General features: G+C 51.5%; 45 protein-coding genes (2 of these 45 cut by a window edge). All 45 read right to left on the bottom strand.

Translation table 11 applies throughout. From position 1 onward, the window contains the following. Positions 1-1,481: the 5' portion of a flagellar hook-associated protein FlgK gene (gene flgK / locus BN3795_RS06050; RefSeq protein WP_068783810.1), read on the bottom strand. Its footprint begins 85 nt before the window's first position; 1,481 of the gene's 1,566 nt are visible here — the first part of the coding sequence; the start codon lies at positions 1,479-1,481; its stop codon lies off the left edge, out of view. 27 nt (positions 1,482-1,508) lie between these two features. Then, positions 1,509-2,009: a flagellar protein FlgN gene (locus BN3795_RS06055; RefSeq protein WP_068783811.1), complete on the bottom strand. Its 501-nt coding sequence runs from the start codon at positions 2,007-2,009 to the stop codon at positions 1,509-1,511. Then, positions 2,006-2,299 carry a flagellar biosynthesis anti-sigma factor FlgM gene (gene flgM / locus BN3795_RS06060; protein ID WP_068783812.1) on the bottom strand — a complete coding sequence of 98 codons (294 nt, stop codon included), beginning with the start codon at positions 2,297-2,299 and terminating at the stop codon, positions 2,006-2,008. Before flgM ends, BN3795_RS06055 begins: the two co-directional genes overlap by 4 nt. A gap of 133 nt (positions 2,300-2,432) precedes the next feature. Continuing rightward, a complete protein-coding gene (locus BN3795_RS06065; RefSeq protein WP_068784053.1) occupies positions 2,433-2,849 on the bottom strand; it encodes a TIGR03826 family flagellar region protein in 417 nt (138 codons plus the stop codon). A gap of 117 nt (positions 2,850-2,966) precedes the next feature. Then, positions 2,967-4,259, bottom strand: a complete 1,293-nt coding sequence (locus BN3795_RS06070; protein ID WP_198524661.1) for a ComF family protein — start codon at positions 4,257-4,259, stop codon at positions 2,967-2,969. 3 nt (positions 4,260-4,262) lie between these two features. After that, positions 4,263-5,966 carry a helicase-related protein gene (locus tag BN3795_RS06075; RefSeq protein WP_456319963.1) on the bottom strand — a complete coding sequence of 568 codons (1,704 nt, stop codon included), beginning with the start codon at positions 5,964-5,966 and terminating at the stop codon, positions 4,263-4,265. Positions 5,967-6,782: 816 nt separating this feature from the next. Next, positions 6,783-7,202 carry a hypothetical protein gene (locus BN3795_RS06080; RefSeq protein WP_068783814.1) on the bottom strand — a complete coding sequence of 140 codons (420 nt, stop codon included), beginning with the start codon at positions 7,200-7,202 and terminating at the stop codon, positions 6,783-6,785. 702 nt (positions 7,203-7,904) lie between these two features. Continuing rightward, entirely contained in the window at positions 7,905-8,633 is a 729-nt protein-coding gene (locus BN3795_RS06085; RefSeq protein ID WP_059041692.1) for a response regulator, read from the bottom strand. Beyond that, the gene (locus tag BN3795_RS06090) at positions 8,626-9,798 is read right to left on the bottom strand and encodes a sensor histidine kinase (RefSeq protein ID WP_068783815.1); all 1,173 of its coding nucleotides are present in this window, start codon (positions 9,796-9,798) and stop codon (positions 8,626-8,628) included. Before BN3795_RS06090 ends, BN3795_RS06085 begins: the two co-directional genes overlap by 8 nt. Before the next feature lie 47 nt (positions 9,799-9,845). Next, positions 9,846-12,632: a stalk domain-containing protein gene (locus BN3795_RS06095; RefSeq protein ID WP_198524662.1), complete on the bottom strand. Its 2,787-nt coding sequence runs from the start codon at positions 12,630-12,632 to the stop codon at positions 9,846-9,848. A 309-nt stretch (positions 12,633-12,941) separates the two neighbouring features. Next, complete coding sequence (locus BN3795_RS06100; RefSeq protein ID WP_110945046.1) at positions 12,942-16,244, bottom strand: SwmB domain-containing protein; 3,303 nt, start codon at positions 16,242-16,244, stop codon at positions 12,942-12,944. Between the two features lie 167 nt (positions 16,245-16,411). Beyond that, positions 16,412-17,614 carry a methionine adenosyltransferase gene (gene metK, locus BN3795_RS06105; protein WP_068783817.1) on the bottom strand — a complete coding sequence of 401 codons (1,203 nt, stop codon included), beginning with the start codon at positions 17,612-17,614 and terminating at the stop codon, positions 16,412-16,414. A 175-nt stretch (positions 17,615-17,789) separates the two neighbouring features. Beyond that, a complete protein-coding gene (locus tag BN3795_RS06110) occupies positions 17,790-18,059 on the bottom strand; it encodes an alpha/beta-type small acid-soluble spore protein (RefSeq protein WP_068783818.1) in 270 nt (89 codons plus the stop codon). 116 nt (positions 18,060-18,175) lie between these two features. Next, positions 18,176-18,694, bottom strand: coding sequence for a hypothetical protein (locus BN3795_RS06115; RefSeq protein ID WP_068783819.1), 519 nt, complete (start codon positions 18,692-18,694; stop codon positions 18,176-18,178). A 107-nt stretch (positions 18,695-18,801) separates the two neighbouring features. Next, complete coding sequence (locus BN3795_RS06120; protein ID WP_068783820.1) at positions 18,802-21,339, bottom strand: hypothetical protein; 2,538 nt, start codon at positions 21,337-21,339, stop codon at positions 18,802-18,804. Between the two features lie 693 nt (positions 21,340-22,032). Beyond that, positions 22,033-25,077, bottom strand: a complete 3,045-nt coding sequence (locus BN3795_RS06125) for an S-layer homology domain-containing protein (RefSeq protein WP_110945047.1) — start codon at positions 25,075-25,077, stop codon at positions 22,033-22,035. Between the two features lie 512 nt (positions 25,078-25,589). Further along, positions 25,590-25,931 carry a hypothetical protein gene (locus tag BN3795_RS06130; protein ID WP_068783822.1) on the bottom strand — a complete coding sequence of 114 codons (342 nt, stop codon included), beginning with the start codon at positions 25,929-25,931 and terminating at the stop codon, positions 25,590-25,592. Between the two features lie 140 nt (positions 25,932-26,071). After that, complete coding sequence (locus BN3795_RS06135) at positions 26,072-30,025, bottom strand: S-layer homology domain-containing protein (RefSeq protein WP_068783823.1); 3,954 nt, start codon at positions 30,023-30,025, stop codon at positions 26,072-26,074. A gap of 574 nt (positions 30,026-30,599) precedes the next feature. Beyond that, a complete protein-coding gene (locus BN3795_RS06140) occupies positions 30,600-31,721 on the bottom strand; it encodes a glycosyltransferase family 4 protein (protein ID WP_068783824.1) in 1,122 nt (373 codons plus the stop codon). Between the two features lie 112 nt (positions 31,722-31,833). After that, positions 31,834-32,595: a WecB/TagA/CpsF family glycosyltransferase gene (locus BN3795_RS06145; protein ID WP_110945048.1), complete on the bottom strand. Its 762-nt coding sequence runs from the start codon at positions 32,593-32,595 to the stop codon at positions 31,834-31,836. 14 nt (positions 32,596-32,609) lie between these two features. After that, a complete protein-coding gene (gene csaB, locus BN3795_RS06150; protein ID WP_068783826.1) occupies positions 32,610-33,758 on the bottom strand; it encodes a polysaccharide pyruvyl transferase CsaB in 1,149 nt (382 codons plus the stop codon). Next, the gene (locus BN3795_RS06155; protein ID WP_068783827.1) at positions 33,731-35,749 is read right to left on the bottom strand and encodes a DUF5693 family protein; all 2,019 of its coding nucleotides are present in this window, start codon (positions 35,747-35,749) and stop codon (positions 33,731-33,733) included. Before BN3795_RS06155 ends, csaB begins: the two co-directional genes overlap by 28 nt. A gap of 71 nt (positions 35,750-35,820) precedes the next feature. Then, positions 35,821-37,539 carry a phospho-sugar mutase gene (locus tag BN3795_RS06160; RefSeq protein ID WP_068783828.1) on the bottom strand — a complete coding sequence of 573 codons (1,719 nt, stop codon included), beginning with the start codon at positions 37,537-37,539 and terminating at the stop codon, positions 35,821-35,823. Between the two features lie 35 nt (positions 37,540-37,574). Then, positions 37,575-37,997, bottom strand: coding sequence for a 3-hydroxyacyl-ACP dehydratase FabZ (fabZ, locus tag BN3795_RS06165; protein ID WP_059041676.1), 423 nt, complete (start codon positions 37,995-37,997; stop codon positions 37,575-37,577). A 356-nt stretch (positions 37,998-38,353) separates the two neighbouring features. Continuing rightward, entirely contained in the window at positions 38,354-38,554 is a 201-nt protein-coding gene (locus BN3795_RS06170) for a DNA-directed RNA polymerase subunit beta (RefSeq protein ID WP_068783829.1), read from the bottom strand. Between the two features lie 12 nt (positions 38,555-38,566). After that, positions 38,567-39,388, bottom strand: a complete 822-nt coding sequence (locus BN3795_RS06175; protein ID WP_068783830.1) for a flagellar hook-basal body protein — start codon at positions 39,386-39,388, stop codon at positions 38,567-38,569. A 31-nt stretch (positions 39,389-39,419) separates the two neighbouring features. After that, positions 39,420-40,331, bottom strand: a complete 912-nt coding sequence (locus tag BN3795_RS06180; protein WP_068783831.1) for a flagellar hook-basal body protein — start codon at positions 40,329-40,331, stop codon at positions 39,420-39,422. A 76-nt stretch (positions 40,332-40,407) separates the two neighbouring features. After that, on the bottom strand, positions 40,408-41,406 hold the full coding sequence (gene mreB / locus BN3795_RS06185) for a rod shape-determining protein (RefSeq protein WP_068783832.1): 999 nt from the start codon (positions 41,404-41,406) through the stop codon (positions 40,408-40,410). Positions 41,407-41,647: 241 nt separating this feature from the next. Then, entirely contained in the window at positions 41,648-41,932 is a 285-nt protein-coding gene (gene spoIIID / locus BN3795_RS06190) for a sporulation transcriptional regulator SpoIIID (protein WP_009223751.1), read from the bottom strand. 347 nt (positions 41,933-42,279) lie between these two features. Beyond that, entirely contained in the window at positions 42,280-43,026 is a 747-nt protein-coding gene (locus tag BN3795_RS06195; protein WP_068783833.1) for a M23 family metallopeptidase, read from the bottom strand. A 100-nt stretch (positions 43,027-43,126) separates the two neighbouring features. After that, positions 43,127-44,053: a stage II sporulation protein D gene (spoIID, locus tag BN3795_RS06200; RefSeq protein WP_068783834.1), complete on the bottom strand. Its 927-nt coding sequence runs from the start codon at positions 44,051-44,053 to the stop codon at positions 43,127-43,129. 1,409 nt (positions 44,054-45,462) lie between these two features. Beyond that, positions 45,463-46,806: a UDP-N-acetylglucosamine 1-carboxyvinyltransferase gene (murA, locus tag BN3795_RS06205; protein WP_198524663.1), complete on the bottom strand. Its 1,344-nt coding sequence runs from the start codon at positions 46,804-46,806 to the stop codon at positions 45,463-45,465. 286 nt (positions 46,807-47,092) lie between these two features. Next, the gene (locus BN3795_RS06210; RefSeq protein ID WP_068783836.1) at positions 47,093-47,344 is read right to left on the bottom strand and encodes a DUF1146 family protein; all 252 of its coding nucleotides are present in this window, start codon (positions 47,342-47,344) and stop codon (positions 47,093-47,095) included. 279 nt (positions 47,345-47,623) lie between these two features. Next, a complete protein-coding gene (locus tag BN3795_RS06215) occupies positions 47,624-48,043 on the bottom strand; it encodes a F0F1 ATP synthase subunit epsilon (protein WP_068783837.1) in 420 nt (139 codons plus the stop codon). Between the two features lie 59 nt (positions 48,044-48,102). Continuing rightward, a complete protein-coding gene (gene atpD / locus BN3795_RS06220) occupies positions 48,103-49,494 on the bottom strand; it encodes a F0F1 ATP synthase subunit beta (protein WP_068783838.1) in 1,392 nt (463 codons plus the stop codon). A gap of 35 nt (positions 49,495-49,529) precedes the next feature. After that, entirely contained in the window at positions 49,530-50,390 is an 861-nt protein-coding gene (gene atpG / locus BN3795_RS06225; RefSeq protein ID WP_068783839.1) for an ATP synthase F1 subunit gamma, read from the bottom strand. A gap of 374 nt (positions 50,391-50,764) precedes the next feature. Beyond that, positions 50,765-52,279, bottom strand: a complete 1,515-nt coding sequence (atpA, locus tag BN3795_RS06230; protein WP_068783840.1) for a F0F1 ATP synthase subunit alpha — start codon at positions 52,277-52,279, stop codon at positions 50,765-50,767. A gap of 15 nt (positions 52,280-52,294) precedes the next feature. Beyond that, the gene (locus BN3795_RS06235) at positions 52,295-52,843 is read right to left on the bottom strand and encodes a F0F1 ATP synthase subunit delta (protein WP_068783841.1); all 549 of its coding nucleotides are present in this window, start codon (positions 52,841-52,843) and stop codon (positions 52,295-52,297) included. Continuing rightward, positions 52,840-53,328 (bottom strand): F0F1 ATP synthase subunit B, encoded by a 489-nt coding sequence (gene atpF, locus BN3795_RS06240; protein WP_068783842.1) that lies wholly within the window; start codon positions 53,326-53,328, stop codon positions 52,840-52,842. Before atpF ends, BN3795_RS06235 begins: the two co-directional genes overlap by 4 nt. A gap of 115 nt (positions 53,329-53,443) precedes the next feature. Then, positions 53,444-53,668, bottom strand: coding sequence for a F0F1 ATP synthase subunit C (gene atpE / locus BN3795_RS06245; protein WP_068783843.1), 225 nt, complete (start codon positions 53,666-53,668; stop codon positions 53,444-53,446). A gap of 123 nt (positions 53,669-53,791) precedes the next feature. Continuing rightward, on the bottom strand, positions 53,792-54,613 hold the full coding sequence (gene atpB, locus BN3795_RS06250) for a F0F1 ATP synthase subunit A (protein WP_068783844.1): 822 nt from the start codon (positions 54,611-54,613) through the stop codon (positions 53,792-53,794). Positions 54,614-54,651: 38 nt separating this feature from the next. After that, positions 54,652-55,029: an ATP synthase subunit I gene (locus BN3795_RS06255; protein ID WP_232729859.1), complete on the bottom strand. Its 378-nt coding sequence runs from the start codon at positions 55,027-55,029 to the stop codon at positions 54,652-54,654. After that, a complete protein-coding gene (locus BN3795_RS06260; RefSeq protein WP_068783846.1) occupies positions 55,019-55,261 on the bottom strand; it encodes an AtpZ/AtpI family protein in 243 nt (80 codons plus the stop codon). Before BN3795_RS06260 ends, BN3795_RS06255 begins: the two co-directional genes overlap by 11 nt. 181 nt (positions 55,262-55,442) lie before the next feature. Beyond that, positions 55,443-56,597 (bottom strand): non-hydrolyzing UDP-N-acetylglucosamine 2-epimerase, encoded by a 1,155-nt coding sequence (gene wecB, locus BN3795_RS06265; RefSeq protein WP_068783847.1) that lies wholly within the window; start codon positions 56,595-56,597, stop codon positions 55,443-55,445. 599 nt (positions 56,598-57,196) lie between these two features. Beyond that, a protein-coding gene (gene upp / locus BN3795_RS06270) for a uracil phosphoribosyltransferase (protein WP_068783848.1) crosses the window boundary here: on the bottom strand, positions 57,197-57,671 show its 3' portion. It continues 155 nt past the right edge of the window; the window shows 475 of its 630 coding nt (coding positions 156-630); its start codon lies off the right edge, out of view — the gene reads right to left on this strand; its stop codon occupies positions 57,197-57,199.

The following is a 57,671-nucleotide window of genomic DNA, read 5'->3' on the forward strand; positions in this document are numbered from 1 at the left end:
GCGTGCTGGAACTTGATCATGTCCGCCATTTCCTCATCAAGAGAGACGCTGCTTACCGCTTGACGCATGCTATCAGCATGGTTCGACAACAACGTCCCGTTCTGAACCATCCGGTAAGCGTCGTCCGAATCCGTACCCAATTGGGCAATGACAGATTGGAGATAACCGCCGAAAGTTCCTTCATTCGTGATCGCACCGTTCTGAGCGCTGAAATCGAACTTTCCTTCTGCCAGCGAAGCGATAAGCAAGGCCATATCCCCGTTCCCTTGAAGCACCTTCTCGGTAACTACGCCGTTCACGGCTACCTGTTCTGTCCGCATCGAGGCCGCGATATTGGCCAAGTTGGCTTCAATCTCCGGATTGACGCGAATACTTGCTGCAGTGATCGCTCCGCCATCACTGGATACAAAGAAATCTTTACCCACGGTTGCCGGCTCCTGTAGGGTGTACCCTAATTTATGCAACCCGTTTAGCCCCTCAACGGTATACTTTGTATCTTGCGCGAGCTTACGCGGATTCGTCGGGTCCATCTGCGCACCGGGAATCGTAACGCCTTGCGGCAGAATTGATCCCGCCGGCAAAGTGACTTCAATTTTGCCTGTAGCCAAGGTATTGGCCATTACATTCATTTGATTGATATAACCTTGAACATAAATATCCCGCGATTGAATATAACCAATAATCTCACCTTTGGTCAGCGCTGCCGCATTGGCAAGAGTGAATTCCATGGGTTCGTCGTTCCCGTTGACCACCAATACATCCCCAAAAACAACTTGGAAATTATCCTCGGTCTCTGTGACCTGGACGTTCCCGAGGCCCGATAACTTGTCGATAAGCAAATCCCGTTGATCTCGCAAGTCGTTTGCATTATCCCCCAGGCCTTCCACGCGATTGATCATAATCGTCAAGTCGGAGATTTGTTGAATGGTATGGTTAGCTTCGTCGATTTTCACATCAATACGCTGTGTCAAGTTGTTGCTAAGCGTATTTAATTGCGATGCGATATGGTTGAACGTTTCGGTCAAAGCGATCGCCTTCTGTTGAACTACGGTCCGCGAGGATAAATCCGAGCTGCTGGGGTTCTTGCTCAGTTGCTGCCAAGCATTCCAGAACTCTGAAATACTTGTTGCAATGCTGTTCTCGGAGGGTTCATTAAAAATCCCCTCGATGTTGGCCAACGCTTCTTGTTTAACGTTCCAGGTGGAAAGGTCCGAGTTTTGGTTGCGATACTCAATATCCAGCAAAAAATCGCGAATTCGCTTTATGCTGGTGACTTCCACACCCATCCCGAGTTGGTTCGGACCCGTGGATTTATTCAACCCCGGAAACTCGATGGGTCTTGCCGCCGTCATATTGGCAACTTGACGAGAATAGCCCGGCGCGTTCGCATTCGTAATATTATGCCCGGTTGTGGCAAGCGCCGTTTGATGTGCAAGTATTCCGCGTTTACCCACTTCCAGTGTATGAAAAGTCGATCTCATAAATTTGCCCTCGCTTCCTTTCGTCCCTTAGGCTCTGGTATCGAAATAACTTCTTTTTTGGGGTGTTGGCTGTTGTTTCGAAGGATCGCTGTACGTCATTTCGTCTTCAGGCAGACTTGTTAATAGATTCAAACTGTAATCAATGAACGTAAGGGACTGCTCGACAAGTTCTTTATTAATAGCATTAAGGCGTTTCAATTCATGCAAGGTAGACGACAATCGGCTCTGCGTTTCCAAGAGCATCTGTTTCTCCTGGGGATCAAATACGAGACGGGTCATTTCTGTGATCGTCAGATTTAACTGCGAACGGATTCCCTTCTCCTTCAAAAACTGAGACACGGCCTCCACACGCCTATCATCCATTTCGGCGGCTTGTTTCAGCACGCGAGTTTCTTTGGTCATGACTTGCGTCAAGCCAGCCACGTCGTTGTCCATCACTGCTTTTTGCTTCTCGAGGCCAAGTTCAATTAAGGTACGGTACAACTCGTCCATACGTTGCAGCACATCGGTTACTTGTTGTACACTCATTCTTTACCCTCGGATTCGACGAAAGACTTGAAGTAAGGGGCTAGCTTCTCCGCAATTTTTCCGGCATCCACATGGTAGGTTCCCGACGACACCGCTTCTTTCAACTCCGCAATCCGTTCACGGTGCTGGGGATCCTGAATTTTCTTATATTCCTCAAGCATACCCTTCGCTTCCAACGAGATGGAAACCTGGTCAACTTGCTTTTTCTTTGGCAAATGGCTATCGCGGTTTTCAATATTCCGTTGATAAGGATTAATCCCGCCAATTCTTCCTGTTTCATTGATTTTCAAGTTTCATTCACCTCGCTTCAAATAGAAAAAGCCGATAATCTTTACTAAGTTTATCGGCGTGGGTTTAGGCTTTTTTAATAGCGAACCCTTGGAGGATTAAGAATATTATGCCAAAGTATCAGGCTTTTAGTCGTTAGGGACTACGAAATCTGTCGATAGCGTTATAAGCGCCATTGCCGCGTTTATCATCAAACTCGTTGTTTCTCTGGGACTCCCCTCTGGCCGCCGCAGCGAGATCACGCGTAAGACGGGTACGGCAGGAATCACACATATTCCCATCCCGAATGAGAACACCGCAGACTTCACAGGGATACATCATATTGGGGTTATTTGCAACGGAGATGCGTCCTTCTTTGATAAATTTGGTGATTTGACGAATCGAAACGCCTGTGGCTTCATGAACTTCCTGAATCGTGGCCATTTTCTCTTCACGCAGATATTTCAGGCATTTTTCGTATTCTTCCTCAATGTCTTTGATGCAAGAAGGACAAATATCTCTGAAATTATTGGCAAACAATCTCCCGCAGCGCGGACAATTCCCTAGATTGATCCCCATATGCTTCTACGTCCTTTCAGAATGGCTTCATTTAATGTTAGATTACCCTATTTATGAAGGGTTCGTCTACAGGTTTGTCAACAGAAATGCAGAATTTTGTAAGAAATTAAGTTAAGATCGGGCCCAGGTCAAGCAGTAAATTTCGGCACGTCGTCCGATTCGGCCGCAGAGCTCGTGCAGGGCTCGGGAGCAAGCCTCCAGCGTACTTCCCGTTGTATATACGTCATCAACCAGCAGCAAACGCACCGGCTCGGGAGAAGGATCAGTCAGGATTCGGGAAAAAGGATCCGGTCCCCCGGCCTGGCCAAGCGGGAACGTTCCCTCCGCCTCGGTCGGGAGCGCGCGGGCCCTGGGGAGAGGGGGACCCCCAACCCATGAAGCTGCTCCAAATCTTGGAGCGAGCCAATTCGAGGATGCGCCTCGACTCCGCTTTACCACGTTTACTGCTGCCGACAGCTTCTCCGCGGCCTGGGCGGTCGGCCGAAAAACATCGTGCAGGTCGTGCATCCGCTCCCAGCGGGTCTTGAAGCTTTGTTTCTCGGTATGCCGGGAGCGCTCCAACAGATTCAGCAAGGGGATACGGCCTGCCGACGCAGCGCCATAGGCCAGCCGGGCAGCTTGATTGAACCCCCGTTCCTGCATGCGGCCGCTGCTGACCGGAACAGCAGTCACCGCGTGGAAACGAAAGGATGTGCCGCTTCCATTGCCGGGAATGCCGGCTTCATCCAGTTCTTGGATCATCCTCCGGTACGCCGCTCCCGTCATGCGGGCCAGAACGGTGCCATACGCTTCATTTCCGCGATATTTGTACTGGGCAAGCCACTCGCGCATCGCCGGGCTGTAAGCAACGGCGCTTCGATTTATCACGAAGCTGCGGGGGGCCTGTCCCGTCCGAGTGCAATCCGGGCAGCCCACCTGGCGACCGCAGATCCGGCAGCGGAGGCTTTGGATCCATGGGATCGAGATATAGCAGGACAAGCAAATTTCCGGGTAACCCCGCACGCGGTCGGAAATCGTTTTGCCGCAGGTTAAGCAAGGAATGGCGGGCGGAGCAAGCAGTTGATGCAACGGGGAAAACAAGCTGGTCCAGGAAAAGGTTCGTCCCTCATGAAACCGGTAGGTGCTTGAGGACAAGAAGTTTGATGAGAAGTCATCCGCAAGAAGGGCGTCAGTTGCCGCATGCCCCCCTTTTTTCGCCGAAATTGGCAGTACCTTTCGAAGGTCCTGCTCGGGAACCGGCCTGACCTTGGCATTCGCATCATCGTCCGCCTGCACCGGGAGGAGCCTGCCTCCACATAACTCACAGGGACTTTGCCGAGGAATCCGGGACGTTGTCGCCCGGTTCCAATCGCGGCTGCGCGCCCGGTACCCGTCATTTGCAACACTCTGGGATGACTTCATCATTTTTTATTGACCCTCCTTCACCTTCAAAAAACCATTTTTATGAGCAGCGGCGTTCATCATCCGGATTTGCCGAATAGCGTTTCGCTGCGATTTGGTCCATACCGGGGCGGCAAAAACGACTTTTCCGTTCGGATCGTCCTGGGAACGCCCGGCTCTCCCGGCCATCTGCACCAGGGAAGCTTCATCGAACAAGTCGCTGTCCGCGTCTACTATGTATACATCGCTTTGGGGCACGGTCACGCCGCGCTCCAGAATCGTTGTCGTCACCAGCATTCGGATGTGCCGTTCCCGGAAAGCCAGCACTTTCTCGGCCCGGGCCGGATCCGCGGAGGACGTCCCCTCAATTCGGATCCCGGGAAAATAAGAGCGCAGGAGCTGGGCGTATGCCGCAATCTGACGGATTCGCGTCACGAAGATAAAGATCTGCGCCCCGCGCCGAACCGAGTGATGAAGAGGGTGCAGCAAAGCGGGCGGCAGGGAATGGCGGCGCAGGCAGAGCTCCACGCTTGCCGTTGTGATCCGTTCCGGAACCGGCAGCGGGCTGCCGTGATACCGCGCCGGAACTTTGGCGTGCGGCAGCCGGCCGGCCCGGATCTCCTTTTGCAGACGGAGGGGTGGCGTCGCGGACAGGAAGATGAACCGGCCTTCCGGCTTGCAGGCCGCCTCCGCCGCATAGCCCAGCATCGGATCGTTGTGGAACGGGAACGCATCCAGCTCGTCAATCACAACCAAATCAAAGGCCTGATGGAATCGCAGCAGTTGATGGGTAGTGGCCAGGATCAACCGGGCCTCCTCCCAGCGCTGCGGGCTCCCGCCGTATAAGACGGCCAGAGGCTCGTTGGGAAAAGCTTTTGCTATCCGCGGCGCCAGCTCCAGCACGACATCGCGTCGCGGCGTGGCAACCAGTACCCGTCCCCCGCGATCCAACGCGTAGCGCAGCAAGGGGAAGATCATCTCGGTTTTGCCGGCCCCGGTCACGGCCCAGAGCAGGAAGCGGGATGGTCGGGCGATCGTATTCTGGCGGCGCCGGGAGGAGGGGAAGCCGGCGCGGGACGCCGCCCGGGACGGGGCCGCTTCCTGCGCTCGCGCCAGGAAGCGCAGCGCCTCCCCCGCCGCGCCGCGCTGGGCNGCTGCCGACATCTCCGTAGCCCACACGCCTTCCGTGCTCCCCGTTCTGTTTTCTCCCGATGCGCCAAACTCTTTTTTCGCCTCCACAGCCATCCCTGTCTCCATCTCCAATGAATCCGATCTGTTTCCTTCCATGCTTGGACCCCCTTTCTTCATGACCGCCCGTCCCAACTCCGTCACCCGGCCGTCCTTCCACAACCATCCCCGAAGCTCGCCCAATAAAGAAACTTCATCCAAGGCCCGACCTGCCTTCCCCAACTGCAGTTTCTCTGAAGTCGCCAACCGCGCCTCCATCCGCAATTCCTCCTGCAGTTCCCGCTTCAGCAGGTGATCCCATTCGCTCGACGACCAGCGATCCATCTCGTTTGCTGGTTTGAAACGGTCCCTAACCTCAACGGCCCAACCTAGCGGCAATCCCTCCGACAACAAGTAGATGGCACGGGCGTCCCTCCCCATCCACCAAAACAAATCCACGCGCAAATCCAAACTCACTCGCAGTTGCCAACTTAATCTAGTTCTTATGGCATACAACCCACCCTTCAAATCTCCCACCATCTTCCTATTTTTTAGGAACTTCATCCATATTTCAACAATATTCGGATAATTCCTCTTTTTATGATCATTCTTTTTTGGAAATTCTTTTTTGCTCCGTTTCTTCGACTTCTTTCACCAAATTACTCGCGTCCTATGTCGGATCTTGTCCCCCAAAAACCATCCCTACGAAGGGTTTCCCACCGCCCCCGGGCAACTATTGATTTGACCGACCAGCTTGTGGAACCTTTCATCATGTTTGAACCTTTAACGGAACAGCGAGACCTTATTTGCCTATTTCCCGGCTATTTCCCAATGTAACGGAACCTACAAGCCTTATTCGGCTCAAAAACGGGGGACTCCCTCTAGTTCGGCGCAAATAAGGTCTCCTCGTTCCGTTAAGTTTTAAAATCTCGTACTCCTATGCAAATAACGCCCCTGAGTTCCGTTAGCGCCGCCAGCCCCTACATCTACACCCCCCCTCTCCAACACCTCCCATTACTCTCCGCTACTCCTTCGCCATGACGTCACTCTCTCCTCATCCCCCGATCACATTGCACCATTACCTACTCCTTCCCCCTTCCCAATGCACCTCACTTATCGCTCATTAATCATTGCTCCCACTCATTCTCGTTACTCATTACTCAATACTCCACACTCCGTACTCATCCCCCCCTTCCCCATCCTCAATCCCCCTCCCACGCGCCAAACGCAAAAAAGCACACTCCTCGGCTTCTCGCCATTCAGAGTGTGCTTCACACTTTACACTGCGCATTCCAATGCAACAGCTTGGTGCTATGTTGTTGTCTTGCCTGCATCCACTGCCGTTCATCAGCTCCGGAGCCCCCCGTTCCGGAAAGGGGCTTACACATGGACATATGGGATTTTGTCCGCCTCCCGCGGTACGCGAAGGTCAATGCAGACGGGCGCTTCTCCGGCCAGCAGAGCCGCATGCGCTTCCACATCCTCTTGCCGTACCACCGCCAAACCGATGACCGTGAGCTCCATCTCGCCTTGCGTTTGGAGCTTTCGCATAATTGCCAGCGTGTCATCTTGCGAGCTCTCGTCGAGCACGGTCACCCGCAACGGCAACCCCCGCAGACGGGCATACCAGGAGAGTGCCCGCAAATACCATTCCATTTGATTCTCATGATTGCTCGTGACGAGAATATAATGAATCGCGCGATCCTTCCGTTTACCCTGCCGATACAGATTGTGCAGGACATGCACCAGCGCAGCGGCCATTCCGTAGCTGAGCAGGATCCAGCCAACATAAGGAACCACCGTACCCACCTCCTATTAGAGGTAGTTCAAAAAGCCATCTTTGGATCACGATGTAGTTCCATGAAGGGGATTCGACGTCGAATCTTGAATTCACCCGGTCGCTCCGTTGCTCACGTACCCAAAACGTACGCTCCGCTACTCCCTCCCTAGCTTCATTCAACCTTCTCGGTGCTCCAAACCTACCTTTTTGAATCCTCATCTGAACGAGGTAGTTCAAAAAGCCATCTTTGGATCACGATGCAGTTCCATGAAGGGGATTCGACGTCGAATCTTGAATTCACCCGGTCGCTCCGTTGCTCACGTACCCAAAACGTACGCTCCGCTACTCCCTCCCTAGCTTCATCCAACCTGCAGCGTTTTGAAAAAACGCACATCGGAAGCATACGCTTCAGCGATCCAAACCTGCCTTTTCAAACCCTCCCGTATAGCGACAATATATGCCGCCGCACAAAGGTCGGTTACTGGGCTCGCACGGAAGGAACCGCAGCGTCAGGCGCAACGGCGCGTGAGCCGGGATTCCGCCAACTATGTATTTGGCTGGTGCTGTTTCTCAAGGGGGCTCTTTTGAGGCAAATGAGACACCCGCCTCACTTTTCAATAACATGCATAAAATGGTAACCGCGGTCAAAAAAAAGTTCGTCCCCCCCGATCCCGCACGATGCTTCGCACCCGCGGGAACGCCGACGTATCGGCCCGTTCTCCTTACAGGGTCACCCAGCCAAACTTAATCGCATTAATAACCGCTTGGGTTCGGTCGTCCACGTCCATTTTTTGCAAAATACTGCTGACATGGTTCTTGACCGTCTTCTCGCTAATGAACAAATGCTCGCCGATCATCTTGTTGCTGCGGCCTTCCGCCATCAGACGGAGCACTTCGGCTTCCCGGCGGGTCAGCGGATTGTCGTCGCCAGCAACAAACTTCACGCCCGCTTCGCGGATCGCGGTATCCTCGGCAATCGCACCGGTCTCGCTCAAGTATTCCATCCGGCGCAGCTGCTGGATCAATTTGCCCGTTACCTTCGGATGGATAAACGCATTCCCTTCCGCTACCGTCCGAATCGCGTTGATCAGGGATTCCGCTTCCATGTCCTTCAGCAGGTAACCCGTCGCACCTTTCCGCAGCGTCTCAAACACATAACTTTCATCATCATGAATCGATAAAATAATAACCTTCACGTCGGGCAGCGCCTCGCGCAGCTCGGCTGTCGCGTCCACGCCGTTAAGCAATGGCATGTTGATGTCCATCAGTACGATTTCCGGATGAAGCTGCAAGCAACTTTCCAGTACCTGGGTGCCGTCCCCGCATTCACCAACAACTTCGATGTCTTCCTCCATATTCAAAATCCGCTTCAGACCCTCACGAAATAACTGGTGATCGTCAGCCAGGAGAACTTTAATCACTTGTCTGGTTCCACTAGTAAGACTATCCATCCTGGTACTCCTTTCTCTTATCTGAGTTGGTTGGGATATGAATGATGATTTTCGTGCCCAGGTTGGCCGCCGATTCGATCTCCATCCGGCCTTCGAGCAGCTCCACTCTCTCCCGCATGCCAATTAAACCAAAATGCGTATGCTCTTTCGTCTTCTGTTCCAGTTGCTCTACCTTGAAGCCCAGCCCGTTGTCCGACACCACAATGCGGATCATTTGCGCTTGGTACGTAATTTCGACGCCCACATAAGTCGGAAAAGCATGCTTCGCCGCATTCGTCAGCGCTTCTTGAACCAGCCGGAAAATCGCCGCCTCCATCGGCGAGGACAACCGGTGCTCCTTGCCCCGGGTTTCGAAGGTCGCACGAATCTTCGTCTTCTCTTCATAGTCATGCACATATTTGCGCAGCGTCGGAATCAATCCCAGATCATCCAAAGCCATCGGACGCAGATTGAAAATCACCTTCCGCATCTCTTCCAGACTTGAACGAACCTGCGCTTTCAAATCTACTATTTCGTCCTGCACTAGCTTAAATTCCTGCTTAGCAAGCATTCTTTCTACAATTTCCGTCCTAAGCACTAGATTCGCCAGCAGTTGGGCAGGCCCGTCGTGAATCTCCCGGGAGATGCGCTTTCGCTCTTCTTCCTGGGCCAAAATGATCTTCAATCCGATCAGCTGACGATTCTTCGCGGATTCCAAAATCCGGGTCACTTGTCCTAATTCGCCGGAAAAATACTCCAGCACGACGCTCATCTGCGAGCTGATCGTTTCGGCCCGCTCCACCGATTTCTCCACATTGCGCGCGCGCTTCTGCAGCTCGTCGCGGCGGGCCTTCAGATACATTTCCTTCTCGCGGTAGATAAGCAAATCGAGCTGGAGTTGGGTTGCTTTTTCATAGGCTTGCTTGATGTCCTCTTCGTTATAACGCACGAAGTCCCGGCTGACTTCCGTCAGCCGGATGCGAGATTTCCGGTAGTTTACCTCGAGCTGGTCGACCTTCTCCACCGTTTCCGCCGTTTCCTTCATGACATTCTGCAGCTCGCTGCTCAGCGACTTCAGCTCATTGCGGGCCGAATCCAGAATCTCCAGGATCTGCAGCTTGCTATTTTCCAACACGCTTACAGCATTATTAATAACGCGATCTATGGCATCCGCTTGAAAATCCACGCAATCCTTCTCCGTTTCTTAGTCCGAATAGTCCCAGACTAATCATATCACGATTCGAGGGTAATGGATTTGGTTTTCTTTTCCCAATTTACGCCAATTCCAAGCTGCTCAGAGACCAAACGTAACGGGACTAAAGTCCTATTATTTACAATAATCGGGGATACCTCCGCTTTAGTAGAAACCCCGTTTAGCAAAAAGGCCTTCTGTCCAACCGTCAGCTCCAGAATGGTTGCACCGCGGGTTACCGTGATTTTCTTGGCCGCGCTGTTCCAGGCAGCATTTCCGCCAAACACGTCCATCACATACTTGATCGGCACGTAGGTCGTGTTGTCTTTGAGCAGCGGGGCAACCTCCAGGTTTTGCTTCTTCCCGTTCACCGTCATCGACTTCTGGCCCAGAACCATTACAGCCGTCGCGCTTGGGAAGTCGGAGTTGCTGGCACCGGCTGCCGGAGCCGTAAACCGCACGTTGTCAAAAGATACGCTGCCCGTGAGCGCCCGTTCGTCCTGACCCTCTTCGACATTCACGACGTATAGCCGTTTCAGCTTCGCCGGGAATTTGATGTTGCTCGCCGTCAGATCGGCCGTGAGCGTCTTCCAGCCGGTGAAGTCCACCGGACGCGCCAGGTCGATGTAGACCGGCTTGCCATCGGCATCGGACAATTCGGCCCGTACCCAGTTCAGACTGGCATCGCCCAGCACGTCGATCGTCATGGTCGTCGCGTTGTCCGGAATCGCTTTGCCGCTTGTGCCGTTGATTTGCGCATAAGCAAACTTGCTGCCGCTGCCGCCGGTCAGATCGTAGTCAAGCTTCAGCACTTTGGAGTTGGCGCGTTCGCCGTCGCCTTGGACGAGGGATACCGTTCCGGTTGCTTCCGCCGGCAAGCCGGTGAAGGAGATCGGGTAGGCGGTATTTTCGAAGCTTTCCCAGATGGATTCCGTCGAAGCCGACAGAACGACCGGAGTTCCGGTAAAGCCGTCATAAGACGGGGTCGCATAGGCGAACTTCGCGCCGTTGTTGACGGACTGCACCGTTAGTACGCCGCCCTGCACGCTGGCCTTCATGCCGCTGAACGCCCATTTGACCGATTCGGCCGGAACGTCCACGGTGCGTCCGTCCTTCAGCTTCGCGGTCACCGCAACCGTAACGCTGGTTCCCGCTTGCAGTGGCGCAAACGTCGTTCCCGCCGTCAGGCTTTCCAGGTCGCTGCCGCCCAGCACCTTCACGTCCATGCTGGTTTTGGCTTGACCGCTGGAGGCCGTGATTTTCGCGGTGCCCGCCTTCACGCCTTTAAAGCCGCCGTCGATCCACACCACGTTGCCGTTGCTGGCTTGCCAAGTCGCTTGGATGCCGCTCGTATCGATCGGGTTGTAATACGTATCGTATCCTTTAAGGGCGTACGGCACCGTTTGGCCGATGAACAACGACGAGGCGCCGCTGACTTTAAGACCGAGCAGCGTGCCTTGCGGCGCATTCGTAAACACGCCAAGCCCGTTGGCAACCGCGCGTTGTCCCGCCGACCCGTTGGACGTTGTAAACGTCAGCTGCGCCGACGTTTCCGCCAGCGGACGTGTGACCATCGTCGTGGAGCCGCCGCCGTCCAGGTTCATGCCTTTCCAGACGCCGATCCCCGTCATGAAGCCCTGCAGCTCCTTCAGGGTGAGGCCGGTGCTGTTGCTGTTCTTCTCGGCGGTAATGATATAAGCCGTCTTGCCGTCTTTGGAGTAACCCACCGCAGTCCGCGCCACCGGGCTACCGCCGCTGATGGATGTAATCGAACGGGTGAACGCCGACGCTTGGCCTTGGTCAACCAGCAGCGTGTGCCCGCCGATCATCATTTTCAAATCCGCCGGGTTGACGATTTGTCCGTCGGTTAAAGAGCGAAGCTCATAGGTTGCATCAACGCGCTGACCCACCTGCAAGTGCGTCGCCACATAATCAGCCGCCGTACCATGGGCACGCAAAATAAACCCATCCGCCGGCACCGGTCCCGGAATCGCCGCTTTGAGGGAAATCTGCGTAACAACCCCGCCTTGCACCAGCACCTCGGTTGGTGTCGTTCCGCTGGAAGCCGGACGTTCCTCCGCTTTCCAGGCGCTCGTATAAATGAATAGGTTATTCACGTGGCTGTAGGCTTTATCCGGTTCCGTCGTGTAGGATTCCTGATTGATCCCGGTGAGCGGGAACGTCGAGCCGTCCTCGGCGAACACCGTGCCGCTGAAGCCAAAACGGTCGATCAGCGGTGTCCCGTCATTCCGCACGGCAAAAGCATACATCCCCTGCAGTTGCGCCGGGCTGGTGACCACCGTACCCTTCGTGACCGCAGGTCCCATCGGAACCCCCTGACCGCCGGTCGCAAAGAAATCGCCGTTCACGCCGGCGACCGCACCGGTCTCTCGGGCCATCCCTTCCACGCTTTGTCTGGTCGTTACTTGTCCCCCTTTGCCGGTCATCACGTCCAGTTGAACGTAAGGATTCGTCAAATCCACCTCAACCACATCCACCAATACCTTTACCGGCTTGCCCGACCGGGTCACGGTGTACTGGTATTGGACGAGCTTGGCCCCGGACGTGATCATCTCTTCGCCCAGCTTGACGGTTTGGCTCGCCGCCGCTTCCGCAGTCAGAGCCGGACCCGCGATCGGCCCAACGCCAATCACAGGCTGAATCCATATCAATCCCGCCAGCGTGACAAGGGCAATCCGCTTGCCGCCTTTTGCCACCAGGCGGGTCCATTTCACATTTTGATGCACGACGACTTCCATATCTGCTTCGGTTTGACTTCTTCCGTTTTCCTCTCTTTTGACTACCATTTTGTTCGACAACTCTCCCATCTATTAGCGCTTCTATCGTGCTGCTCTTTCAGCTAGTCTCTTATTAATAGACTACTTTCAGGCGGAAAAGTTACGAAAAATAGCAAGATTGTTGAAAGAAGGGGGCGATTCATTGAACTTCGGAGAACCGCTATGGGGATCATGTGAATATTGTGGATAAAAACTGTGGAAAACAGGGATAACTTTCGGCGCCACTCTCAATTAGCGACACCTCGCATTGTGGATAATGTGAATTACGTGGATAACTTGTGCGCAAAAAGAATCCCGACACCAGGGTTCACCCCCAGTGCCGGGAAACGTTGTGGATGATTAGATGTAGTTCAGTTTATTCAGCACGCGCTTCAGCATCACCGCGGCTTGAGCACGCGTCGCGTTGCCTTGCGGCTGGAACGTATTTGTCGTCACGCCCTGGATGATGCCTTCCTTCACGGCCTTGGCCACCGTGTCCTTGGACTGGATCTTCGCCGCGTCCTTGAACTTCGATAAGGTCGCGGTGCTCGCGCCGTTCATCGACGTATCATACCCGGCGTATTCCATCGCCCGCACCATCATCAGCGCCATCTGCTCCCGCGTGATGTTGCTGTTCGGCTTAAACGTGCCGTCGGCGTTGCCGTTGATGATCCCGGCCTTCGCCGCCGCCCCGATGTACGCCGCCGTTGTTCCGGAGGAGACGTCCGGGAAGCGGCGGGCATAAGATTCATCCCCGGCAAGCCCGAGGCCTTTGGCAATGTAGACGGCAAATTCTGCGCGAGTGATCTTCTTATCCGGCTCAAATTTGGAGCCGGAAGATGGCGCTACGATGAGTCGACTGGCCAATTCAGTGATGTCCGTCCGTGCCCAATGCTTGGTGGTGTCGGCAAAATAACTATAACCTACCGCAGGGCCCACTACGGAATTCCCATTGAGCTTCCCGTTGAAAATGACGGCGCTGCCGCTGGTTGTTGCTTTGGACGGAACATAAGATAAGGTTTGTGAATTAAGGTCATATTGCATCAGCATCAATTGACTGTTCGGCGAAGTATTCGTTGCTCTAATGTATAGCCGCCCGTTATGGGAGATCTCCACCGCATTTTGCGTGTTAATTCCGTTAGATGCTGACACATAGATTTGCACCGGGTCACTCATTGGGGTTGTCGTTACGCCATTACTATAATTCGTCCCCGGTAATTGTGACTTCATGACCGGCTCCATCTGGATTGTAAGATAGGCTGAGGTCAAGGAGCTTGCATTTAACGATCTGGAAATCTCCGTGAACGGAATCTTTTCGACCGGTAGTTCATACATCGCTTGGTTATGTTTGACCATGAAAGACGCGGTTTTCCCTCGACCGTAGATGTCCATCAACGCTTGAATGGGAACAACCACTTCCGCCGCTTTCTCGGAGGAAGGAACCTCGAACACCAATTTACGAACGGATACGTTGTTGTCTACTAAATACTGAAAGGCCGTTTGCAATTTAGTACTATCGATAGTGTATTTTTTGATTCCTACACCTAAACGCGAACGGCTGTCCGTGGCTTGAGCCGTATTCACGTTTAGCAGATATCCGCCAACTCCAAACTGAGCATTACTCATAGCAGTCAGATCATCCGGTTGTATTCCGTTCGGCGTTGGGGTCTGACCTCCCATCAGGTTTTGCACCGCTAAATTATTGAAGCTTTTTATCATATTGCCCAGGTTGTCATATAATGGCGCTGCTCCTGTCAGATAGGACAACGTCACAACTTGCCCTGCCACTACAGGAGAGCTCAGTTTCAAGGTGACCGTATTGCCGTTAAGCGTTGCGGATTGAACCCCTCGGTTCACGTTGCCCACATTGACATAAAATTGATTCACCGGGATATAGGACGCCGGCTTCAAATTAGAATTAAACGTGATCGTAAGCGTATCCCCCGTTACCGTTGCGGAACGAACTCCTTCAGCAAGGTTACCGTAAGTGACCGGTTGCAGATTGATGTATCCCGCCAAGTTCCCGTTGAGATCCGCAATGCCCCCGCTACCCGAAACATAAGATAACGTGACGTTTTGATCTTTCGTAAACGAGGAGGCCAGGGTCAGGATCACTTGGTTGGAAACAATCTCCACGGTTGTGACATACACCGGCGCATTATTGACCAAGATCGAAAACTGGCTTTTCAGCGGTGTCGGACTTGTGCGCAACGCTTCGTCGTATGTCAAAATCACTTTGTTGCCGGATCCCTCGACACTTTGGAATTTCGGAGCCACTGAATCATTGTAGTTGCGGACGAAGTAATCGGTAAAGCCGGCGATATCAAAGCCGCGATAATCCTGCAGCGGATAAGAGCCGGGGGAGTAGGATACTTTGACAACGTCACCGTTTGAAATCGAGTTGGATAAATACAAGGTTATCGTTGAACCGCTGTGAGAAAGGCGGCTGACTCCCTTGGAACTACCGTTCGCTGTCACCGTAAACTGCTGATACGCATAACTCGAAGGACTCTTCAGGGTATCGCTAAAGTACAGCGTAACCGTATTGCTTGTTGCATACCCTTCTCGAGGTTTCGGCATGACCGAGTCGATTCCGTTGGTAACCACTTTCCCAGTGAAGGCTGCCGCGGCATTACCGGATGTATCTCGAATCCCCGACGTACTGCCTGTATAACTGATTCTGACATCTTGCCCAACGGCTATACCGGTTTCCAAATAGACATAAACGGAATCACCGGATACGGTTACGTAACTGATTCGGCGCGTTTCGCCATTCACCGTTACCGTGAAGTTCGAAGTCGACAAATACGAAGAGGAATTTAAAGTCTCGTTGTACAACAAGCGAATGGTCGTGTTGTTGTACATCGTTGCGCTCTGGAGTACCGGAGCTGTTTTGTCGGACGCCGTGGTTTGGAAGCTCCAACGATTGTTCCCGCTGATTCCTGCATAATAAACGGATCTATTCTGGGCATCGTAAATTCCGTTCCCCGCAATTTCAATATAATAACTGGTACCCGCTTCCAAGGTATTGGTTGGGGATATCGTGACGACATTAGAACTGGACGATACCGTAATAGGGACGATGGAATTGGTATTGGTTTTTTTGAGCGTTATTCCTGCATTCGCAACCCCCGAATTCAATCCTATATTTCGATTAAAGGTGATGGTCGGTCTCGTGTTGATACTGACGTTCGTACTGCCATTTCCGGGACTAAAAGAGGCCGACAGTGCTGCAGTGGACGAACTAGCTGTCCGGAACGACCAGCTATACGCTGCGGTAGTTTCTCCGCTCCCTTCGATGATAAAAGCATCATTAGGCAAAGTAACGGTATAAGCCGTGTTATATTGTAATAGCGTTGGCGGTGTCAGTACAATGGAATCTGTATAAGTAGCTCCTGTAACGGTAACTTCTTTTTTATCCGTCACTCCGCCCGCACTTGTGGAGATGGTATAAATCTGCGTACCATTGGCCTTGATTCTACCCCCTGGAACACGAACCTGAAGCTTGGTATCTACTGGAACATTCGAAGCTCCGTTCGCAGGAGTCACCGTGGGTATCGGTGCATTGGCACTTGCGGCACTTGCAACCTCCCCTCCCCATGTTCCTAAGAATACATTAAACAACATCGTAAACATCATCCATATCGAGAGCTTCTTCTTCATCTTTGCTTTCCCCTTCCCCGGTTGCAATCCTATATGTAAAGTAAAAATATAAGGTTCAAGACATACCTATAATTATTAACGGCAAAAGCTGCCACCAAGTTTAGAATCCAGGGAATAAAAAAAGATACCCGCTCAGAATTCTGAGACGAGTATCCTTGTCGTTAATATTACAATCCCGCTTGTGTCTTCAACGCTTCAGCCTTGTCCACTCTTTCCCAAGGCAAGTCGATGTCCGTACGGCCGAAATGCCCGTAAGCTGCGGTTTGCTGATAAATCGGACGGCGCAGATCCAACATCCGGATGATTCCCGCAGGGCGAAGGTCAAAGTTTTCGCGAACCAGCTCCACCAGCTTCTCTTCCGCGACTTTGCCGGTTCCATATGTATCCACATTGATGGATACCGGGTTCGCTACCCCGATAGCATACGCCAGTTGGATTTCCACTTTGTCGGCCAGCCCGGCTGCAACCAGATTCTTGGCCACGTAACGAGCAGCGTAGGCAGCAGAACGGTCCACCTTCGTCGGGTCCTTTCCTGAGAAAGCCCCCCCGCCATGACGGGCGTAACCGCCATACGTATCGACGATGATTTTCCGTCCGGTCAGTCCGGCATCCCCTTGAGGTCCGCCAATCACAAAACGGCCTGTCGGGTTAATAAAGTATTTCGTATCCCCGTCCAGCAACTCAGCCGGAACAACGGGGAGAATGACCTGTTCTTTAATATCCTTTTGGATTTGCTCCAACGTAATTTCCTCGGCATGCTGCGTAGATACAACAATCGTATCGACGCGTTTTGGCTTGCCGTCCATATATTCAATCGTCACCTGGGTCTTACCGTCGGGACGAAGATATTCCAGTGTTCCATCCTTGCGCACCTCGGACAGTCGGCGTGCGATGCGGTGCGATAAGGCAATCGGAAGCGGCATCAGTTCCGGCGTTTCATTCGTGGCAAACCCGAACATCAAGCCTTGGTCGCCAGCCCCGATATTTTCGGTTTCTTTATCGACCTGAGCCGGATCCCGATTTTCCAGAGCTGCGTTTACGCCTTGAGCAATGTCGGCCGACTGTTCGTTCAACGAAGTCAGCACCGCGCAGGTATTGTAGTCAAAACCATATTTGGCACGCGTATAACCGATCTCTTTGACCGTCTTGCGAACGATCGCCGGAATATCGACATACTCGGACTTTGTGCTGATCTCCCCAATCACAAGCACCAGTCCCGTGGCTACCGAAACTTCACAAGCAACCCGAGCGTAGGGGTCATTTGCCAAGAAGGCATCCAGCACCGCGTCGGAAATTTGGTCGCAAATTTTATCCGGGTGCCCTTCGGTCACGGACTCGGAAGTAAATAAGTGTCGCCCTTGTACGGACATAGATTCAACCTCCCATGGATAGTATGGCTACGGCCTGTCTATCCAATACAATATAAAGCCCACTCAAAAAATGAACCTTTCCCAAATCGGAAAAGGTTGGATTAACATCCTTAAAGGAAATAGTATCGCATTTGCCAAGTCATGTCAAAATAATTGATGACTTTTGTGGAATAATTTATAGGATAAAGTTCCGTTCTGCTTGGGCAACCAGGCGTTTCGTAATTTCTCCGCCAACGGAGCCATTTTCACGGGATGTCAGATGTCTCCAGCTTCCGCCGTTGCTTTGCCCGCCACCTAAAGCGCCAAGTTCACCGGCAAACTCCGTATCCGCCCCTCCGGATGCCCCATAACCTACAGGTAAACCAAACTCAGCGGCGATTTCGTATTTCCATTGCTGCAGGACCTGACGACTTTCCGGAACGATTTTACGGTTACTTCTTGCCATGATTCCAGCACCTCCTGAAAAAAGTTGGTTTCAAGAGATAGTATGGCATTCACCCTCTTGTCCTACGCTCAGGAATGTTTGTCTGTTCTGCCCAATCATGCCAATCCGCAAGCGAATTATTTAATCTGATATCCGCCCCGGACCATCACGGTTAAATTGTGCGTATTCCCGTCCTGCACTTGAATCCCCCGACCTTCTCTTGGAAAAGACAACAAATGGTTGTTGGCCACAGCGCCGCCGTTGGCAATATCCTTCCCGTCGGTGAGATCCGCAACCCCATTGGAGTCGGCGCTATAAATCACAGCTTTCCCGGAGCGAACGATAAACTCCGCCCCAGCAGCGGCAACGAGAATCTTCCCTGGCTTCACCTCAACGATTTTGATCCCCTCTTCGCTCGAACCACCGCCAGAACCGCCGGTTGAAGGCGTGCTTGGGGGACTTGGCGTGCTCGTGCCCCCACCGCCACCAATAGCCTGCTGGATCGCCTGATCGACATAACTCTTGGTAACCACTGGATCATCCGCCGTTCCCGGCGTCGTTCCCGCACCCTCCGCTTGCATATTCAACAACGAACCTGCCCAAACACTGCCGCCAACCAACACCACGGCCGTTGCAACCTTCCAACCCGTCTTCATGATGTTCCTCCTCTATGAGTCTCTTAATGTATATGATAGTGGTTTTTGTTGGCAGTAACAAGCAAAAACCCCTGCGAGGGGGCAGGGGTTTTTGAGATTGAATCTTGTTAATACTTATTTATATCGTTGTTATTGTATCCTCCAGCCTGCGTAGCAATCTTAGTTTTCACACCCTGATAGGAATCATAAAGTGAGAATTGGAAAGCTCCCGATCTGGCTGTAGCAAAAATAGGATCATTGATCACATAAGAGTAACTTTGGTTTCCACCTACCAAGAAGTCTTTCTCCAGCTCGATTTCCTTCTCGAATCTGGTGCCGCCGGATTCAACAACCTCCAGAACAAGCTTATGCTGAAACTCGCCCATTTCGAAAGTTAGATCACGCTTCAGATCGTATTTGAAATTGATTTGCAACCCTGATGCGCTTGTATGTCCCTCGAGATTCGATATACTTATGGTGTAAGGGAAAAGCTCTACATCTTTTAAGGAATCTTTAATGCTCCGGCTATCCAATTTCAGTTCCATTGCGTTTGCATTGACGTATCCTGTCGGCTTGCCTTCCGCATCCGTAAATTTATTTTCCGTAATACCTTCACCCACAACCAAGCTCCAGTTAGAAACAACGGTGCCTTTAGGTACTTTGGCCGAAAATGAAACGATAGAGGAAGCTGCTGGGCCAATTGTGTTCTTCACTTGGTTAACATCGGCTTTATAGTACTGTCCATCCTCTGTTTTGAAATAACCGATAAGCTGGGCCAAATTGCTTTGTTTATCTTCCAGATTTCTCATGATCAACTCGGTATAAATAATATCACTCGAACCTCCTTTATAGAGGTACGTTTTCCTACCCATCAGATCAGCCTTCTTACCTGCCGTATCAAGGTTATTGTATGACCCGTCAGCTATCGTTTTGAGTTCGCTAGTTCTTCCATAATTTGAGAACATAATCCAGTTGCTTGTTTTGTCTCCTGTCTTCCGTAGCAATTGAACCTGCATTTGCGAGAATTTCAAGCTTGACGGAACATTCGTGACAACGTACACACTCGCTTTTTCACCTGCACCAAGTACTTGAGTCGTATTACTGTTTACCACCTGGACCGTACTATTCACTGCAGTGGCATCCAACTTATATGCACCCGCAAATTCAGGTAATTTAGCTGCTTGAGTTCCTTTATTGGCGATTGTAATTTTGGTCGCTAAGAGATTGCCGTCATTCCATGGTAACGTCTGTACACTATCCAGAGTGATGCCATAAGTTCCATCGTTATTCTTAACGATTTTTTCTTGTCCTACAGCATGCTGCATTTCCGTGTATTCCGGCAACTGATAAGCCGCAACCGGATAACTGGTTCCGGAATTAACCGGTGTAGCTGCTGGATCGGTTGGAGTCTGGCCCGCTCCGGTTGCCGTTTTTAGGATCAAATCCATTTGATCGGCATTAGCAATCAGCGGTAAATTCCCATCCACCGATATAATTTGCTCATCCCCCGGCTCCAGAATCAGCCCATCCAGTCCACTAGCTGTTAAAGGATAAGATTTGGCGCCAACTTGAATGGCAAACGAATAATTAGGAAGAGTTACAGCCGTGTCTCCCTGATTGATAAATGAGAACTGGATCGATAAATCGCTCTTGCCAAAGCTTTGGTTGCGCGATACATTAACAATTTTAGTGGCAATACTGTTGTTTTCAACTTTCAACACTTTTTCTTTATTAGGTGCCGTTGTCGTGGTTTGACCGCTTTTCGTGCCCAACCCCAGCGTGGCTACTGGCAGGTCGCTCTTTGCCGTTTCATCGGCTTGCGTCAAGATCAATTGAAGCCCATTCAAATTTACACTTTTCGGTATTTTGGCCATGAGATTCAAGTTCTTGTTTTCTTGCGGCAAAATCGTGTAATTCGCACTTTGGGAATCTGCCGTTATCGCATATGGCGTTCCGCTGGCCGTTTGTGCCACAAACTTCAAATTAGCATTCTCGAGACTTTTAGTTCCGAGATTTTTCAAATTCAAAGCGACATTGACGTAATTATCGTTGCCCAGGCCAATAACACTGACCGAACTTACCTTTGCATTTACCATAAGATCGCTTAGGGTCAAATTCTTCGAACTGCCTACCGGAGTGGCAACTGCATAACCAGCAGGAATGCTGATGCTCCCCAGCACTTGTTCATAGCCACTTACTTGGAAATTCCATTTAACAATCTGGAAGTTCAAATCGCTATATTTAAGGCTCTTGGCAATTTTAGTGGTATATGTAACACTGACCGTTGATCCGGGAACCACTTTCTTCTTCTCTTTGTCTGCAGCGATGGCAGTGACGTTATAAACCGTACCCGACTTTGTTTTCACTTTCGTCCAGTAGTCAACCAGGGAAATACTTGCACTGCCGCTGTTTTGATAGGTCAGCGTATAGGTAAGAATACTGGATTCTCCCTGAGATAAAATATTCACATTGGTAAGTTTTACGCTGGTTTTAGAGGTAAGATTAACCCCTTTTAGTTGACTTAACGTTTTTACGGCAGCTTGTTTCTGCGTCTTCGTTGTCTTGGCCGGAGTCTTTGCAGCTGCAGCATCAACAGCCCCACCTGCGCTTTGGGCAACCAAAGCAGCAACAGCCAAAGACGCCACAACTAATTTTGCTCTACTCAAGTTCAAACCTCCTATTAAATAAAAGTCGTATATATTATATACGCACAAACTTAAAAAAAGTTTAAAAAAAGATTATGAACTGAGGATGAACTTAGTAAAGATAGCTGTCGGAATTCTCAGATTAAATCGCCACGGGTGTCAGTGATGCAAGAAACGACGCTATCAAATTGATTATAATAACTTTCTATCGGAACCTTACTCGATAGTCCCAACAATATCGATTGGTATAAATCACTAATTATACGAACGAAACATATTCCATACGAATAGAGTTAGCAAATTATTATTTAATTGCATATAGAACAAGTTCGCGTTGTAGAAAGTGAAGTTGTTGCAATTGATTAAAACAGGGCAAAACTTATATGGATTAAACTGATGGATGATAGTGAAATAGCCAGTTTAAAAAATCGAAGGGCAAGAAGAACATGAAGCTTAAAAGAGAGTCTTGACAGTCTTTTGACATCCGTGGTGCTGCTTACAATGTCGTCGACTGCACCTACTTCAGAAAACAAGAAAAACGAACTTCCGAGGTAAAGTCCGTACACGTAGGTGATGCAGAATTACAGTATCGCTCTAGCTTTTCTGGTTGTGTGATACGTTAAGATCGTGTCTCAAAGGGCAGTTTTTCCTTCAACTCTAATCCGGTTTAAAATGAAAAAGGGCCCAGATAAGGGCCCCTTCTCATTTTTTAGATTACTTTTCTCTGAGAGCATCTCCAAAGGTAGCACTGGTCTTGAAACCAGCATAGGCATTCTTACCATCAGTAATAGTACCAAGCGCTTTGTTTACATCTCCAAGAATTTCAATAGACAGCAACTGGTCTTTGTTAAACTTGAAGTCAGCAGGAATTACAAAATCCAATTTCAACGTGCTGCCATCACTCGTATTCACAGTTGCATTCAACAATTTACCATCCAGTTTCACTTCAACTGTTTTGGCAAGATACGTTGCATCAGAGGAAACAACAAGTACATCATCAGCAGTCAATGTAACTGTATAAGTTGCATCAGTTGCAGAGGTATCTTTAACTACATAGAAGCCTTCGCGGAACTCTGGTCTAATTTCATCAACCAAAGTGATATCTTTTTTAACTTCAATTGCGTATCCTTGAGCATCACTTGTAGCAGGGCTATCCACAATACTCAATACAGCACCTGTTGTTCCTGCCAAAGCCGGCAATTTATTATTGTCGTTAAACTTGAGAGTAAGCGTAAGCCCGTCGTTGCTCAACGATGCGCTATCAGGAATGAAAGTTCTGTCAGAGTTTTCGCCAAATGCTTTAGCGTAAATCTTATAGTCACTAGTGCTGTAATTTCTTATTTTGCCAGTGAATTTAACTTCCACTTCTGTACGGGATTTTGCTGTTGCTTCTTTCACAGCAATTTTGTCACTCAAATCAATTTCAGCCTTCAAATTGTAAAGGCCGTTTTCTTTCAACCAATTACCATCTGCATCTTGAATGTAAGAGGCAACAATATCACGAGGACCCGTTACTTTTCCGCCAGAAACATCCAGATTCAAAGATTCTTTAACATCCTTAGTCGTTTTGATACGAACGGTATCCCCGGATACTACATCAACATCAACATCTTTCAAAGTCTTTCCATTTACCAGGTATTTCTCTGCAAGGTCTGCTCTACCTTCGCCAGAAGTTTTCACGTTCACTCTGTATTGAACATACAGAATGCTTTCGTTTCCTTCTTGTTTAAACCAAGCACGAGAAATTGCTGCACCTACAGTTTGTTTTGCGTTAAATGTAGCTTTATAAGGAAGCATCGTATTAGCTACATAAGCAGTATCAACTACATTTGCAACTTCAATAGTGTAATCTGCATTATCAAGCTTTTTGTTCAGATCAACTGTAACTATGTTTTTGTTCTCGTCATAACGCGGGGCTTTGTAAGGATGTCCATCGCTATCCAACCCATCCCCTGTTACAAGATTACCTTCAGCGTTTCTAACTGTATAGTTAGATCTCTTTTCGGCAGATTCCTTAGAAACTTTTTTGCTGAATTGGATTTCCAGGTAATGATACCCATTGTCGTATTGTTTAACTTCAACCTTATCAACCGTTGGGCGCTCCGTATCCAATGTAGGGTTAACTTTAGCTTCACGGTTTGCTTTGTTGCCGCTGTAGTCAGTTACACCTTCAATGTATACAGTATTTTCACCCATAGACAGAGGCTGACTGAATTTCACAATCAACTTATTGTCTCTTTTCTCAACAGTTCCAACATTGCTGGAAACGCCATGATACACTTTGCTATAAGATTTAATCGATTCGTTAAACTCGATCTCAACCTCTTTCAAGTCGTTCGATTTGATCGAAGCAACTTCTGGTGCAGCCGTATCTTGTGCAATCGAGAAAGTGGATTCTACAGGAGCAATTTTCAGCCCAGAGAAATCACGGATGTTGCTAACAGTCAATTTGTGATCGCCAACCGGAAGACTGTAGTTAACAATCGCAACGTTTGGATAGGAGTATTCAACACTACCGCTTACCGATACTCCGTCAACTTTGTAGTTGCTGGAAGCATAAACATCGGATTTTTGAACCGGCTCGCTGAATACTACTTTGAACGCACTAGTTCCCAGACCTACTACTTCTTTAACTTCTGGAATTTGCACGTCAACCGGAGTAAACTTCACAGTTTGCTCGATGGTTTTGGTAGCATCTTCGTTCTTAACATTCTTAACTTTAATTTCAGTTTCTTTTTGGTTTGTCAGCGTGGAAGTCTCTTCCAAGAGAACAGTTGCAGTTTTCTTGTCGTCGGACAACTTAACGCTGTCAACCTTTTGATCCTTAACGTCGTAGTTCAATTTGTTTTCACCGGATTTTTTATCCACAGTGCCGTCAAATACAACTACAACTTCTTTAAGGTTCTTAGCAGAAACGGATTCTACCTTTTGAGCCACTGTAGTTACATAAGTCACTTTGTGAGTGTACTCTTTGTCTTTGTAAGTGAATTTGATTTCAGTTTCTTTGTTAGCTTCGAGAGCTTTTTCCAAAGCAACTTTTACAACTTCACCGTCAGACATTGTAACTTCAACGTTCTTAGGATCAACTACTTTGTAAGATTTAACAGTTGGAACTTGGTTAGCTTCGTAGATCGCGTAAGCTGCTACGACTGCTTGGGAACGAGTAGCTGCTGCTTGGTAGTTGATACCTTCAGGAATAAATCCTTTTTCAACAGCTGCTGCTACATAACCTTTAGCCCATGCGGATGCTGTGTTGTTAGCGTCAGCAGGAACTTCCAGTTTCAGAGCAGTTACCAGAACTTTAGCCAGTTCTTGTACAGTTACGTTGCCCGAAGGATCGAACAAACCTTTAACTGTGTCTTTACCTTGAAGAATACCAGCTTGAGTTGCAGATTCGATGAAAGGAGCAGCCCAGTGATTAGCGCTGTAACCTTTATCTTTGTAAGTTGCTACACCAGTTACTGGTTCCAGGCTCAAGGAATTAACGATGATTTTCGCGAGTTCAGCGCGAGTCAATGTTTTTTCCAAGTGGGACAGGCCGTCTGGGAAGCCATTTACGATACCTGCTTCTTTCAGAGCATTAAATTGTTGCTCTGGAGTCAGTTTGGCATCAGCACCGAATGCTACGGAAGCAAACATGGAGAATGCCATTGCTGTAGACAGAGCTACGGACAAAATTTTCTTCATAACCTTTTTTTCTCCTCCTTGATTAACTATCACATGAGAATTTTCTTTAAATGAATAGCTCGCATTACTCATTAGCCATTGCACCCCCTTTCTAGAGCTTGAGCAAGTTTCCTATAAATTAGGTCTGCAGCGAAACTGCAGAAACTTGTAACCTTTATTCATTTGATAGAATGTAGAAATAGACTAGTTTCCTAATCCTACCTAAACATTATACAATGGGTCCCTGAAGCCGTAAAGCTAATTTTTCTAATAGATAGACAAGTTTCCCTATGAGGAAGTCGTTGCCATGTCTAAATTGGTCGCCATTGTCAATGCTCTACATCTTAAACGCAGCAGGATTCAAAAAGTTGCGGGGGTTTTAAAAAAAATTGCGAGATTGTAACTTTTTCTAAGATTCCCCTCAGTTACGCCTTTTTAACTCCCTTGCCGCCTGACGGAAATTAGTATATCATGCCGGAATATGTCAGTCATTAAGCAACTTTTCCCATTTTCGCGCTATCTCCATTGTATGTGCGCACACGACAAATAAGACGTCCAAATTGGGACGCCTTATGGGTAAATCTCGTACCAAAAGGCTGCCGAGTTTATCTTACTCTCATGGCCAGTTGGATAATACGAGCCCGCATTTGCGGATCGGTATTCAGTTTCTCATACATCTCATCGATCGCTTGCTTATTGTCTTTGTATGTCTTCTCATGCTTCATAGTGATATGAGACCACTCGATCAATTCGTTCTCGGCTGCACGCAGCTCGGTGAATGCATCATGAAAGCCGGTTTCGATAACGAGTCCTTCCATGACCTCCTGGGTTACTTCTTGCAGCTTGGCAGTTTCTTCAATGCGCTTCTCCAATACTTTGGATTTATCCTCAAATTTGCGCTTCGCTTTGGAATAACCCAACTGCGGTTTAGATAGAATCGGTTTCATCTGTTCAAGTTCACCCTTTTGCGTATTGTCTATTACTCTGCCTATTTTAACTTAAAGCTCATGAAATTACAAAAAGATGTAATTGGAAAAAAAGAAGCGGCCTTGGTTCACCTTGGCCGCCTTCAATAATTGAGAGCATATTAACTTAGGTTTTTAGGGAAGATCTTCGAGCTCTTCTTAAGGAGCTCCACCGCAACTTTCCCGGCTTCAGCTCTCGTCATGTTGTTTTTCGGATTGAAGTTGATTGAAGCTTTCTTGCTGCCCGCCGTCGTGACGCTTTGCCCATCCATGATTTTGGCTTTATACACAGCTTGTACAGCCGGACGTGCATACGGGTCAATTCTTCCGGAATCCAGGAATTGCTTCGCCAACGTTGCACTCAACTTGCTATCATTAGCTGCAAGCTTCAGCTTAAGAGCGCGGGAAATCATCATGGCCGCCTGTTCTCGGGTGACAGGTTCCTCCACCCCAAAGTATCCTTCGGTAATCCCGGTAATAATACCTGCGCGGGAGGCCGTTTCAATATACTTGAACTCCCAGGTATCGGTTTTGGCTTTTGGCACAACGTCAAAATAGGTCTGTACCTTATCATCGTAGTTCAACGGAATATTGAGACCTTTGACGAGCAATGTGGCAAACTCCCCACGAGTCGTCAGATCATCGGCTCCGAACGTATTCGGCTGCAGATTCGCCATAATTCCTTTGGAATACAAAGCATTCAGAATATTACGTGCCCATGGATGATTCGTAATATCGCTGAATCCGCGGCTTTGCTTCATCACGACATAATAGCCGAAATCATCAAAAGGTACGGTGATAGTATTGTTTTTGGTATCGACAGCTCCGCCGATATTCTCCCACTCCGAATTTTCCGTGAATCGGAACACCGCTACCGTAGTCCCGGCCTCATCCACAACGCTCTTGTTAAAGGCAAGCTTCAACGTCCCCCGCTGTGAAGGCACCAGCTTTCTTTCCGGTTCCCGGAGCAAGAGATCCCGGAAGTTCTGCGAATCGGAATACTGCGGCAAAATCGAATACGGCGGCAATCCATTGGTTGCCGGTTTGTACGTATCTCCGCTTCCATACTCGCCGTACCCGCCGTTAATCCAATAAACATCGGAGACTCTTGTGAAATTGCTCGTTTTGGCGGTCGAGTTAAACAGCTCGGACAAATCCTCCGGCAAAATAAGCGTTCCAAGACCATTAGGTGTTCTCTCGTCTTTGTCGATATTGAAGAAATTGCCGTAATCGTTGCGACGTTCCAAGATTCCGTTCTTAGGATCCGCGATCCCAAACAACAATTTGTTGTCCGGATAAAACTTGGTTACGCTACCTTCAGGCACATTAGCCGTCTTCAACACGGTACCTTTAGGGAAGTTCAACTCCAGAGACTTATTGAACGCCGAATACTTCGTTGCCGTTTTCTCCGTCATATACTGCGAATCCACAGCAACCGCGCTGGTGTAATAAACCTCAAGAGTATCGTTCAGCGTCTCGGTTCCCCGTACGATTTGAATTTTGATTTTCGTTGCCTTATCCGGCTTAAGTCCAACGTAATCATAGATAAATCTTGCCGGTGCATTCTCAGGCAGGTCCGTACGACGGATGGCTTTCCCTTTATCAATAATGACTTCAGTTGCGCCTTCGGCCTCAATGTCGAACCGCACAAAGTTTTTGTTCACGATAATCTGATCCCCTACCGTAGGAACGGGGGACAAGATCCGGTAGGGCGCCAGAACACGGGAAATCTCCAGTCTTTGCGAAGTACGGGCTCCCGTAGTATTGATGAGCTCCAGGTTGTATACCTGACTCCCCAGCGAATCCAACGCGATGTTTTTAATTCTTAATACAAACTTCCCGTTAAATACCGCCAAATCATAACTCAAACCCGATTTTGTGGTTCCTTGAGTAATTTGCGTATCTGACATCGCTGTGGTCGTAAAATCCACACCATTCGCATCTTCTTGCGAAGAAAAGATGCTCTCTGACCCACGCATCAAGTTAACAATTCGGGCTCCCGCCCCCTGAATGATCAAATCATAGTTCTGGGCGCTCGTTTCATAAATCTCTCCAGTGAGTTTAAACTCAGACGAGCCCGCAAGGATTTGGGTCAACTGGGTATTGGCACCGCTGGTATCATTCAGTTTCAGGCCGGTAAAATTAACCGCTGGGTCGAAAATCTTCGGACGGAATACGGTGATGTTCGAGACGTTGGTATCCAGAATGTACAATCTTAACTCTTTAACAACCGTTCTGGAATTCCCTTTGCCGTCCATGGATACTCCGCTGAACTTAATCCGGTTCTCCCCATAGTATAACGGGCCGGCGATATCAATCGGCAAACTAATCTTAAACTCAGGCGCAGCCGTTGTCGGATTAAAAGTGATCGCTGGCGTTAGTTTGTCATTCGATACCCCGTTCACAAAAAACTGCGGGTTCGACAAGTTCTCAAAATCGCGATATTCCCCGTTGATATCCACGTATAGGTTCGATTGGCTTGAGTCAACCGAAATGGTCTGGCCATCGTACAAACCTTCAACATAAATGTAGTTTTTCGTAGCGTACGTTATGGTTGCGGATTTCGAAGCACTGGAGGTTCCAATGCTAAATTTGACTTGCTGCGTACCGCTGGAAAAACCGGTGATTTGGAATACATGCTGAGTCGCTGTCCCCGAAGTGATTGGGGTAATTGTCGGTCCAGTAGTCCCTTTCGGTAAGTAGACCGCTTTTAGATCGCTGCTATTAAAGGCTTGGTCTGCCGTCACCAAGATATAAAAAGTATCTTTGTCGGCTTGAGTCCCGTCCAAATCCGGAAGATCATTAATATTGGCAGGCGGAGTTGAATTGTCCTTCATATATTTCAATCCGGTAACGCCAATCTCGCCCGGAAGAAACTTAAAGTTGATATTCACTGAGGTCGAATAAGTACCATCGTATTGGACACTCAAATTAAATTTCTGGTCTCCGCTTCCAAAAGAAAACGGAACGCTGACCTCAACCAATCTGTACGCACGGGACACCCCGTCCGGCGCCGGAATCTCTGTTTCGGTCGCTGTAAAAGTCGTGATCGGCGGGTTGGTCGTGTTTAAGGAATCTGTCAGCGTAACACTGCCTTTTCCGGTACCCTGGGAGGCACCGAATGCATTCCCCGTGTCATTTAACAACATCGAGAACTTCAACGTTCCGGAAACCGGCAGGGTTACCGTAGTGGCTTCCGTAATGGTTGCTACTTTGTTATACACATCATAGTCCGCCCCGTTATACTGGACGGCAATCAAGTCAAACGGCTTTGTTTTGTCAAAGTAATAAACGGAGCGTTCAATCGCAACCGAATCGGCGCCGCTTTTGACGGTAATCGTAATTTTGTTAAGCCCCGGTTTCAAGTTCAGGGCAGGCGAGAAGAATTTGCCGGTTTGCGTCAAGGTTGTGACTAATCCTGTGCCCCCATTAACGCTTACGGTTACTTCCGTCGCGTTCTTCACTTCACCGGAGATCGAGACGTTGTCCTTATCCGCAACAACCTCCGAACCTTCATTCAAGTAAATGGTTCCATAGCTGGATCCCAGCAATTTCAAATCCTGCACATAAGGAACTTGATCAAAGAGAGCGTAGAAGGTTGATTCGCGTGTCATCCCGTTTTGGGAACCGGATAACGTAATTCGGTTAAACCCTGGGAATAACGGCAAGTTGGTGACTTTGAACTTATCTTGAAAAGAGGAAGAGGTATCTCTGGAGATATTGCCGTTCTTGAATTGGCTGCTGTCCAGTTCCCAGATCCCCTCACCCGTAGCCTGATTTGTAACTTTAAAGGTCAGACGTTCAACCTTGACCTTCAAGGAATCCTCGGTAACCTGCGAATAGGTACCTGAGAACGTAAGCGTAGGAATCGTTGTCGTATACATCCGACTGTCCCGCGCGACTTGGTCGGCGCCGGGAGTAAGGGTTAATGTCGTGGTATTTCTCAGCGTCAAGTCATCCGGGATGAAGTAGTTGCCCTGAGCAGCACTGGCCCTAGGAACAAACCCGGATGGCAACAATGTGATGATTAATGCGGCGAGCATCAACCAAATGAAGGGCTTCTTCAAGCGTTGCATGGATTTATCTCTCCTTTGTTGTGTAGTGTGTGTTGATGTCCCCGTCGAAGAGTTCGGCAGGGACTACCCATAAGCGTCACTAACATATGTTATCGGTCAAAAGTTGGAAGGATTTTAGGAAAACATGAAGAAGAATCCAAATGAAATTCTCGCGAGGCAAAAAAACGCCGTTCTGGCGGGGATGCCGCATTACTTACTAGCGCTAACGGATTGAAATGACCTTATTCGCTCATTTCCCGAGCCTTTCCCGTCCTAACGGACTCCAGAGACCTTATGGGGCTCCGGCCAACGCGGAATCACCCAATCTGGGCGAAATAAGGTCGCCTCGATCCGTTAGAATCCACGCATGAGCAAATCCCGGCAAATAACGTCTCTGGTATCCGTTAGAACTAGATACAGCTTAGGTACCTTTGGAACGCAGCGAACAGGCGAGGTGAGCTTACACAAAAACAACCCCTGTGGCTATCCCAAGCCAACAGGGGTTGTCCATTCAACAAGTCAAGAAATGCATAATCGACCTGCATTTAGAGATGCTATAATTTCGTACTGTGCTGTGCTGGTTCCTTGCTCCTTATTACTTCGTGCTGCGCTCTGCGCCGGCTTTCATGCGCAGGCGGGCGAGAAGATCGAGCACGGGGCGCTTCGTCTTACCGATCAGGCCGATGACCTCGGCGCCGATTTGCAGGAAGAAGACCATCACGCAGATGACAACGAACGTCACCCAGTTGGCGTTGTACATCGCCGCCGACGATTGAATGACGGCCAGCACGCCAAAGAAGGCGGCAATGCCGTAAATGATCAGCACCGTCTGGCGGTGGCTGAATCCGAGCTCGCGCAGGCAATGGTGCAGGTGACCCTTGTCCGGCGAGAAGATCGGCTTCTTCTGCATCCAGCGGCGCACGATAGCGAACATCGTGTCCGAGAGCGGCACGCCGATCAGGATCAACGGCGTCAGGAATGACACGATCGCAATCTGCTTGAAGCCCAGCAGCGACAGCAGCGCCAAGCTGAAGCCCAGGAACAGGGCGCCCGAGTCGCCCATGAAGATTTTGGCCGGGTGAAAATTGAAGTACAGAAATCCGATAATGCTGCCCAGGAGCAGCAGACAGAGCAGCGCCACCATCACGTTGCCCATCAGGAACGCCATGACGGCGATCGTCCCGATTGCGATAGCGGAGACGCCAGCAGCCAGTCCGTCCAATCCGTCGATCAGATTAATGGCGTTCGTTACGCCAACAATCCACAGGATGGTGAACGGAATCGACACCCAGGTCTCAACTGCAGCATAGGTATGGAACGGGATATTTGCAAATTCAATACGGATATCGAACACGAAGACGACCACGCAAGCCGTCGCGATTTGAATGACAAATTTCAATTTAGCCGGCAAATCGAAGCGATCGTCAAACGCCCCCAGCAGCACGGTGATTGTACCGCCGACCAGGAAAGCCTTGATGAAATTCACTTCGCGCACCGAGAAGGTATCCGGAAGGAACGGGAGAAGCAGAAAAAACGCGATGACAAATGATAAGAAAATCCCCAAACCACCGAGTCTCGGCATAATTCTTGTATGCACTTTGCGCGCATTGGGTACGTCCACGGCGCCGACCTTAAAAGCGAACTTCTTCACGAGCGGCGTTAGGCCCAAAGCCAAGCCAAGTGAAACGATAAACCCGATGATGTAAATCATCAACATTAAATTTCGACCTCCAATTGTTCTGCACCGGAATGATTATACTCCGAATAAGGAGAAACACCAACCCCGTATTTGTGCAAAAAACCGCAGTTATTCATGGAAATCGAGACTTTTAGCCCATTTTCGTTAGGTTTTCTTTCTCCCTCAGCACGCGTACGGCGAATTTCGGCAACGCCAGCATTCTGCGGTAGCGGGTTGGCTCCTTCAGCAACCGGTACAGCCATTCCAGCCGAAGCTTCCGGAAAGCCATGGGAGCTCGTTTGGTGCGCCCGGAAATGACGTCAAAGCTGCCGCCGACCCCCATCATGACGGGAACGCGGAGGACATCTTTGTATTTGGCGATCCAAGGTTCCTGCGTATCCGCCCCCCGGGCGACAAACAGCAAGTCGGGCGCGGCTTTCACGATCTCATCAAGGACATCCGGGTCCTGATCGGGTCCAAAATAACCGTCGCGATAGCCTGCGATCGTCGTTCCGGGATATTGCAGCGCCAATCGGCGGGCGGTCTCCTTTACCACATCCGGCGCGGAGCCGAGCAGATACACCTTCCAGCCCATGCGTTCCCCTTGCTTCATCAATTCGTGCAGTAGCTCGTAGCCGGGAACACGTTCCGTTACGGGATCGCCGCCTTTTTGCGCGGCCCAGACCAGACCGGTTCCGTCCGGCACGATCAATTCGGCCGTTTGCATCATCGCCTTGTATTCCGGGTTCTCGATCGCTGCCATCATCATAATCGGATTCGCCGTAATCACATGATGCGGCGTCTTGGCCGCAACCGCGCTCGTCAAATGGGCAACGACCTCCTTCATTCCCCATTTGCATACGGGAACACCAAATACCGAAACCGTAGGGATCCCTTCCTTGATCTTGGTCATCACCTGTTCACCCATCACTTTCGTAAAAATTCAACGATCCGCCGCGCGGGCACCCGTGCTTCCCGCTTCAATTCAGCGATTTGCGCGGCGTGGCTCTTGCGCCATGTCCCGGCTTCCTGCAGGAGGCGCTCCCCTTCCGCGGCCAGAATCCGCGGATCCAGCTCCTCCGCGGTCCCGACCGGGACGCTTCCGATGCGACCGAGGAAATGGTCGATCTTCGGGTCATACGAGACGCCGAGCAGCGGGACGTTCTGCGAGGCGGCGTAGATCAAGCTGTGCAGCCGCATGCCGACCAGCAGGCTGCACCGGCTGACCTCCCGCAGCATATCCTGCGGGTGCTCCGTCTCTGGCGCAATGCTCACGGTGCATCCGCGTTCCGCCACATTTCCCAGCCGTTCCATCACGAAGCGCGAAGCTTCGTCGTCGCCGGGGAAATGAAAAGGCAGGAAGCGAAGATGCACCGGCTTGCGGCGGCAGAGCAGCGAGAGCCCCTCGGCCAGCTGCGTCAGCTCGGTTCGCGCTTCGTTCCAGAAGCGAACCGAGACGCCAACCACCGGCAGTTCCGAGGTGGACTCGCTTGAATCGCCGCCGTACTCTTCCGACCCGGGAGCGTCGTCTACCCGTAGCGTCAGTCCCATCACCGGATCGGGCACGACCTGAACGGCATCCTTGCCGCGAAGTCCCATCTCCCGCAGCAAGCCGGCCGATTCCGTGTCGCGAACGGAAATATAGTCGCAGCGCCGGAACACCGAAGCGATCAGCGGCCGGAACAGCTTGCGGTTCACCGGTCCGATGCCTTGGGCGTAGACGAAGGTGGGCTTGCCGAGCCATTGCGCCAGCTTCATTACGCCCAGATAATACGGAATCGACTTGATCCCCGTAGCATCCTGCAGCAGACTGCCACCTCCGCTGATCAACCCGTCGCTGCTCTTTATAGCCTTCCTTACCTCGCCAAGTTTCATCCGGTGGACGGATTCCACACCATACGTCCGACTCGTCCATTCGGGATCGATCGACAGGACGACCGGTTTAATATCCACGCCGGTGGTCAGCCCTTCCTCCTCCAAAGCCAGCAGGATGGACTGCAGCACCGCTTCGTCTCCGCTGTTGCGGAAGCCGTAATACCCCGACAGAACTAATGTTTTAGGAGTCGTGGCGACCATTTATCCCAGCACCTTTCAATGATTTGCCATACCAGGACGGCAATCAAACCAATCACGAGACCCAGGCCGAGACCCAGAACGTCACGGATCAGCGAAAGCACCGCAGGGGTATGAAGATGTGCAAACGTATCAACCATCGATAACTGCCCCATCACCGCGATAATCATGGCGAACATTGCCCAGCGATAACGGAACGCCGCGAACAGTCCGACGATAAACAGCGGATGCGCCAACAAAAATTCCTTATTCCGCGGCCGTACGCCAAATGTGTTCTCCAGGAAGGAACGGAAAGCCGCTTCGCCCGGCAGCGGCGTGCCCGCATTGCCGGTCCGGGACAGGTAATACAAGGCTGCAATCCCCAGCACTGCAGCGACAGCGACCCAAAGCACCGTGATCGGCATGCGCAGCCATCTTTGCAGCTCTTCCCAAACCGAGTTGCCCCGGTACAGGAAGACATAGATCGCAATCAGCAAAATCGGTGCCAGATGCAGCAAGCTTACGCCGCGGAATTGATTCAGCACCAAGTTGTACGTAATGTTATTCAAGAGCGCGATGACGAACGGCACGGCCAGCAGAGACAGCAGCGATGTTTTGATAAACAACACGATCGTATGCGTCAAGCGGCGTCCGTTCGACAGATTCGGATGCTTCTCCTGCAGCTCCTGCACTTTGCGAATCGCCAACACCATGGCGATCGTCGGCGCACTAATGGCTACGAACAAGGCCAAAGCTTGCTCGAACAATACCGGCTTCAGCACATATAGTCCGGCAGAACCAACCAAGCCGAGAACACAAGCCGCCAGCGTCAGTGAAGGCAGGAAGCAGGAAATCAGCAGCGCCACCAGCGCCACGCCTCCAAGCACGACCAGCGCCTTAAGGTATTTCTGCCAGCCGGCATCGTGAATGGTAAAGGCTTCGGCTTGCCCCAGCTCGAACCCGTTGTTCTCGATGCGCTCGATCGCATTCCCCGGAGCTTGCAGCGAACCGATCAGGTTGTCGATGGGATTCGTGATCGAGGCTTTCGCCAAATCCTTGGAAGCCGAGGCGTTGAGATACACCATGCGGATATTGCGGTCTTTGGTGGCCAGCACGAACCGGTCGGCTAAGGTTGCTTTCTCCTGGGAAGCTTCCGTATCGGCCAGAGAATGCAGGCGCACCACGTTATAGTCGATCAAGTAGGCTAACTTATTGAGGCCCTTTTGCGGAGCCTTCAGGTTCTCGATGGCCGCGATGCCGATGCCATGCTTCTTCAGCAGCTCGGCAAAGCCTTGCAGGCTGTTCTTCGAGTCATTTTCGTTAAAGCCTTTCACCGCTTCGCCGTCAAACAGAATTCGGTTAACCCCATTCTCGGCAAAAAAGGCCAGCTGCTGGTCCACCTCCTCCTGATCATAAGGGATATTGTCCGAAAGGCGCGGCAAAATCGTAAAGCCCTTCTCCCGCAGCAGGTTAAAAGCAATCGGGTCCAGCGGCAGCGGCTTCATCACCGCTTCCTCCATGCCCATGCCGATCACCAGACCGCCGTGATCCTGATAACGCCAGTTCGTCACCGGCACATCCAGCTTGCGGAACGATGCCTCAATCATCGGTTTTAACTGTGCTTCGATGTCCGCATTCATAAACGCCAGATACGTATAATTGCCGTTCTCCGTAATCACGGCTCCGTTCAGCTTTGCAGCCTCCACTGAACTAAACACCATAATCCGACGCGCCTTCGACAATTCATCCAGCGTGCTTTCAAACATCGCCATCGTGCCCACGCCAGCTTCCTTCAGCCGGTCGAGCTGATCGTCCAGATAAGCCTGCGGATTCGCTTGATACGAAGCGATATCCAGCAACCCTCGATAATTAAAGACGAACTCCACCTTGTTCGCGGAGGATTCCGTTTGAACCCGCTGCGCGATTACCGGCACGGATGCCAGAATTCCGACAATGACCAACACCCACAACCATTTGCGGGAAGCGTTATTCCACCGCTGCCAACTTCGAATCACTAAGGTACCTCCTCAAAAATGCATCAATCCACATCTGTTTTTTGTTTCCCCATGCGGGCTTACCGTTACAACTACTTATCCACCCGTGCAAGCACATCGTCCTGAATCCGAGCCAATCGGGACTTGGCGTCTTCCGCGGAAGTGCCGCAAACGCCGAAATAGAACTTGATCTTCGGCTCCGTGCCCGAAGGGCGCAGACAAAACCACGAGCCGTCCTCCAGCAAAAACTTCAAGACGTTCTCCTTCGGCAACCCGTCGAGGCCCAGCGAGTAATCCAGCACCTCGGATACGCGTACGCCCCCGACCTCTTGCGGCGGATGACTGCGGAACGCTTCCATCAATGCGCCGATTTGGGCCAGGCCGTCCTTCCCCTTCAATGTCCGGGAAGCCAACGTTTCACGATAGTAGCCGAACTGTTGATAAAGCTCCTCCAGCACATCGATCAACGTCTTGCCTTGGCGTTTATAATAAGCCGCCGCCTCACAGATCAGCGTCGAGGCTACAACGGCATCTTTGTCGCGCGCATAATTCCCCGCCAGATATCCGTAGCTTTCCTCATAACCGAATAAATAAGTATAATCGCCGGAAGCTTCAAACTCATTCATCTTCTCGCCGATATATTTGAAGCCGGTTAACGTGTTAAACACTGTCGCCCCGTAGTGACGCGCGATGGTTGCGCCAAATTCGCTGGTTACGATCGTCTTGACGACCGCGCCGTTGTCCGGAAACGCTCCTCTGTCCTTCAATTGGCTCAATACATAATGAACGAGTAAGGAGCCCGATTGGTTACCGGTAAGGATTTCATATTCCCCATCCCGGTTCCGCACGACCGCCCCCATCCGGTCCGCATCGGGGTCCGTGCCGATCAGCAGGTCCGCGCCGACTTGCTTGCCCAGCTCAATCGCCATCGTGAACGCTTCCCGTTCTTCCGGATTCGGCGACTTCACCGTTGGAAAATCACCGTCCGGCAATTCCTGTTCCTTCACGATATGGACCTGAGTGAACCCGATCTTCTCCAAAGCGCGGCGAACGGGAAGGTTCCCCGTACCATGCAGCGGGGTAAAGACAACGACCAGATCCTTGGCTGCGCCAGCTGCCATCAGCTCGCGATTCACGCTGGTATTCGCCACCGTATCCGCAAACGCTTCGTCCTCAGCGGCGCCAAGCCAGACGAGCAGCCCTTTCGCTTCCGCTTCCTGCTGGCTTAACCGCTGAATTTGCGCGAAGGAGTCGATATTTTGAATGCGGGCAATGACCTGTTCGGCTTCATGCGGAACAAGCTGACCCCCCGTCGAATTGTAGACCTTGTAACCGTTATACTCCGGCGGATTGTGGCTCGCGGTAACAACGATGCCCCCGGTCGCTTGCTGAGCGCGCACAGAATAAGATAACTGCGGCGTTGGACGAAGCGATGGGAACAACTTGGCGACGATGCCGTTGCCGGCGAGCACCAATGCGGCCTCAAGCGCAAATTCCGGCGAGAAGTGGCGGCAGTCATGGGCAATCACAACCGAAGGCGCCCCGGCTTGGCCGGCATGCGCTTCCAGAATATATTCGGCGAACCCTTGAGAAGCACGGGCGACCGTATAGCGGTTCATCCGGTTGCTCCCGGCACCGATCACCCCGCGCAAACCGCCGGTACCGAATTCCAGATCCCGGTAGAAGCGATCCTCGAGCTCAGCCGGGTTATTTTGCAAATCGCGCAATTCCTGCTTGGTGGTTTCATCAATCGTGGGATCCTGCAGCCAGCTATCCAGCTTCTCTCTTACAGACTTGCTGATTTCCGTCATGGTTGTTTCTCCTCCTTAGTGATCTCCCCCGCCGTTTAAGACAAGGCGAACATGATGTCTCCCTCGGCAACGATCTTATCGTCCACCTTCGCAATCGCATGGCCTTTGCCGATAGAACCCTTCATGCGGGTAATTTCAACCTCCAGTCGAAGCGTATCCCCTGGAACGACTTGTCCGCGGAAACGGAACTCATCCAATCCGGCCAAGAAGCCGATTTTACCGCGGTTTGCTTCTACATTCAGGATCGCCACAGCCCCAACCTGCGCCAAGGCCTCGGTAATCAGCACCCCCGGCATAACCGGATAACCGGGGAAATGCCCCGTGAAGAAAGGTTCATTAATCGTCACGTTCTTGATGCCGACGGCGCGTTTGCCTTCCTCAAGCTCGATAATGCGGTCTACCAGCAAAAATGGAGGACGGTGCGGAAGAATCTCTTGAATCTCGTTCGTATTTAACATATGTAATCTCCTTTCCAATTAGCGGATAGGCGGCCGCCCCTGCGCAGTCCCCTCAAAAACTGAATAAAAGCGCAGGCATCCGGTCACACTGTAGTTATCCTTCGCCTCTGCAGAAGCGAAGGTTAAGATAAGGGGCTTATCCGCAATCGACCTCTCGGTCGGTTACGGATAAAGCCCTTTTGACTTGCGAATGCCGTAGAGTCCCCCATCATTATACATTTTTCGCCTACAAAAAGAAAACTCCCGTCAGCCGAGAGTTTGTGGACAATTCTGTTAAATTCAATCTGTTTCTTCTATTATATATACGTTTATATATGCGTTCTGTACGCATGAATTGAAACATCCGTTGCTTCCTGTTACGAAGCAAAGACCAAATCGAATACATGCCGCCACGTTGACCAGTTCCAAATATCCGACGCACTCTGTTTGCCGAATACAACATAACCTACGACGGTACCTGCTGCCAGAGCTGCAACGAGTACGAGCAGCACGAGCACGATGCGCAAGATCACGATCCAGGCGGGCCGCTTTGCAACCGGTTGATTGTCTTCACTCATGAAGCTTCCCACCTATCCGCGCAAGTTGTTGGCGAGGCCCATCATCGTTTCCCCGGACGTCAGCGCGCGAGCGGTCAACTGATAAGCTCGCTGCACCTGAATCATTTCGGTCATCGCTTCCGCTAAATCGACATTCGAAGCTTCCAGCGCCCCTTGGCGCAGGCTCGCCCGCCGTTCCTGCGGCAAGGTCAGTGAATCCACCATCGCCTGAGCCGGATCCACTCCCGCCGCCAAGACAAACAGGTTGCCATCCCTCTGAATCAACGCGTCCGGCCGTTCCGCCGTCAACAAAGCGATGCGTCCCGCTTCTGTCGTTCCTTCCCCGTTCGTCGCGAGAAGATTGCCTTCCGCATCAACACTGAGCTTGGCATCCGAAGCGAAGGTAATCGGTTCACCTTCGGCGTTCAAGACCACATAACCTTGCTTGTTCACCAAGAAGACCGTATCGGCATCATTCGGAACCGGTTGAATGTGGAAATCTCCGCCACGGGTATAAGCGACAACGCCATCCGGTGTCAATACGCTAAACATCGCGTCCCCTTCAATCGCCAAATCGGTTGGATTGCCGGTCTCTTTAATCGAGCCTTGCGTGTAATTCACCGTCACCTGTGACATTCTCGAACCGAAACCGAGGTTGAAGCCGGACGGCGACGCGCGGCCGGGCAAATTCAGATCGGAAGTCTGCTGCTGCACCCGGGTCAACGTATCTTCGAAATTGGATTGCTTGCGTTTGTACCCTACTGTATCCACATTGGCGATGTTATCCGCGAGCAGATCCAGACGTTGTTGAATTCCGCTCATTGAAACCATCGCGCTGATGATGGTGTTATTCATGCCGCACCTCCTGTTATGCCAACCGCGTCACTTACACGCGGCCGATTTCGTTCACCGCTTTATCTAAACTGCGATCATAATATTGAATCATTTTCTGATTCGATTCATAAGCCCGCTGTGCGGCCAGTAAATCGACCATCGATTGGGCAGCATCGACGTTGGATACCTCCAGATAGCCCTGGCGAACCTTCAACCCATTGAGATCCTGCGGATCTTGGAGATCCAAGGGCCGGACTCCTGCTGCCTCCGCATCAGCGACCCGGAAGACGCCGTTGCCTTCACGAATCAATTGATAAGGCCGTTCGACTACCGTAATCCCCAAAGCCCCCAAGTTCACCGGGGCGCCGAGGTTGTCCAGCGCCGTCAAATTCCCGGCCTCATCGCTGGTCAGCGTGTTCACAGCCAGACTCGGATTGAGGACAATCGCAGAGCCGGTGTCATCCAATACGCGATAACCGGAGGAGGTTCTCAGTTCACCTGCGGCATTAACGGAGAAGTTGCCGTCCCGCGTATAACGCACATTGCCCTCGTTATCCTCTACAGCGAAGAAGGCTTGCGGCCGGTAAATGACCTCGCCGTCCTCGGTGACGAACTTGCCCGAAGCGTCAAAAGCATAAGGTTGGTCCGTCGCCGGGTCGTTCAGGCTCAGCTGAGAGATCAAGGCGAAATCGGTCCCATTCCCGGTTTCCTTCAAATCCCCTTGCGTGAACGCGGGCAGACTCTCTTCCGCAAACACCCCGGTCACCAGCTTCCCGATCTGTGAAGCGGCTCCGGACGGCTTGTCTCCCATGAGGGAAATTAACATCTCCGGGAAAGAGTGCGCCACGGAATTGACCGACTTATAGCCCGGCGTATTGAGATTGGCGATATTCTGCGTGACCGTATCATGACGCCGCTGCTCGGCGATCATGCCGGATGCTGCAGTATAGAGTCCTCTTAGCATGGCCTTACCTCCAAATGCTATATATTCATGCCCTCACCCACCGGGCAGTATATTCCTACTTATTTATATCGGACGATCAGAACTTTCTTCTTAGCACCTTGTCCAAATTATCGAGCATGATGCCCGTTCCCTTCACGACACAATGCATCGGGTCTTCCGCGATCAGCACCGGTACGCGAAGCTCTTCGGCGAGAAGCTCGTCCAGTCCGTTCAGCAGAGCGCCTCCCCCGGTCAAAATCACACCGCGGTCGATAATGTCAGCGGACAATTCCGGCGGAGTGCGCTCCAGCACCGATTTGGCGGTGGCGACAATGGAAGAGACCGGATCGGCCAGCGCCTCCTGAATCTCATTCGCCGTAATCGTTACGGTCAACGGCAGCCCGGACACCATGTCCCTGCCGCGGATATCCATCTCGGCCACCCGTCCGTTCGGGTACACCGTTCCGATGCCGATCTTGATATCCTCCGCTGTCCGTTCGCCAATCAACAGCTTGTACTTCGTTTTAATATATTTAATAATGGCCGCGTCAAACTTGTCCCCGGCGACTTTAAGCGACGAAGCCGTGACGATGTCCCCCATGGAGAGCACCGCCACATCCGTCGTCCCGCCGCCGATATCGACAACCATGTTGCCGCTCGGTTCAAAAATATCCATGCCGGCTCCGATTGCGGCCGCTTTCGGTTCTTCTTCCATATACACTTCTTTGGCGCCGCTGTGTTCGGCGGCTTCGCGAATCGCTTTCTGCTCTACCGAGGTAATGTTCGTCGGCGCACAGATCAGAATTCTCGGGTGGCTGTACCAGCTTCTGCCGCCCACCCGATCGATAAAGTATTTCAGCATCGTTTCCGTAATTTCAAAATCGGCAATGACTCCGTCCCTCAGGGGACGAATTGCAGTGATATTTCCCGGCGTACGGCCGACCATCCGCCTCGCTTCCTCACCGACGGCCATTACACGTCTCCCGTCGCTGTCAATCGCGACTACGGAAGGTTCGTCAAGAACGACTCCCCTGCCCTTGACATGAATCAGCACATTGGCCGTGCCTAAATCAATCCCAATATCCTTGCCCATCATTCGATCCCCCAAAGCGTATTTTAGTAAATCACGGAAAGGACGCAGCGGCCTTACCCATGCAATATGGCAGAAGTGTCCCGCTAATCAAGATGCAGTCAATCGACAAAAGTCGTTGAATTTCGTAAAATTTCGGGATAAATGGATGAAATTCCACATCATCTTATACCATATTTAAAAATACCATACTTTAGGGGAATGATTCAATGATAATCGTTCGATGGGTGAACTAAATAATTACCCATTAATTAACGGAGCTAATCACCTCTCGTTTGGATTGACCTTTTTTCTTATACTTGATCTTGGTCGCTTCACCGCCGCGCAGGTGTCTGATCGATTTGTGATATTCGAGAATGTGCTTCACTTGATCCGCCAAATCCGGATTAATCTCCGGCAAACGTTCCGTTAAATCCTTGTGCACCGTGCTTTTGGAAACACCGAATTCCTTGGCGATGGTTCGAACGGTGTGCCGTGTCTCCACGATGCACCGCCCAATCTTTATCGTCCGTTCCTTGATGTAATCGTGCACGCTCCCGCCTCCCTCAACTCGAGATAGTTTGGTACATTATATGAGGGGCGGGCCTAGATATTCTTTGTTTCCAAGCCTGACAAGCCTGGGCGTCGGCTTTTATTTTACCTGCGGTCATCTAAAGCGAAGGCGCACGGGGCGGGACAAACCCTGACAGACTTCCCTTCCCTGCTCGCTAAGAAGGTCCTTTCCTCGCCGGATCCGTGCACCAACTACACTATCCCGATTCACCAGACCACAGCACAAAAAAACGGAGAGCTGCTCGCTCTCCGCTTGGCCTGTCGCACGTTCCGTTCCGATGTGGGAATCGGGTGACAGTTCCAATAAATGGGATGGATGGGTTACCTTCAGTTTTTCGGAAGCACGGTTTCCGGATTGACCAGCTCGCCGTTCTCATAAATTGCGAAATGGACATGGTTGTCGAGGTCCTTCTCCATTTCGTTGCGGCCGGCGCTGCCGATGGTATCGCCTTGCTTCACTTCGGCATCCTTCTTCACCTTCACTTCGCCCAAGCTTTCGTATACCGTCTTCAGGTTGTTCGCGTGGGTAATTTCCACGACATACCCGAGAAGCGGGACTTCTTCAACCCGCGTGACTTTCCCGCTCATGGCGGCCGTTACCTCGAAAGGCTTGCGGTCTTCACGGGCCAGGTCGATCCCGGTGTTTGGCGTAAACGTATCGTTGTACTGCACCAGGGCTGCTTGATGTTCTTCGGCTGTGCCTTCCTTCTCATAGAACGGCTTCACGACGGCAACATCGGCGATGTTCGCAACCGGCCAAGTGAGATCTTCGGAGGAGGCGATCACTTCGGTCGCATCTTCCTCTTTCGTTCCCTCTCCCGTTGCGGCTTCCTCTTCGCCGGACAGGTTTACGGTGTCGGTTACGCTGGCGGGGGTCGAGTCCAATGGCTTGTTGCTCGCATCTTGGTAGACCCACACTAAGGTTAGTATAATTGCCGCTGCCGCCACATACGCTGCCGGGTAAACCCATCTCTTCGACAATAATCTCTTCCACGCGGATACCGGCTTGACCGGCTCTCCCAATCCAATTTTAGGAGATTCCTCGTGGCCTGTTTTTTTCTGGTTTTCATTCATTTGCTCATCACCTCAGTAACCAGTGTTACCGGGGCGAACTCTTTTATACTTGGACTTTATACTTTTTTTTCAGAAAAAGAGAATGTCTGCTTTCAATCGGCTATTTGATAAAATGAGAGGCCTGTTGAAACGAGATTCCCGTGTAGTAGTGTTTGAGAATTTGCGTGGCTGTGTATCCTTCCTTCGCCATTCCGTTCGCCCCCCACTGACTCATGCCAACCCCGTGGCCGTAGCCGTAGGTGGTGATCTTCACGGTATCGCCGGTCACCGCCAGCGTGAATTGGCTGGAGCGAAGGTTCAGCTTCTCCCGGACCTCGCGGCCCGTGTAGACCTGATCTCCGATGCGAATTTCTTTGACCCGGCGGCCGGTGGTCCAGGAGAGGGTCTTGAACAGCTTGCCGGCACTTAGCTTCGTCGCTTCCTTTGCACGATTATCCCCTTGGTTCAGGTCGGCCAATGCCGTCTGCACGGGTTCCGGCACCTTCTGCCCCAGCTTGCTGTACAGCTGGGCCAGCGGCATCTCCACAGTCTCGCGGTTTTTCGGGTTGATCGCGGCTTCCCATGGACTGGGCACGCTGCGCAGGTAAGGGATTTTCAGCGACCAGTATTCCTCGGAATTCTCCGTATAACCTCCGCTGGAGGAGAAGAAGGAGGCGGTAATTGGCTGTCCGCGAAACGTCATAACGATCCCTTCCGTTTGCTGAACCGCCTGGCGCAGCTTCTCCAACTGTGCCCCCTTCCCCCGGCTTGGCCACTCTTCCAAATCCGCGCGGGACAGATAGACTTGATGCTCGACGGTATCGTTCACGTCGGCTTTGCCGTCCGCGGTGCCTCCAGTATCTCCGGCCGCCAGCCGCCGGACGATGAAGGTGCGCGCCGCGATGGCCTGCGCTTTCAGGGCCGCGAGCTCGAAGTCCGCCGGCATCTCGGCGGCGATGACGCCGGTGACATACTGCTCGAGCGGCACGGTCTCGACCTCGCCGGTGCGCGTGAGGTAGNACTCTTCTCGTTCTTCCCCGCTCCAGATCTTCCGCTCCCTACATCTACACTCTTCTCACTCTTCCCTACTCCAGATCTTCCGCTCCCTACTTCTACACTCTTCTCACTCTTCCCCTCTCCGGATCTTCCGCTCCCTGCACTCTCGTACTTCCCATCCTTCGCTGCTATTCTCCCATAGCCTGTACTCACAGGCTCCCCGGTCTTTCTCGTTATCCTGCTCTCGTCCCCCGCACCCGTTTGCCTCCCACTCTTCTCAGCTACAGTTCTCCCGTATCCCACATATCCCCCACTTGCACCGTTCTCCGCGACATTTCTTCCTGCACCTATACTTGCGGTCTTTCCAGCGCCTTCCTTCCCGCTTTCCTCGCCGCTTGCCCCCAACGTTCTCTCCTGTATCCCGCGAACCCCCGTGACGCTCACGGGAGCCGATCCAGCGGCTGCTTTGTTCTCTACCTTCTCCATCGGTCGGGGAGCCGTCTTCCTGCTTGTCCGCGGACTGCCGGTTTCAGGCTGATCGCGCTTCTCCTCTCGGCGAGGCACCACATTTATTTTTAAGATCTGCGATTGCTCCTGCATGGGTTCCTATCCCTCCGCCTCTATTCGTGCTGCCATTCGTCAGCGAGCTAGCAACCTAGCTTCTCTCTCCTTATATCGTTTGCCCGCTATACTTATAGATATGAGTTTTGGCGAAATGCTAGAACCCGTTTTCTTCCATTCCGCCCAACGAAAAAAACGTCGGACGGCGTTTTCAATCGGCTGCTTCTTCTACGCTTGAACGAGGCAAGGCAAATTGTTGAAATTCCTGCAACATTTCGGGGTTTATTTAGCCCCAATCTGCAATAATGTTGAATAATGTGCAACATTTTAAGCTGATTTATGCCTCGAGCGGCTAAATTGTTGACCTTTTTACAACATTTCCACCGCAGACGCTCCGAACCTGGTCCACTTGTTGCCTAAAATGCAACATTTCGTCCCGGACCGGCCCAAGAGGTCAGTACAGCAGACTAAGTAGAACAGCAGAGCAGCAGAGCAGTCCCTTCGCAACAAAAAAAGACCCGGTCTCCCGGATCCTTCGCTTCTTCCTTATCCCGGCGCATTGGCCTTATTCAGTAACGGCGCCGTCTACTTATAGGTTTCCGCCCCATTCCTTCATCTTAATAATGATGGGAATCTCCAGCTCGTGCAGTTACAGCCTCAACATCCGTTGGGTGATCGCAGATCAAATCCGCCGGAACTCGTTAAAAATCGAAGGGGCCCATGACCGAACCGCCTTCGTCGTTGGGACAAACGCCGTAGACGCTTATTGCGATCGCGCAGGGTTCCGGATTCCTCCTCCCATCTGCTAGCCTGCGAGAGATAGCACAAGCAGCCTGTAGATATGAAAAAAAACCACGCCACCGGCATGGTTTTCCTCCGCGCTCCTATTCTTCTCGATCCTTATGCCCAGGAAGGCTGGATTTTCAACATCGGGATTTCCTCTTTGAGGCTGGCCGGAATCTTCTCGGTCTCCGCTACGGTCTCTTCGACCGAAATCCGCCAAATGTCCGCGCCCAAGCCGGACAGCTTCTCGGTCAAGTTCACGTATCCCCGGTCGATATGATGCGTACCGCTGACTTCCGTCGTCCCATCGGCCACCAGGCCGGCCAAGATCAGAGCCGCTCCGGCACGAAGGTCGGTGGCGCATACCTTAGCCCCGCTGAGCTTGCTGCTCCCGGAGACGATCGCACTGCGTCCTTCCACCTTAATGTCGGCATTCATCAATCGGAACTGATCCACATGCATGAAGCGGTTCTCGAAGACCGTTTCAGTAATGACACTGGTTCCTTCCGATACCAGCAGCAAGGCCATCATCTGCGACTGCATATCGGTGGGGAAGCCCGGATAAGGCAGGGTTTTCACGTCCACAGCCTTCAGCGGTTTGTCTGCGATTACGCGCACGCCGTTCTCTTGAGCTTCGACCGTTACGCCCATTTCCTCCAGCTTGGAGATCACCGGTCCCAAATGATCGGCAATGGCTCCTTCGACAAATACGTTTCCACCGGTGATCGCGGCAGCAACCATAAACGTACCGGCCTCGATCCGATCCGGAATCACCGTATGCTCGCAGCCGTGCAACTGCTCAACGCCTTCGATCCGGATCATGCCGGTTCCCGCCCCGCGGACAACAGCGCCCATACCGTTCAAGTAGTTCGCCAAGTCCACGATCTCCGGCTCTTTGGCTGCATTTTCAATAATGGTCGTGCCTTCCGCCAAAGTCGCAGCCATCATGATGTTCTCCGTCGCGCCAACACTGGCCACGTCTAAATAAATCTTCGCTCCGCGGAGGCGACCGTTCGATTTGGCTTCGATAAATCCGTGGCCCAGGGTAATCTCGGCACCCATCGCTTCGAAGCCCTTCAAGTGCTGGTCAATCGGTCTGGTCCCGATCGCGCAGCCCCCCGGCAGGGAAATCCGGGTGAAACCCATCCGTGTCAACAACGGACCCATGACAAGAAAAGACGCCCGCATCTTTCGCACCCATTCATAAGGCGCTTCGCAAGAAGCGATATGCCGCGCATCGACCGTAATGACTTCCCGGTCATAGGTAACGGTTGCTCCCAGCGATTCCAAGACTTTATTAATGGTCATTACATCGTCAAGAGGCGGTGCATCACGAATAATGCTGACTCCTTCTTCACCCAATAAAGACGCTGCAATGATCGGTAGCACTGAATTTTTAGCACCGCTGACTTTTACGTTCCCGGCCAAAACCTTGCCACCGCGGACGATAAATTTGCTCATCATGGTTCCCTCCGCGCGTTCATTTTCACTTTTTTCCCGATTTGGAAAAAGAATAACCTGTTCATTCCCTAAATTTCATCATATCACCGGTCATTTAAGGCACACAAGGCTCTAATCCTGTCGAAAAAGCGTGTTTTGGCGCAGAAATCGCCTCTTGCCCTGTTCATGGACATGCTCTCGAGTCGTAGTCCTTACTCACCATTGTTGACACAATGAATTGATGTTATTCGACAATTTACTTCCTGATCTTTGTACCTTCCAACCCCGCAAACCCTCTTACGCTTGATCAGAACATATACTTCAACATTTGGGTATATCCCCAATATTCCAAGACAAATGCGGCTACAGCACGGCCCAATACCACCGCCAGCAGCAGCTGCAACAATTTGCCTTGCGGTCCCTTGGGGTGGCGGATGAATAAATCCAGCTTCAAGTTCTGCAGCGCCCACCATGACATCGCCACGCATGCCAAGGAGACGAGGATGGCTGTCAAGCCGCCCACTCCAACCGAAGCCGCTACCTGGTCGACCGGATTCATAACGATATCCTCCATCACGTTTATATTTATGCAGCAAGTACCTAAACGGTTAATCTTTACCTGGATCCGTCTTGCTCCAAGCTCCACAACACGTATTATATATCGGTAATAAACTTGTAAAAATATAGACCTTCTATATCATACTTGCCATCGCAGCAATAATCCAGCTTTTCTTTGCCTTGCAAAGGCTTCCAAATCCATCTATTAGCTAAATATCATTCTCACGTCATTCTGAAAGAAAAACAGGCACCCTATAGAGGTGCCCGTTATCTCGCAATTCTAATGCTTATTGCGGTTGTTGCTGGATACGTTGATCCGCGTAACCGCCCGTTGCAGCGCCAACTCCGCGCGGCGGTGATCGACACGGTCCTGGTTGCTGCGAGCCGCCAACCGGCGCTCCGCACGCTCACGGGCCGCAATCGCCCGCTCCAGGTCGATCTCTTCCGGCAGCTCTGCGCTTTCGGCAAGCACGATCACCTTATCGCCCTGCACTTCGATGAATCCGCCGTGTACGGCGATCGTCGTCGTTTCCTTGCCGGTTTTCGCAACCACTGGAGCAACTTGCAGCGGGGTGACGAGCGGGATGTGGCCCTGCAAGATGCCAAGCTCCCCCTCAAGTCCGCGGACGGTCAGACTGTCCACCTCTTTCGAGTACACCACATGCTCCGGCGTTACGATTTCCAATAAAAAGCTGCTCAAGTTTATCCCTCCTGTTCGTGGGACAGTTCATTTCTGAAGCATCCGGATACGGCTTGGATTTACAGCGTCTTTGCCTTCTCGACGGCTTCTTCGATCGTTCCTACGAACAGGAACGCGGCTTCCGGAAGGTCGTCGTGCTTGCCGTCCAGAATTTCCTTGAAGCTGCGGACCGTTTCGGCGACCGGCACGTATTTGCCCGGGATCCCCGTGAACTGCTCCGCCACGTTAAATGGCTGCGACAGGAAACGTTCGATCTTCCGGGCGCGGGCCACCAGCGTTTTATCGTCGTCGGACAATTCATCCATACCGAGGATGGCGATGATATCCTGCAATTCTTTATAACGAGCCAAGATTTGTTTTACGCCTTGGGCTACGGCATAATGCTCTTCGCCCACGATTTCCGGCGTCAAAATCCGCGAGCTGGAAGCCAGCGGGTCCACGGCCGGGAAAATCCCTTTTTCGGAAATTTTCCGTTCCAAGTTCGTCGTTGCGTCCAAGTGAGCAAACGTCGTTGCCGGAGCCGGGTCCGTATAGTCATCCGCCGGCACGTAAATCGCTTGGATCGACGTAACGGAACCTTTCTTAGTGGAAGTGATCCGTTCTTGCAATTGACCCATTTCAGTCGCCAGCGTTGGCTGGTAACCTACCGCGGAAGGCATCCGTCCGAGCAAGGCGGATACTTCGGAGCCCGCTTGCGTGAACCGGAAGATGTTGTCGATAAAGAGCAATACGTCGCGGCCTTCCTGGTCGCGGAAATATTCAGCCATGGTCAGGCCTGTCAAGGCAACGCGCAAGCGTGCGCCCGGCGGCTCGTTCATTTGTCCGAACACCATCGCCGTCTTCTCGATAACGCCGGATTCCGTCATTTCCATGTACAGGTCGTTCCCTTCACGGGTACGTTCCCCTACGCCGGCAAATACGGAAATCCCGCCGTGTTCGTGAGCGATGTTCCGGATCAATTCCTGGATCGTAACGGTCTTCCCTACACCGGCACCGCCGAACAGACCGATTTTACCGCCTTTGGCATACGGCGCCAGCAGGTCGATTACCTTGATCCCGGTTTCCAGCATTTCCGCTTGCGTCGACAGTTCATCAAACTTCGGCGGTTCGCGGTGGATCGGATATTTCAGTTCGGTGGCAGCTTCGCCTTTCTTGTCGATCGGTTCGCCCAGCACGTTAAATACGCGGCTGAGCGTCGCTTCTCCAACCGGAACCGAAATCGGTGCACCCAGATCGATCGCTTCCGTACCGCGCACCAGGCCGTCCGTCGAGGCCATGGCGATACAGCGAACGAGGTTGTCGCCCAGATGATTGGAAGCTTCCAGAACCAGCGCAGACTGGCCGTCCTGCTTCTCAATTTTTATAGCGTTGAAGATTTCCGGCAGTTGACCGCGCCCAAACTCGATGTCAACAACCGGACCCATTACGCTGACAACGCGTCCTTTGTTCATCTTCGTTTCCCTCCTAATATTGCTGCCCGGAACGATCAGCCTTGTGCGTTTGCTCCGGCAACGATCTCCGTGATTTCTTGCGTAATCGCCGCTTGGCGAGCGCGGTTGTACGTCAGGGTTAGTTCATTGATCATCTTCGACGCGTTTTTCGTTGCGCTGCCCATGGCGGTCATTTTCGCGCCAAGCTCACTCGCTTTCCCGTCAAGAAGCGCGCCAAAGATCAACGTTTCGGCATATTTCGGAAGGAGCACTTCCAATACGCCTTCCGGTGAAGGTTCATACTCATAGCTGCTGGCCGGACCTTCGTGCTCCACGGAATCAAACGGAAGCAGGCGCTCCACGGTTGGCAGTTGGGTAATCGCATTGACGAACCGGTTATAGCAAACGTAAATTTCGTCGAATTGTTCGGTTTCGAAGCCTTGCACTGCTGCATAGGTCAACGATTTGATGTCGGCGAATCTCGGCGAATCCGAAAGCTCGGTCACCTCTTGTACCACCGGATAATTGCGGCGTTTCAAATAATCTCTGCCTTTGCGGCCGATTACGAACAGCTCGTATTCCGAGGATGAGGCGTGGCGGGAACGGAGCAGATCCGTCACTTTCCGCAGAATATTCGCGTTATAACCGCCGACCAACCCGCCGTCGGATGTGATCACGATATAAGCGGTCCGCTTCACCGGACGCGTCACGAGCATCGGATGGCTGACGCCTTGGGAGGCAGCCGCGATGCTGGAGACGACCTCCTTCAGCTTCTCTGCATAAGGACGGGAGGCTTGCGCTCTCTCCTGCGCTTTACGCAGCTTGGCGGAAGCAACCATTTCCATCGCCTTGGTGATTTGCCGGGTGTTCTGAACGCTTTTGATCTGACGCTTGATTTCGCGCATCCCTTTTGCCATGATTTCACCACCTTAAAGTTTTGGCAGAGCCAAAACTAGCTTCGTAAGCATTTGCTTAACTTTGGCGTGGCCAAGTTACTTCGAGAAAGTTTGATCGAGATGACAGTGAGTGATAAGGGCTGCGAAAGTGAAATGTTCTTACGATCGCTGTTGCTCGCAGATTTCTTGAATTGATCAATTCAAATATAGTAGAAATCTGCTCACAAAGGCGAACGCTTCGCTTCTTCAGAATCATTTACACCCTCTTGCCTGACACTCACGTTAATGAGATCAACCTTTTATCGCACTAACAATTGGCATCCCCAAAGTATTTTTACACACAGGCGTAAACCGGCGTTGCGCTTCGTCAAAGCCGGTTTGTGCCGCAAGAACTTTTATGCCGTAGTCGCGAAACCGCGCTTGAATTGCTCGATCACTTCTTTCAGCTTCGCTTCGTTGTCTGCCGTCAGATCCTTCGTGTCGCGGATCGATTGCAGCACGTCGTTATGCTGATTTTGGATAAAGGATAGGAATTCCGCTTCGAAGCGGCGAACGTCGGCCAAAGGAATATCGTCCAGGTAACCTTTCACCGCCGTGTACAAGCTGACCACTTGCAGTTCGACAGCCAGCGGCTGGTTGACGCCTTGCTTCAGGATTTCCATCATCCGCGAACCGCGGGTCAACCGGGCTTGCGTCGATTTGTCCAGGTCGGAACCGAACTGGGAGAACGCTTGAAGCTCGCGATATTGAGCCAGGTCCAGACGCAGGGTACCGGCGACTTTCTTCATCGCCTTGATTTGCGCGGAACCGCCGACCCGGGATACCGAGATCCCTACGTTAACCGCCGGGCGTTGACCGGAGTAGAACAGGTCGGACTCCAGGAAGATTTGTCCGTCGGTAATCGAAATGACGTTCGTCGGAATGTAGGCCGATACGTCGGAAGCTTGCGTTTCGATAAACGGAAGCGCCGTGATCGAACCGCCGCCGAGCTCATCGCTCAATTTAGCTGCACGTTCCAGCAGACGGGAGTGCAGGTAGAAGACGTCGCCCGGGAACGCCTCGCGGCCTGGCGGACGGCGAAGCAGCAAGGACAATTCGCGGTAAGCCGCAGCTTGCTTCGACAAGTCATCATAGATGATCAAGACATGTTCGCCTTTGTACATGAAGTACTCGGCCATCGCTACACCGGCATAAGGCGCGATGTAGAGGAGCGGAGACGGTTCCGATGCGGAAGCCGAAACCACGATCGTGTAATCCAACGCGCCGTGGCGGCGAAGGGTTTCCACTACGTTAACAACGGTGGATTGCTTTTGTCCGATGGCAACATAGATACATTTCACGCCGTTGCCTTTTTGGTTGATGATCGTGTCGATGGCAATCGCCGTTTTACCGGTTTGACGGTCACCGATGATCAATTCCCGTTGGCCGCGGCCGATTGGAACCATCGAGTCGATCGCTTTGATCCCGGTTTGCATCGGCTCATGCACCGATTTCCGGTCGATAACGCCCGGAGCGTTATTTTCGACTGGACGGAATTCCGTCGTTTCGATCGGTCCTTTGCCGTCGATTGCTTGACCCAGCGGGTTCACAACGCGGCCCAGCATCGCCTCGCCTACCGGAACCTGCATGATTTGGCCGGTCCGTTTCACTTGATCGCCTTCGCGGATTTCGCTGTAAGGGCCGAGGATTACGACACCGACATTGCTTTCTTCCAAGTTAAGGGCAAGACCAAAAACGCCGTTTTCAAACTCGAGCAGCTCGTTCGCCATGGCGTTCTCTAGTCCGTGGACACGGGCGATACCGTCACCAACTTGAATAACGGTGCCTACTTCGGCCACTTCGATTTCCGATTTATATTGTTCGATCTGACTTTTAATCAGTGTACTGATCTCTTCAGGTCTGATACTCAAGTGTTTCACCCCTATCTACAGTGCTTGTCTTCGAAAAGACTTTTCGAGCCGTTCCAGTTTCCCGGCCAAGCTTCCATCGTACAACGTATCGCCGATCCGCACTTTCATTCCGCCGAGCAGCGATGGTTCGATCACATTCTCGACCCGAATCTTCTTGTTCACGAGTGCGCCGAACTCCGCAGCAACCTGCTGCTTCTCGTCCTCGTTCAGCGGGTAAGTGGTCGTAACCACGGCATTCGCAAGCCCCAACGCTTCGCTGGAAATGCTCACGTAAGCGTCCACCAGATCCGGTAAGAGCCCGATTCTTCCGCGTTCCACCAGGAGCTTCACCGTCGAAACCACGGGTTTGGACAGTTTGCCTTCAATCGCGCGGGAAATGGCTTCCCATTTCGCAGCTTCCGTAATCTTCGGCGAGTCAATGAAATGCTCAATGTCATCCCCTGACTGAAAAGCTGCCGCCAGTGCCTTCAGTTCTTCTTCGACCTCCAGCGTCCGGGCTTCCGCCGCGGCGATTTCATACAGCGCTTTGGCATACCGTTTTGCGGCTACGGTCTCGCGGCTCATGAGCGGCCACCGACCTCTTTAAGATACTTGTCGACCAATTCGCCTTGAACGCCTTCTTCGCTGACTTCCTTCTCGATCAGCTTGGACGCGATCTTCACCGATACCGCGCCAACTTCGCTGCGGAGCTGTTCCACAGCGCGGTTCTTCTCGTTCTGAATGTCGCGTACTGCTTCATCCTTCAAGCGGGAAGCTTCGTCCTTGGCTTGCTCCAGCATTTGAGCAGCTTGCTTGGTACTCGTTTGCTTGGATTGTTCGATAATGTCATACGCCTCTTTGCGCGCTTGCTGGAGAGCCGCTTTTTGCTCCTCCACAAAGGCAGTCGCCTGCTCGCGAGTCTGCGCCGCTTCGCTCAGCTGCTGCTGCACGAGTTCACGGCGTTTTTCCATCACGGCAAACAACGGACCGAAAGCGTATTTGTTCAATAAGAAGTATAAAATCCCGATCGCGATCAACGCGATGACGGTGTTTTCCCATACGATTTCCAAACTTAAGTCACTCCTTTCCGAAGCCTATCCGCATATAGCGTATCGCCCACTCCGGGCTAAAAAGAAGGCGTGGACGGCTGTGGCCTTCCCCGCCAGTTCTTTTCTAGAAATCTTATTAAGCCTGACCAAAGAACATGAATGCCAGGACGACGCCGATGATCGGAAGTACCTCGATCAAACCGACCCCGATAAACATCGTCGTTTGCAGAGTAGACTTCGCTTCAGGTTGACGCGCAATCCCTTCGACCGTTTTGCTGATAACCATACCGTTACCCAGCGCTGCGCCGAACGCGCCCAAACCTGCTACGATAGCTGCTGCCAAATATGCCATTGCTCCCATTGTGTATATCCTCCTTAAATGTAAAATCAAATTTTTATAGTTCAGTCAGGTTGAAGATGTTCTCCAATCCGTAACTTGAAACTTAAGTAATCTTTGAAGCTAGGGCTCTACGAGCTCGCCCGTTTAATGCTCTTCCTCGTGAGTTTCGAGGTTCTGCGAGATGTACACCATCATCAAGATGACAAAGACAAACGCCTGGATCGCGCCGACGAAAATACTGAACCCGTCCCAGACCATCAGCAGCGGAACGGAGAAGATCGCACCGACCACGCTGGCTTTGGCTAAAGTCATAATCGTGGAGATCAGCACCTCGCCCGCGAAGATATTCGCGTAAAGACGGACGCCGTGCGTCAGCAGCTTCGACAGCTGTTCAATCAGGTTAATCGGTAGGAAGAACGGATAGGGCTGAATATAGTGCTTGAAATAGTTTTTCGTATTCCTTACCATCCCCAGACCATGGGATAACACGAACACCAGCAAGGCCAGACCCATCGTTACGCTGAGATCCGCTGTTGGCGATTTCCACCAAGCCACCTCGGCGTGAGCTTCCTCACCCGGGTGCTTCTCGTGCTCTTCCGCAAGAACCTTGGTCACCGAAGTAATTTCCTGACCGAAAACCGTTGCTTTTGCCGGATCATGATACTCAGTAACGACCCCAAACAACAACCCTAGCATATTTGCGACAAAAATAAACATAATCATCGTCATGGCCAGGGAGAGAAAAGGTTTCCCTTTCTTCAGATCCATGGTGCTCGAGATCAAGTTCTGAACGAACTCCGTCGCCCATTCCATGAAATTCTGCAGCTTACCGGGGTTCTCTACCGATAGATTCCGAGTCGCTAGACGCGCAATGACGAACACAATGGTGCAGGTCACTACCAGCATCAAGATGATGGACAGGTCTAAACGCAGGCCGCCCAATTCTATGACCGGAGCTTCATGCATGTTTTCTCACCCCCATTCCAAGTTGAAATGTTTCCAGCCTAAGGCTTACGAGAAAAACGAATGCCTATAAAAAGAAGAAAAAATTGCGCAAAAACCAGACTGCCGGCAACCGCATACACGTTAAGGTATTGCGGATATTTCAGAGCGGCAAATACCGCTAGAACCGCCAGGGCTGCACGGGTCAGAAACCCCATGTTCAACCGCTTTGAACCGCCGTTTACCGCGGCATCCAGCACCTGCCGGACCTTGCGGCCCAAGTAAACCGCGTTAATCCAGCTTACTGCCGAGCCGAGCGCGATGCCAAGCATAATGCTTTGAATTTCCGGCAATAAAGCGCCTCCGACAAAACACAGGGCCAAGAAACCTAGGGTTCCGGCTGTCAAAGCACGGCTGTATTTCGACAGCTCATCCATCATTTCCCCCCACAACCGACTTAATTAGCGCAACGATGCCCAAGATTCCCGCTGCAATGCCGATCAGAACGCCCAAGCCAATGCCCAGGCCATTCTTGAACCACAGCTTATCCATCCAGGTGCCCAGGAAATAACCTCCTACAGCGCACACGGCAAAGTTCGTTCCTAAAGCGGTTACCACAGCAACAGCCTTCCATACGCCGTTGTTTTTACCAGGTTTTGTTGGGTCTACCATTTCATTCACCCTAATAATCCCAATTTATTTTACTAATTGTGAAGAGATATTGTCAATTGAGGTTTTTTAGTGATTTAAAGCTTTGAAATGCCAAATATGCCCTTGCAATCCTGAGTAAAACGCATACAGCGTACAGTAATACTGTATACTTTTTTAGGCTCATGATCAAAACAAATTTTCGTTAGTTTGTGAACTTTCTGTGAAATTCCTCCGGACGCTCGTTCAAAAATCCGAAATGGTGACAAATCGCATTGACAATTCTTTGCGATGCCTTTCCATCGCCATACGGATTTGCCGCCCGGCTCATTGTTTCATATAAGTTCTGATCTGTGAGCAGCGCCTTTGTCCGTTCATAAACCATCTCCTCATCTGTGCCAACCAATTCCAGCGTCCCCGCTTCGATTCCTTCGGGACGTTCCGTCGTATCGCGAAGCACGAGCACCGGAACGCCAAAAGAAGGCGCTTCTTCCTGCAAACCGCCCGAATCCGTAAGTATCAAATGCGTATGTGGATAGAAGTTGTGCAGATCCACCACATCCAAAGGATCGATAAGTTTAATACGAGGATGATCCCCCAAAGTTTCGTATGCCGGTTCCCTTACCGCAGGGCTGGGATGGACCGGATAGACGATGGCAACCTCCTCGAATTCATCAGCGATTCTTCTTACGGCCCGGAAGATGTTCAAGTGCGGCTCGCCTTGCGATTCGCGGCGGTGCGCCGTCATGAGAATAAGCCGCTTTCCAGCGGCCCAGTCCAGCACAGAATTTGTATAATTCGGCTGTACTGTATATTGAAACACATCCGTTACCGTGTTGCCTGTGACATATATAGTTGACTCCGGCTTATTTTCTTTCCTCAAATTCCCAGCCGACCACTCCGTTGGAGCAAAATGCAGGTCCGCCAAAACGCCGGTTAACTGCCGGTTCATCTCTTCCGGGTAAGGGGAGAGCTTGTTCCAAGTCCGCAGTCCGGCCTCGACATGCCCCACCTTGATTTGCTGCAGGAATGCGGCATAACTCGCCAGAAACGTGGTCAATGTATCGCCATGCACCAGCACAATATCCGGCTTGGCCTCCTTGAGGACGCCCTCCAGTCCTTGAAGGACTCGGATCGTAATTTCGTTCAGCGTCTGATTTGGCTTCATGACATCCAGATCATAATCCGGAACGATCTTGAAGACGTCCAGCACCTGATCCAGCATTTCGCGGTGCTGCGCCGTCACGCACACGATCGATTCGATCTGCTCGGGATGCTTCTGCAGTTCGAGAATCAACGGCGCCATCTTAATCGCTTCGGGTCTGACGCCGAAGATGGTCATTACTTTAATCTTCCCCACCCTACTCAATCCCTTCCTTTATAGAGGTTGTTTTAAAATCGGCTTCCCATCGCGATGTTGGATCAGGGATGCGGACTCGACATCGAATCTTGAATTCAGCCGGTCGCTCCGTTGCTCACGTAGCTTCCAGCTACGCTCCGCTACTCCCTCCCTAGCTTCATCCAACCTTCTCGGCGCTGAAAACCCGATTTTAAAACTTCGATTGTAATGCTACTTCTAAAAATCAGCTTCCCATCGCGTTGCGAGTTCTGACATGTGACTCGCGACGTCGAGTCTTGAATTCAGCCGGTCGCTCCGATGGCTAACGGAACTAGATGACCTTATTCGGGCCAAAACACGGGGTTTCTCGTTCTAACGGAACTAGGGGACCTTATTTGCCGCAAAACAACGCTGCGTTCTTGCTAAAAGGACAAATAAGAGCTCTGAGTTCCGTTAGACTAATAAAACGCGAGATTTGCTCGCAATAAGGGCCCTGAGTTCCGTTAGAGCGGCCTCCAACCTGTAGAAAGGCTCCGAACTACGGTAAGAAGGGCTCCAAACTGCAAGAAAGGCCCCCCAAGCGCGAACGCCTCCTACAGTAATCATCGCCCGTACCTTGTTTACTTCGTACCGTACAACCGGTCGCCGGCATCGCCCAGCCCCGGGATGATGTAGCCATGCTCATTCAGGTGGCTGTCCAACGCGGCTACGTAGATGTCTACGTCAGGATGTACATCATGCACCGCTTTAACGCCTTCCGGCGCAGCGATCAGGTTCATCATCTTGATCTGAGTGCAGCCGCGGTTCTTCAAAGCGGTAATGGCCGCAATTGCGGACCCCCCGGTCGCCAGCATCGGGTCGATCACAATCAACTCACGCTCCTGCACGTCCGTAGGCAGCTTGATGTAATACTCCACCGGCTGCAGCGTATCCGGATCCCGGAACAAGCCGACATGTCCAACCTTGGCCGCCGGAAGCAGCTTCAATACACCGTCCAGCATTCCCAGCCCCGCACGAAGGATCGGAATCAGCCCCAACATCCGCCCGGAAATCACCTTTGATTCGGCTTCGGCTACCGGCGTTTGCACTTTGATC

This window comes from Paenibacillus phocaeensis (genome assembly GCF_900021165.1).
Lineage (GTDB): Bacteria > Bacillota > Bacilli > Paenibacillales > Paenibacillaceae > Fontibacillus > Fontibacillus phocaensis.

Bases quoted from the DNA above. Each gene is read 5' to 3' on its own strand.
- BN3795_RS06170 (WP_068783829.1), bottom strand. From the start codon at position 38,554: ATGAGTGAAGACAATCAACCGGTTGCAAAGCGGCCCGCCTGGATCGTG.
- BN3795_RS06260 (WP_068783846.1), bottom strand. From the start codon at position 55,261: ATGGTAGACCCAACAAAACCTGGTAAAAACAACGGCGTATGGAAGGCT.
- BN3795_RS06145 (WP_110945048.1), bottom strand. From the start codon at position 32,595: ATGACCAAGATCAAGGAAGGGATCCCTACGGTTTCGGTATTTGGTGTT.
- BN3795_RS06130 (WP_068783822.1), bottom strand. From the start codon at position 25,931: ATGAAACCGATTCTATCTAAACCGCAGTTGGGTTATTCCAAAGCGAAG.
- atpD (WP_068783838.1), bottom strand. From the start codon at position 49,494: ATGAACAAAGGACGCGTTGTCAGCGTAATGGGTCCGGTTGTTGACATC.
- BN3795_RS06140 (WP_068783824.1), bottom strand. From the start codon at position 31,721: ATGTTGATGATTTACATCATCGGGTTTATCGTTTCACTTGGCTTGGCT.
- BN3795_RS06100 (WP_110945046.1), bottom strand. From the start codon at position 16,244: ATGAAGAAGAAGCTCTCGATATGGATGATGTTTACGATGTTGTTTAAT.
- atpG (WP_068783839.1), bottom strand. From the start codon at position 50,390: ATGGCAAAAGGGATGCGCGAAATCAAGCGTCAGATCAAAAGCGTTCAG.
- metK (WP_068783817.1), bottom strand. From the start codon at position 17,614: ATGTCCGTACAAGGGCGACACTTATTTACTTCCGAGTCCGTGACCGAA.
- BN3795_RS06255 (WP_232729859.1), bottom strand. From the start codon at position 55,029: ATGATGGATGAGCTGTCGAAATACAGCCGTGCTTTGACAGCCGGAACC.
- BN3795_RS06135 (WP_068783823.1), bottom strand. From the start codon at position 30,025: ATGCAACGCTTGAAGAAGCCCTTCATTTGGTTGATGCTCGCCGCATTA.
- csaB (WP_068783826.1), bottom strand. From the start codon at position 33,758: ATGGTCGCCACGACTCCTAAAACATTAGTTCTGTCGGGGTATTACGGC.
- BN3795_RS06085 (WP_059041692.1), bottom strand. From the start codon at position 8,633: ATGGATAGTCTTACTAGTGGAACCAGACAAGTGATTAAAGTTCTCCTG.
- BN3795_RS06095 (WP_198524662.1), bottom strand. From the start codon at position 12,632: ATGGGAGAGTTGTCGAACAAAATGGTAGTCAAAAGAGAGGAAAACGGA.
- BN3795_RS06125 (WP_110945047.1), bottom strand. From the start codon at position 25,077: ATGAGTAATGCGAGCTATTCATTTAAAGAAAATTCTCATGTGATAGTT.
- fabZ (WP_059041676.1), bottom strand. From the start codon at position 37,997: ATGTTAAATACGAACGAGATTCAAGAGATTCTTCCGCACCGTCCTCCA.
- BN3795_RS06110 (WP_068783818.1), bottom strand. From the start codon at position 18,059: ATGGCAAGAAGTAACCGTAAAATCGTTCCGGAAAGTCGTCAGGTCCTG.
- BN3795_RS06195 (WP_068783833.1), bottom strand. From the start codon at position 43,026: ATGAATGAAAACCAGAAAAAAACAGGCCACGAGGAATCTCCTAAAATT.
- BN3795_RS06210 (WP_068783836.1), bottom strand. From the start codon at position 47,344: ATGAATCCGGTCGACCAGGTAGCGGCTTCGGTTGGAGTGGGCGGCTTG.
- BN3795_RS06070 (WP_198524661.1), bottom strand. From the start codon at position 4,259: ATGATGAAGTCATCCCAGAGTGTTGCAAATGACGGGTACCGGGCGCGC.
- murA (WP_198524663.1), bottom strand. From the start codon at position 46,806: ATGAGCAAATTTATCGTCCGCGGTGGCAAGGTTTTGGCCGGGAACGTA.
- BN3795_RS06160 (WP_068783828.1), bottom strand. From the start codon at position 37,539: ATGACGGAAATCAGCAAGTCTGTAAGAGAGAAGCTGGATAGCTGGCTG.
- BN3795_RS06235 (WP_068783841.1), bottom strand. From the start codon at position 52,843: ATGAGCCGCGAGACCGTAGCCGCAAAACGGTATGCCAAAGCGCTGTAT.
- BN3795_RS06115 (WP_068783819.1), bottom strand. From the start codon at position 18,694: ATGAAGACGGGTTGGAAGGTTGCAACGGCCGTGGTGTTGGTTGGCGGC.
- atpE (WP_068783843.1), bottom strand. From the start codon at position 53,668: ATGGGAGCAATGGCATATTTGGCAGCAGCTATCGTAGCAGGTTTGGGC.
- mreB (WP_068783832.1), bottom strand. From the start codon at position 41,406: ATGATGGGCAAGGATATTGGGATTGATTTAGGCACGGCCAATGTGCTG.
- BN3795_RS06175 (WP_068783830.1), bottom strand. From the start codon at position 39,388: ATGAATAACACCATCATCAGCGCGATGGTTTCAATGAGCGGAATTCAA.
- BN3795_RS06180 (WP_068783831.1), bottom strand. From the start codon at position 40,331: ATGCTAAGAGGACTCTATACTGCAGCATCCGGCATGATCGCCGAGCAG.
- BN3795_RS06055 (WP_068783811.1), bottom strand. From the start codon at position 2,009: ATGAGTGTACAACAAGTAACCGATGTGCTGCAACGTATGGACGAGTTG.
- atpB (WP_068783844.1), bottom strand. From the start codon at position 54,613: ATGCATGAAGCTCCGGTCATAGAATTGGGCGGCCTGCGTTTAGACCTG.